Origin of the sequence: Niabella drilacis, from assembly GCF_900101395.1 — a bacterium.
Taxonomy (GTDB): domain Bacteria; phylum Bacteroidota; class Bacteroidia; order Chitinophagales; family Chitinophagaceae; genus Niabella; species Niabella drilacis.
This window is the reverse complement of the sequence record NZ_FMZO01000019.1, coordinates 1-57,671: the sequence shown is the minus strand read 5'-3', so window position 1 is coordinate 57,671 and position 57,671 is coordinate 1. Positions and strand designations below refer to the sequence as shown.

The 57,671-nt window shown below is 48.8% G+C and carries 45 protein-coding genes, 1 other RNA gene and 1 pseudogene (1 of these 47 running past the window's edge); 29 read left to right on the top strand and 18 right to left on the bottom strand.

Annotated features, from left to right (window positions below; all coding sequences use genetic code 11):
- The 3 genes from mrdA to BLS44_RS22690 form a co-directional block, all read left to right on the top strand.
- Window positions 1-972, top strand: the end of a protein-coding gene (gene mrdA, locus BLS44_RS22700) for a penicillin-binding protein 2 (RefSeq protein ID WP_090392748.1). Its footprint begins 1,179 nt before the window's first position; 972 of the gene's 2,151 nt are visible here — the last part of the coding sequence; its start codon lies off the left edge, out of view; it ends in the stop codon at window positions 970-972.
- 288 nt (window positions 973-1,260) lie between these two features.
- Window positions 1,261-1,479, top strand: a complete 219-nt coding sequence (locus BLS44_RS22695) for a hypothetical protein (protein WP_143019894.1) — start codon at window positions 1,261-1,263, stop codon at window positions 1,477-1,479.
- 2 nt (window positions 1,480-1,481) lie between these two features.
- Window positions 1,482-1,856 carry a YdeI/OmpD-associated family protein gene (locus BLS44_RS22690; protein WP_090392744.1) on the top strand — a complete coding sequence of 125 codons (375 nt, stop codon included), beginning with the start codon at window positions 1,482-1,484 and terminating at the stop codon, window positions 1,854-1,856.
- A 95-nt stretch (window positions 1,857-1,951) separates the two neighbouring features.
- Here BLS44_RS22690 and BLS44_RS22685 read toward each other — a convergent pair whose 3' ends face one another.
- The 11 genes from BLS44_RS22685 to BLS44_RS22635 all read right to left on the bottom strand — a co-directional run bounded on the left by BLS44_RS22685 (window position 1,952) and on the right by BLS44_RS22635 (window position 12,419).
- The gene (locus BLS44_RS22685; RefSeq protein ID WP_090392742.1) at window positions 1,952-2,611 is read right to left on the bottom strand and encodes a CoA transferase subunit B; all 660 of its coding nucleotides are present in this window, start codon (window positions 2,609-2,611) and stop codon (window positions 1,952-1,954) included.
- Between the two features lie 122 nt (window positions 2,612-2,733).
- Complete coding sequence (locus BLS44_RS22680) at window positions 2,734-3,105, bottom strand: four helix bundle protein (protein ID WP_090392740.1); 372 nt, start codon at window positions 3,103-3,105, stop codon at window positions 2,734-2,736.
- Between the two features lie 53 nt (window positions 3,106-3,158).
- Window positions 3,159-3,848, bottom strand: a complete 690-nt coding sequence (locus tag BLS44_RS22675; RefSeq protein WP_090392738.1) for a CoA transferase subunit A — start codon at window positions 3,846-3,848, stop codon at window positions 3,159-3,161.
- Between the two features lie 104 nt (window positions 3,849-3,952).
- Window positions 3,953-4,549, bottom strand: coding sequence for a DUF6992 family protein (locus tag BLS44_RS22670; RefSeq protein WP_090392736.1), 597 nt, complete (start codon window positions 4,547-4,549; stop codon window positions 3,953-3,955).
- 34 nt (window positions 4,550-4,583) lie between these two features.
- On the bottom strand, window positions 4,584-5,450 hold the full coding sequence (locus tag BLS44_RS22665) for a beta/alpha barrel domain-containing protein (RefSeq protein ID WP_090392734.1): 867 nt from the start codon (window positions 5,448-5,450) through the stop codon (window positions 4,584-4,586).
- Between the two features lie 57 nt (window positions 5,451-5,507).
- Window positions 5,508-5,858, bottom strand: a complete 351-nt coding sequence (locus BLS44_RS22660) for a four helix bundle protein (RefSeq protein ID WP_090392732.1) — start codon at window positions 5,856-5,858, stop codon at window positions 5,508-5,510.
- Between the two features lie 102 nt (window positions 5,859-5,960).
- Window positions 5,961-7,106, bottom strand: coding sequence for an acyl-CoA dehydrogenase family protein (locus tag BLS44_RS22655; RefSeq protein ID WP_090392730.1), 1,146 nt, complete (start codon window positions 7,104-7,106; stop codon window positions 5,961-5,963).
- 119 nt (window positions 7,107-7,225) lie between these two features.
- The gene (locus BLS44_RS22650; RefSeq protein ID WP_218127803.1) at window positions 7,226-7,789 is read right to left on the bottom strand and encodes a transposase; all 564 of its coding nucleotides are present in this window, start codon (window positions 7,787-7,789) and stop codon (window positions 7,226-7,228) included.
- A 59-nt stretch (window positions 7,790-7,848) separates the two neighbouring features.
- Window positions 7,849-9,873, bottom strand: a complete 2,025-nt coding sequence (locus BLS44_RS22645) for an acetyl/propionyl/methylcrotonyl-CoA carboxylase subunit alpha (RefSeq protein ID WP_090392728.1) — start codon at window positions 9,871-9,873, stop codon at window positions 7,849-7,851.
- A 54-nt stretch (window positions 9,874-9,927) separates the two neighbouring features.
- Window positions 9,928-10,707, bottom strand: a complete 780-nt coding sequence (locus tag BLS44_RS22640; protein ID WP_245729364.1) for an enoyl-CoA hydratase-related protein — start codon at window positions 10,705-10,707, stop codon at window positions 9,928-9,930.
- A 104-nt stretch (window positions 10,708-10,811) separates the two neighbouring features.
- Window positions 10,812-12,419, bottom strand: a complete 1,608-nt coding sequence (locus BLS44_RS22635) for a carboxyl transferase domain-containing protein (protein WP_090392724.1) — start codon at window positions 12,417-12,419, stop codon at window positions 10,812-10,814.
- A gap of 257 nt (window positions 12,420-12,676) precedes the next feature.
- Between BLS44_RS22635 and BLS44_RS22630 the strand changes: the two genes are divergently transcribed.
- From BLS44_RS22630 to BLS44_RS22600, 6 genes are all read left to right on the top strand, one after another.
- Window positions 12,677-13,861: an ATP-binding protein gene (locus BLS44_RS22630; RefSeq protein WP_090392722.1), complete on the top strand. Its 1,185-nt coding sequence runs from the start codon at window positions 12,677-12,679 to the stop codon at window positions 13,859-13,861.
- A 95-nt stretch (window positions 13,862-13,956) separates the two neighbouring features.
- Window positions 13,957-16,242 (top strand): GH92 family glycosyl hydrolase, encoded by a 2,286-nt coding sequence (locus BLS44_RS22625; RefSeq protein WP_090392719.1) that lies wholly within the window; start codon window positions 13,957-13,959, stop codon window positions 16,240-16,242.
- A 360-nt stretch (window positions 16,243-16,602) separates the two neighbouring features.
- Complete coding sequence (locus tag BLS44_RS22620; protein ID WP_090392717.1) at window positions 16,603-17,454, top strand: amidohydrolase family protein; 852 nt, start codon at window positions 16,603-16,605, stop codon at window positions 17,452-17,454.
- A 259-nt stretch (window positions 17,455-17,713) separates the two neighbouring features.
- A complete protein-coding gene (locus BLS44_RS22615) occupies window positions 17,714-20,542 on the top strand; it encodes a glycoside hydrolase family 95 protein (protein ID WP_090392715.1) in 2,829 nt (942 codons plus the stop codon).
- Between the two features lie 510 nt (window positions 20,543-21,052).
- Complete coding sequence (locus BLS44_RS22605; RefSeq protein ID WP_090392712.1) at window positions 21,053-21,865, top strand: endonuclease/exonuclease/phosphatase family protein; 813 nt, start codon at window positions 21,053-21,055, stop codon at window positions 21,863-21,865.
- An 81-nt stretch (window positions 21,866-21,946) separates the two neighbouring features.
- On the top strand, window positions 21,947-23,977 hold the full coding sequence (locus BLS44_RS22600; protein ID WP_090392710.1) for a sulfatase-like hydrolase/transferase: 2,031 nt from the start codon (window positions 21,947-21,949) through the stop codon (window positions 23,975-23,977).
- Window positions 23,978-24,081: 104 nt separating this feature from the next.
- Here the strand turns inward: BLS44_RS22600 and BLS44_RS22595 are convergent, their stop codons facing one another.
- Entirely contained in the window at window positions 24,082-25,164 is a 1,083-nt protein-coding gene (locus BLS44_RS22595) for a glycoside hydrolase family 43 protein (protein ID WP_090392708.1), read from the bottom strand.
- A gap of 2 nt (window positions 25,165-25,166) precedes the next feature.
- Window positions 25,167-25,433 (bottom strand): hypothetical protein, encoded by a 267-nt coding sequence (locus BLS44_RS22590; protein ID WP_090392706.1) that lies wholly within the window; start codon window positions 25,431-25,433, stop codon window positions 25,167-25,169.
- Between the two features lie 734 nt (window positions 25,434-26,167).
- Here BLS44_RS22590 and BLS44_RS22585 point away from each other — a divergent pair.
- From BLS44_RS22585 to BLS44_RS22505, 16 genes are all read left to right on the top strand, one after another.
- Window positions 26,168-28,222, top strand: coding sequence for an arylsulfatase (locus BLS44_RS22585; protein WP_090392704.1), 2,055 nt, complete (start codon window positions 26,168-26,170; stop codon window positions 28,220-28,222).
- A gap of 169 nt (window positions 28,223-28,391) precedes the next feature.
- The gene (locus BLS44_RS22580; protein ID WP_090392702.1) at window positions 28,392-29,762 is read left to right on the top strand and encodes a sulfatase family protein; all 1,371 of its coding nucleotides are present in this window, start codon (window positions 28,392-28,394) and stop codon (window positions 29,760-29,762) included.
- Window positions 29,763-29,805: 43 nt separating this feature from the next.
- Window positions 29,806-31,215, top strand: a complete 1,410-nt coding sequence (locus BLS44_RS22575; protein WP_090392701.1) for a sulfatase — start codon at window positions 29,806-29,808, stop codon at window positions 31,213-31,215.
- 272 nt (window positions 31,216-31,487) lie between these two features.
- Entirely contained in the window at window positions 31,488-32,894 is a 1,407-nt protein-coding gene (locus BLS44_RS22570) for an arylsulfatase B (RefSeq protein ID WP_090392700.1), read from the top strand.
- Window positions 32,895-32,996: 102 nt separating this feature from the next.
- The gene (locus tag BLS44_RS22565) at window positions 32,997-33,878 is read left to right on the top strand and encodes an aldose 1-epimerase family protein (RefSeq protein ID WP_090392699.1); all 882 of its coding nucleotides are present in this window, start codon (window positions 32,997-32,999) and stop codon (window positions 33,876-33,878) included.
- A gap of 79 nt (window positions 33,879-33,957) precedes the next feature.
- Window positions 33,958-35,976, top strand: coding sequence for a site-specific recombinase (locus BLS44_RS22560; protein WP_090392698.1), 2,019 nt, complete (start codon window positions 33,958-33,960; stop codon window positions 35,974-35,976).
- Between the two features lie 53 nt (window positions 35,977-36,029).
- Window positions 36,030-38,354 carry a TonB-dependent receptor gene (locus BLS44_RS22555; RefSeq protein WP_090392697.1) on the top strand — a complete coding sequence of 775 codons (2,325 nt, stop codon included), beginning with the start codon at window positions 36,030-36,032 and terminating at the stop codon, window positions 38,352-38,354.
- A 6-nt stretch (window positions 38,355-38,360) separates the two neighbouring features.
- Window positions 38,361-39,167, top strand: a complete 807-nt coding sequence (locus tag BLS44_RS22550; protein ID WP_090392696.1) for a DUF4249 family protein — start codon at window positions 38,361-38,363, stop codon at window positions 39,165-39,167.
- Window positions 39,168-39,190: 23 nt separating this feature from the next.
- A complete protein-coding gene (gene mce, locus BLS44_RS22545; protein ID WP_090392695.1) occupies window positions 39,191-39,607 on the top strand; it encodes a methylmalonyl-CoA epimerase in 417 nt (138 codons plus the stop codon).
- The gene (locus BLS44_RS22540) at window positions 39,597-40,709 is read left to right on the top strand and encodes a glycoside hydrolase family 76 protein (protein ID WP_090392693.1); all 1,113 of its coding nucleotides are present in this window, start codon (window positions 39,597-39,599) and stop codon (window positions 40,707-40,709) included. The genes mce and BLS44_RS22540 overlap by 11 nt, the downstream gene beginning before the upstream one ends.
- A gap of 28 nt (window positions 40,710-40,737) precedes the next feature.
- A complete protein-coding gene (locus BLS44_RS22535; protein ID WP_218127802.1) occupies window positions 40,738-41,379 on the top strand; it encodes a DUF2306 domain-containing protein in 642 nt (213 codons plus the stop codon).
- Window positions 41,376-42,260 carry a YARHG domain-containing protein gene (locus tag BLS44_RS22530; protein ID WP_090392691.1) on the top strand — a complete coding sequence of 295 codons (885 nt, stop codon included), beginning with the start codon at window positions 41,376-41,378 and terminating at the stop codon, window positions 42,258-42,260. The genes BLS44_RS22535 and BLS44_RS22530 overlap by 4 nt, the downstream gene beginning before the upstream one ends.
- 425 nt (window positions 42,261-42,685) lie before the next feature.
- Complete coding sequence (locus tag BLS44_RS22520) at window positions 42,686-43,591, top strand: polysaccharide deacetylase family protein (RefSeq protein WP_245729362.1); 906 nt, start codon at window positions 42,686-42,688, stop codon at window positions 43,589-43,591.
- 269 nt (window positions 43,592-43,860) lie between these two features.
- Window positions 43,861-44,685 carry an alpha/beta hydrolase gene (locus BLS44_RS22515; RefSeq protein ID WP_245729360.1) on the top strand — a complete coding sequence of 275 codons (825 nt, stop codon included), beginning with the start codon at window positions 43,861-43,863 and terminating at the stop codon, window positions 44,683-44,685.
- A 20-nt stretch (window positions 44,686-44,705) separates the two neighbouring features.
- A complete protein-coding gene (gene mazG, locus BLS44_RS22510) occupies window positions 44,706-45,491 on the top strand; it encodes a nucleoside triphosphate pyrophosphohydrolase (protein WP_090392685.1) in 786 nt (261 codons plus the stop codon).
- 1 nt (window position 45,492) lies between these two features.
- On the top strand, window positions 45,493-49,356 hold the full coding sequence (locus tag BLS44_RS22505; RefSeq protein ID WP_090392683.1) for a sensor histidine kinase: 3,864 nt from the start codon (window positions 45,493-45,495) through the stop codon (window positions 49,354-49,356).
- 259 nt (window positions 49,357-49,615) lie between these two features.
- Here BLS44_RS22505 and BLS44_RS22500 read toward each other — a convergent pair whose 3' ends face one another.
- The 4 genes from BLS44_RS22500 to rplU form a co-directional block, all read right to left on the bottom strand.
- Window positions 49,616-51,295 (bottom strand): helix-hairpin-helix domain-containing protein, encoded by a 1,680-nt coding sequence (locus BLS44_RS22500; RefSeq protein WP_090392681.1) that lies wholly within the window; start codon window positions 51,293-51,295, stop codon window positions 49,616-49,618.
- 79 nt (window positions 51,296-51,374) lie between these two features.
- Window positions 51,375-51,611, bottom strand: coding sequence for a histone (locus tag BLS44_RS22495; protein WP_090392680.1), 237 nt, complete (start codon window positions 51,609-51,611; stop codon window positions 51,375-51,377).
- A gap of 112 nt (window positions 51,612-51,723) precedes the next feature.
- Window positions 51,724-51,984: a 50S ribosomal protein L27 gene (gene rpmA / locus BLS44_RS22490; protein ID WP_090392678.1), complete on the bottom strand. Its 261-nt coding sequence runs from the start codon at window positions 51,982-51,984 to the stop codon at window positions 51,724-51,726.
- 88 nt (window positions 51,985-52,072) lie between these two features.
- A complete protein-coding gene (gene rplU, locus BLS44_RS22485) occupies window positions 52,073-52,369 on the bottom strand; it encodes a 50S ribosomal protein L21 (protein WP_090392676.1) in 297 nt (98 codons plus the stop codon).
- Window positions 52,370-52,523: 154 nt separating this feature from the next.
- On the opposite strand from rplU, the gene BLS44_RS22480 reads away from it, so the two are divergent.
- From BLS44_RS22480 to ssrA, 4 genes are all read left to right on the top strand, one after another.
- On the top strand, window positions 52,524-54,020 hold the full coding sequence (locus BLS44_RS22480) for a GH3 family acyl-acid amido synthetase (RefSeq protein WP_090392674.1): 1,497 nt from the start codon (window positions 52,524-52,526) through the stop codon (window positions 54,018-54,020).
- An 82-nt stretch (window positions 54,021-54,102) separates the two neighbouring features.
- A complete protein-coding gene (locus BLS44_RS22475; RefSeq protein WP_394332482.1) occupies window positions 54,103-55,257 on the top strand; it encodes a 1-deoxy-D-xylulose-5-phosphate reductoisomerase in 1,155 nt (384 codons plus the stop codon).
- A 117-nt stretch (window positions 55,258-55,374) separates the two neighbouring features.
- Window positions 55,375-56,724 carry an RIP metalloprotease RseP gene (gene rseP, locus BLS44_RS22470; RefSeq protein WP_090392669.1) on the top strand — a complete coding sequence of 450 codons (1,350 nt, stop codon included), beginning with the start codon at window positions 55,375-55,377 and terminating at the stop codon, window positions 56,722-56,724.
- 195 nt (window positions 56,725-56,919) lie between these two features.
- Window positions 56,920-57,297, top strand: a transfer-messenger RNA (tmRNA) gene (ssrA, locus tag BLS44_RS22465).
- Window positions 57,298-57,379: 82 nt separating this feature from the next.
- Here the strand turns inward: ssrA and BLS44_RS26850 are convergent.
- Window positions 57,380-57,671: pseudogene (locus BLS44_RS26850) on the bottom strand (hypothetical protein); the annotation flags it as partial.

Genomic DNA, 57,671 nt, shown 5'->3' with positions numbered 1-57,671 from the left:
TATGAAAAATGGGAAGAGTATATGCACCGGCTGGGCCTGGGTGTGCGTTTGGGCGTTGACCTGCCGGCCGAAGATAAAGGCAAAATACCCACGGTGGCGGTTTACGATGAAGCATATAATGAACACTGGACCTCCTGTACCAATCTTGCCCTTGGAATGGGGCAGGATAAGATGCTGGCAACACCCCTGCAGCTGGCTAATGCAGCATGCATTATTGCAAACAGGGGGTATTATTACATTCCTCATTTTGTAGACAGTATTGAAGGCGAAACGCCTGCCGATGCACAGGCTCTGCATAAATACCGGCAACGGCAGGAAACGTTAACGCATATTTCTGCAGCCGCCTACGATGCCATTATCAATGGGATGAACGATGTGGTAACGCAGGGCACTGCCAAGGTGGCCGCTATTCCGGGTATTGATGTATGTGCCAAAACAGGTACCGCAGAAAATGCAACCGTGCTGGATGGAAAACGTATAGAACTGGAAGATAATTCGATGTTTATCTGCTTTGCACCCAAGGACCATCCCAGGATCGCTATTGCAGTAGTTGTGGAAAATGCCGGCTATGGGAGTACCTGGGCCGGACCCATTGCGCGTATTTTGATGGAGCAATACCTGCTGGACAGTTTGACCAGTAAAAGCAGGGCCGACCTGGAGCGGATTTCCCATGCCAACCTGGTGCCCTGGTATTTTGACAGGCTGCAATATAAAACGGATTCTGTAAGAGCGGAGCAATGGACCAAACTGACGAAGGATAGCACACGGTTGTTGCGGTTCTTAAAACATAATCCACATGCTGCAGCAAAAAGCCCGGATAGTGCCCGTGTTGCAATAAAACCGGTATTGGATCCGTTTTCCCGGAATGCAGGGCTGCCGGGCGAAAAGCACAGGCCGGTAATACCGGAATGGGCCGTTGCCGGTTTCGGGGAAAACCGGAGATTTTTCGGGCCGGTTCTTTCTGGTAACTGATGCGGCGCTACGGGCGGCGTTCATCTGCTAAAAATAAAATCCGAATCCCTTTTTTCCTGCTGACATAAAGCTGTCACTACATCAAAGTAGCTTTGTATCGTTAAAGCAATTAAGAGCCTGTTTAAATTTTATTGATGGAATTTATTATGAAGCTATTTTGGAGCGAAACAAGGAAAATTTTGCAGGCATAGTAGGCCACTATGGCGAAAAGTTTAACGCAGTTGCAGCCCAAAACAGCCATAATAAAGCCATTGAATGAATTTTAAACAGGCTCTAAATCCTGATGATATGACAACAATAACCCGATGGCAGGTAGATGATCTGCAGCAAGCCCTGTACCGGTTGCTGATACAGGATCGCAAGGCACTGCAATCTCCTGCGGACCACAGCGAGGGCAGAGGATATTTTGAAACGGCATTGGTTGTAGATCCCTTTGGTTCGGTTTTTAAAATGATAAGCAGTAAAGAAGACACAAAAGCTATAATGAAAGATAATAAAACCCTTTAACGATGGAAACAAAAGATGGTAAAGTAGCGGTATATGCCAAAAACCGCCGCCAATGGCGAAGCTGGCTGCAAAAAAATGCGGGTAAACAGGAACCAGTGTGGCTGATCCTTTTTCATAAAGGGAGTAGCATGCAATCAGTAGACCGTATTGCGGCAACGGAAGAGGCGCTTTGTTTTGGGTGGATCGACAGTTTGTGCAAAAAACGGGATGCCGGCAGTTACTACCTCACATTTTCACCGCGTAATTCCCGTAAAAGCAGCTGGAGCCAGCCCAATATAGAGCGGGCAAAGCGTCTGATATCCGAAGGAAAAATGACGGAAGAAGGCCTGCGGCTTATTGAGATTGCCAAAAGAAAGGGAGGCTGGCAGGAGGCCTAGATGCGGTAAACAGCGATCAGGATCTGTTGAAGGCTGATGCTATTTGCTGCAGCTTCCGCGAAGGATTGCTGCGAATAATGAGATGCTGTGCCGGGTTACCCCAGTTTTATTTCGGGGACATCTCCTTTTACGACCAGCCGCCCTTCGGTCGCTTTTTTTATATCCTCCACAGATACGCCGGGAGCGCGTTCAAGCAGCACAAAGCCTTCATCAGTAATTTCGAGTACGGCCAGATCGCTTACAATTTTTTTAATGCATTTTACGCCTGTAAGGGGCAGGGTACATTGTTTTAATAGCTTGGATTGCCCATCCTTACTCGTGTGTTGCATCGCCACAATGATATTTTTGGCCGCAGCTACCAGGTCCATCGCCCCGCCCATGCCTTTTACCATTTTGCCCGGGATCTTCCAGCTGGCGATATCGCCGGTATCGCTTACTTCAAAAGCCCCCAGCACCGTAAGATCGATATGGCCCCCGCGGATCATGGCAAAGCTCGTGGCGGAATCAAAATACACGCCGCCGGGCAGCAGGGTGACTGTTTGCTTGCCGGCATTGATCAGGTCCGGATCAGCCATGCCTTTTTTAGGGAAGGGCCCCATACCCAACATACCATTCTCCGATTGCAGTACCACTTCTATGCCTTCGGGAATATAATTGGCTACCAGGGTGGGAATACCGATACCCAGGTTTACATAGTACCCGTCTTTTAACTCCTGCGCAATGCGTTGTGCTATTTGTTGTTTTGTAAGGCTCATTTTTTTTGTTTTTTTAACGAGTAGGAAATAGAGCGTGGCCAGTGATTAGTAGCTAGTGGGGAGTGGTTGGCAGGAGAACAGCAAGTAACGAATGGGATTATACGGCTTGCTATTTTCCTTCTCTATTTCTTGCTTCCCGATTCTAAATTTGCAATTATGTTACTTAACATTCTGAATATCGATTCAAGATATTCTTCAAGTTTTAAAATTTTATCTTTTTTTAAGTATTCAAGAATTAGTGATGTTTCTATTTGTGTATCAACTTCTACTAATGAACTTCGGGAGATTTCATAAAATCTTTTCTTTTCAACTTTTGAGTTTCTTGCAGCTCCTTCAGCGAGATTACTACAAACAGAAATAGCAGCTCTGCGAAGCTGACTAACTAAAACAAATTGTTCTTCTTTAGGATAAGCCTGGGTGTGTAGATCGATTTCTTTTACTAATTGTAAAGCAAATTGATATACCTGTAGTTTTTTGTGCGACAGTTCTAACATGCTATTTATATTTAAGTTTAGAATAATTCCTACTGGCTACTTGCTATTCTCTACTAGCTTTCCGTTAATTGCTCAATCCTTTTTTCATAATGCGTGCCCTGGAAGATGCGTTTTATATATACACCCGGCGTGTGGATCTGCATCGGGTTCAGCTGCCCTGCCGGTACCAGTTCTTCCACTTCCGCAATGGTGATCCTTCCCGCGGTGGCCATCGGATGGTTGAAATTGCCTGCTGTTTCTTTGTAAATAAGGTTGCCATGGGTATCGCCCTTCCAGGCTTTTACAATGGCAAAATCGGCCGTTAAGGCGTATTCCAGTAAATGAGGCTTGCCATTAAAATCCCGCACCTCCTTGCCGGCCGCAACTTCGGTACCATATCCCGCGGGAACATAAAAGGCAGGGATACCTGCTCCGCCTGCCCGGCAACGTTCGGCAAGGGTACCCTGGGGAATCAGTTCCACTTCCAGTTCTCCCTGTAGGAGCTGCCGCTCAAATTCGGCGTTCTCACCAACATAAGAGGAGATCATTTTCCGGATCTGTTTTTTCTGAAGCAGGAGGCCAAGTCCGAAGTTATCTACACCTGCATTGTTGGAAATGCAGGTGAGTGCGCTGAGATCCGTTTCCGTGATTGCCTTAATGCAGTTTTCAGGGATGCCGCAAAGCCCGAAGCCTCCCACCATCAGCGTCATACCGCTTTTGATACCAGCGATCGCCTCCTGCGCATTTTTTACAACTTTGTTCATATTATTTGTTTTGCCACTGAGGCACTGGGCCTTCAGATGCTGTTAAGCTGATTTTGGTGTTCCTCCCTTTGCGTCTTTGTCGTTTCTGTTCTTCGAACGGGGTCTTAAAAATGATAGACCATACCGATGCCGTTTTCTGTGACTGCCAATTCCTGCACGGCCTTCTTCCAGTAGCGGTTTTGTTTTTGATGGCTCAGGTACATGGTAATATCATACAGCAACAATCCTGCACCCTGAACGATCAATGAATTTCCGTAGCCCCTGTTCCTGGCCGGGTTTTTTGCATTGTCCGCCCGCGCTTTTAAGAACGCCCCCGTGCCCATATACAGCACATCAAGTCCGCCATTGATAAGGTAAAGTTTTTTTACATTTTTGTAAGCCCGGTACTTATCGGCGTCTGAAAAGGACAGGCTCTTTTCTCTTTTCGCGCGCATCAGCCCTAAAACACCAATGCCGGTATTGACCACGCCCCATAAGGCATTCATGGTGTGAAAGGCTTTTACTTCCGTGTTGGTTGTATTGAGCGCTCCAATGATACCACTACCCATATTAGCCAGGCCCCATCCGGATAATACCCACATGCCTTTCCGGTTGGTTTCGATCCGTTGCTGATGCAACATCTCAGTATTCGGTATGCTGTTTTCCTGTGCCTGTGAAAAACAGTAGAAACAACTGAGAAGGATAACAGATAGCCATTTCATAGCCGTGGTTTTTATGTAAGTTACATCATCCTGTTTAAGATTTCAACAGGTTAAAACCGGGATAGGCCGCGGCGATCTTCCGGATACGGGCCTCGTCCAGCCCGGATGCGATCTTATGATCACGGCAATATTGCAGTAATGAAAGGGTGTTTACATTGCCCAATAGTTCATAACCGGTAAGCGGGCAGCCGCCCAACCCGTTGATCACACCATCAAAACTACGGCAACCGGCTTTCCAGGCGGCGTCGATTTTTTCCATCGCCTGCCCCGGAAGGGTATGAAGGTGGAGACCCAGTTCCACACCCGGAAAACGGGGGATCAGGGTTTTAAAAAGTTTGTAAATGATTTCCGGTGTGCCCAATCCGGTGGTATCGGACAGCGTGATGGTTTGAACACCCTTCCCTGCCAGTAAATAAACGGCGTCCTGTACGATGAATGCTGACCATTCGTCCCCGTAGGGATTGCCGAAGGCCATGCTGATATACACGCGGAGCTGCTTGCCGGTGTCCCGGGCAATACCGGTGATTGCATCAAGCACATGCAGCGCTTTGGAGGAATCGGAATGAATATTCCGTTCCAGGAAGGTATTGGAGATGGAGTAGGGAAATCCTAAAATATCCACTTTGGGCTGGGCGGCGGCTTCTGTTGCACCCCTTTCGTTCCCGATAATGGCCAGCAACCTGGTAGCCGAACCTTCTTTGTTGATGCCCTCCAGCACTTTTGCGGAGTCCGCCATTTGCGGCACTGCTTTGGGCGACACAAAACTCCCGAAATCGATCACCTCAAATCCAACCTGCATCAGTTCATTGATATAGGCCGCCCGTTTCTCCGGCGGAATGATGTAGGGAAGTCCCTGCTGTGCATCGCGGGGGCATTCGGTTATTTTAAGTTCATGGATCATAACGTATAGTGAATAGTTAATTGATCATCGTTCATGGTAAATCGCTGTCCGATATATTTATAAAGCATTACGGAGCCTGGTAATCATTTTGCTCAATAACTCATATTCTTCGTATAATTTTTTAAACAAATCTTCTGGGATATAGTTGCCCTTTTTTGCTAAAAACAACCCGGCCACTACTTCTATGGCCGGGCGCAAGGCGATATTTAAGAATTGCTTAAATACCGGAACAGTTTGCCCTGTAGCGCCTTCGACGATGTTCAGCACAACAGCGTCAGCTGCTTTTTTGAGCTGGGAAGACAGGCTATATCTTTCCTCAACGGGAAAGCGCTTCGTTATAGGATCAATCTCATTGGATGTATCGACCGCCTTCTGCCAGACATTTAATGCTTCAAAACGGAATGCCATATGAATTTAGGTTATTGTATTTGTTTTTTTCGAGTATATCCATGCACTTCAAGGCTGCAGTCTATAGTAAAAGCTATCCGCTATGAACGATTCGACCATGAACTACAACCCCAACTGCTTTGCGATCACGATCCGTTGGATCTCTGATGTACCTTCTCCGATTTGTAAGAGCCGTTGATCACGATAAAAACGTTCGATATTGTATTCCTTCATCAGGCCATAACCCCCGTGAAGCTGTACGGCAGCATCGGCTACTTCCCTGGCGATCTCCGAGCAATAAAGCTTGGCCATGGCGGCTTCTTTTGTAAAAGGCTGATGGGTATCTTTCAGCCAGCAGGCCTTATATAAAAACGTACGCGCCAGTTCTATTTTCAGGGCCATATCGGCCAGTTTGAACTGGTTGATCTGAAAGGACGCGATCGAATTACCAAATTGGCGGCGTTCCTGTGCGTAACTCAATGCCATTTCAAAAGCGCCCTGTGCGCAGCCCAGTCCCATGGCGGCAATACTCAGCCGGCCTGCATCCAGTGTACGCAACATAATCTTTGATCCTTCCCCAACCGGTCCAAGGGTATGCGATTTTGGTACGCGGCAATCGTCGAAGAATAATTGGGCGGTATCGCTGGCACGCCACATCATTTTTCCATGCATGGCTTGTTGCGAGAAGCCCAGCGTATCCCGGTCAACAATGATCGTGGTGAATTCTTTTTTGCCGTTTACTTCATTGGTTACAGCCTGTACAGTAGTACCCCGGTTCAGTGAAACGGAACCATTGGTGATAAAGATCTTGTTGCCGTTGATCACCCAATGATCGCCGTCCGTTTTTGCTGTGGTCTTTGATGCCCGGGAGTCGCTTCCGGCGCCGGGTTCTGTTAATCCGAACGACCATAGGGCTGTGCCTGTGCAAAGCTGCGGCAGGTATTGCAGTTTTTGTTCCTCTGTGCCATAGTTGTAAATGGGACCAATGCCCAGGGAGTTATGTGCCGCCAGGGTGGCTGCCTGTGATCCGTCTACCCGCGCTATTTCTTCCACAGCAATGATATATGCCAGGTAATCCATACCTGCTCCCCCGTATTTTTCGGGAAGGTAAATGCCCATCAGGCCCAGCTCGCCCATCTGCCGGGTAAGCTCCGGTGAAAATTTTTCCCGCTCATCCAGTTCCTGTGCCTGGGGTTTGATGTTTTTTTCCGCGAAAGACCGCACCATATTCCGGATCGCCTTGTGCTCTTCGCTTAATGTGTAGTCCATATTATAATGTATCTTTTTTGGTTTTGTTGCGGTTCGCGAGGACGCGAGCCGCGGCTTTAGTTCGTATCTTCATATCATTCTGCGCCCTGGTTCGTGTCCTCACGAACCAGAAGATGTGTCTAACCAAATTCTTCACGTAAATCCTTTAAAAATGCAAACCGGTTTTCGTTCTTCTCATAGAAACCTGCGGAGGAATACACGTAATCACAGGGGTCTGCTACCAGTTTCCAGCGTTCTGTACATGGATTGCAATGAATGTAATCCAGTTTTTGATAAGCTACATTTTTTGTATATAGATGAATGGCTAAAGGATCCCGTTGCCAGAATTCATACTGTTTATTGATTGCAGATACTTTATAGGAAGAAAGATGATTTTTCTGTTCTGTTGGAATTCGCTTTTTAAATTCGTGTGCCGTAAATTTTAGAAAGGAACCCTGTGCCGTTTCCTTGCCATTTAGCGCATTGGTCCTCCAGATTAAATGAATATGATTCGGCATGATTATAAAAGCAAAAACATCGATTTTTCCGGCGTCTGATAAATGTTGCAAGGGGTTGATGATTATATGTTTATAAGCGTCTTGTTCCAGCAACCGTTGCCAGTTGTGGATGGTTGCCGTCCAAAAGAAAATTTCTCCGATTTCTATGTGGCTTTTCCGTTGTGTTTTTAAGATCTGTTCTTCCATGATGAAAGTATTTCTATTGCGGTTCGTGAGGACACGAACCGTGGCTTTAGCTTAAGTTATTATTTTGTGCCCTGGTTCGTGTCCTCACGAACCAGCGAATTCGCATCCTCTATGTGAATCAATGTGGTCGTTGTGTCTACCTTATCGCCTTCGGCTACATCTATTGCTGTTACTGTTCCGTCTTTCGGACTCAGGATATTATTTTCCATTTTCATAGCTTCTACAATTAATAGCAGATCCCCGGCGTGCACTGCGGTTCCGGGGGCTACAGCTATTTTTATCACCTTGCCCGGCATGGGCGCACAAATATTTCCGGCTGTTGCGGAGCTGACAGATGGAGGAGGCAACCTGTTTGCCGCTATATGCAAGATATCATTGCGTTTTACGGTATAGTCAAATCCGTTGTAACGTATGATGAATATACCCGGCGCCCTTTCAAAAATGTGTACCGGATATGATTGCTGATCCAGTATAAGATTGAATTGCTGCGCTCCTGTAGCCGCAAGCGTTGCACTGCCGGATACTGTTTGATATTCAAAATCGACTGAAGAGTGCGTCTGCCGGTGAATCACTACCACAATATCCTTACCCTCCACATCCAGTATAAGCTGTGGAACCCGCCGCCAGTAACCGATGGTTTCCCAGATGGATGATGCATTGCCCGCTTTGTGCAGCAGGCTGAATACCAATGCAGCGGTCAAAGGAATCTGTATGTGCTCCTTTTTTTTCCGATCTTCGAACTGTTGTAGCAGACCGGCGAGATGGATGTCGATGTATTTTGTGGAGATCCTGTTTTTAATAAAATCCGGGTGATGAAGGAGCCCCGACAGGAAGGCTATATTGTTTTTAATGCCATATATAAAATATTGCTGAAGGGCCTCTGCCATTTTTTTGCGTGCTGCCTCCCGGTCTGTGCCCCAGGTAATGAGTTTTGCGATCATCGGATCAAAATCTCCCGTCACTAGGGAGCCGTGTTGCAGCAGCATACTGTCGATGCGGATGTGCTCGCCATAAGGTTCTTTGTAAAAGCGCAGGAGGCCGGGGGCCGGTAAGAACTGTTGTTCGGGATCTTCGGCATAAATACGGCATTCAATAGCATGCCCCCTTTGGCGGATGTCCTTTTGGCGGATGTCCAGCGGTTCTCCCCGGGCGATGCGGATCTGCTGTTCCACGATGTCGATACCGGTGGTGAGTTCGGTAACCGGGTGCTCTACCTGTATGCGGGTATTCATTTCAAGAAAATAGAAACTAAGATCAGGGCCTACCAGGAATTCGAGCGTTCCGGCACTTTGGTAACCGATCGCTGCGGCCAGCTGTACCGCGGCATGGCAGATCCGGTCCCTTACTTCGGGTGTTAAAGTAGGAGAGGGCGCTTCTTCGATGATCTTCTGATGGCGTCGTTGCAGGGAGCATTCGCGCTCAAACAGGTGAATGATATGGCCCTGCTGATCGCCGAGCACCTGTACTTCCACATGCCTGGGCGCCTCAATATATTTTTCAATATAAACCGTATCATCGCCAAAATAATTTTTTGCCTCACGGGCCGTTGCTTCCAGGGCCTCTTTTAATTCGGTTTCCTGCTGCACCACGCGCATCCCTTTGCCGCCTCCGCCGGCAGCGGCCTTTATCAGCAGTGGAAAGCCAACGGACGCGTATTGTGCCAGCAATTCGGGTACAGTGCCGGTAATACCCGGTGTAACCGGTACTCCGGCAGTCTGGGCCGTCCGGCGGGCCGCTATCTTATCCCCCATGGCTTCCATGGCCTCCGGTGTGGGACCGATAAAAATAATGCCCTCCTTTCTGCAGGCTTCAGCAAATGCGGCATTTTCAGAAAGGAACCCGTAGCCCGGGTGAATGGCATCTGCATGTACCGCTTTGGCAGCGGCGATGATATTGCGGCTGTTCAGGTAGGTTTCTCCCAGCGATTGTCCCTCCAGTAATACCGTTTCGTCTGCTTCATGAAGATAGGCCGCACCGGCATCCTGGGGGGCATAGACCAATACAGTGTTGATCCGCATTTTTTTTGCAGTGCGGATAATACGTACCGCTATTTCGCCACGGTTTGCTATGAGGATCTTATTCATTGAGTGAAAGGTGAGAAGTTTTATAGTTAGAAGTTTGCAGCGGGCCGTAGCATGTTACCGGATCCAGTCGGGTTTCCGTTTTTCAAAAAAGGCCTGCATGCCTTCCTGGCCTTCGGCAGAGCTGCGGGCCCTGGCGATGGCTTCAATGGTGTATGGAACGGAGGCTTCCAGCTCTTTTGCTGACAGATAATGCAATAACTGCTTACATGCAGCAATGGATTCAGGACCCGCCTGCAGTAGTTCCTGTATGAGCTCGGCTACCTTGCTTTCCAGGTCCATTTCCTGTAATACCTGGTTGATAAGCCCTGCCTGCGCAGCTTCCTTTGCATGGAATTGCCGTCCCGTAAGGATGAGCTCTTTTGCTTTTGCTACCCCGATTCTTTTCAGAATATAGGGCGCAATGGTTGCCGGCACCAATCCCAGTCGCACTTCAGAAAATGCAAACAGGGTATCATTGCCCGCATAAGCGAAGTCGCAGGCAGCGATTAAGCCATTTGCACCGCCCATTGCGGCTCCATGTACCACGGCGATCGTGGGTTTGGGGGTATTATAGACGGTCTGGAAGCATTGTGCCAGCTGCCGGTTCTCTTCCAGGCTTTCTTTATAGCCGGATGTTGCAGTGGCTTTCATCCATTTCAGATCGGCGCCGGCGCAAAACACTTTTCCGCGTCCCCGCAGGGTGATCACACGCACAACTTCATCGCTGCCCAGGGTTTCAAATGCATGGATCAGTTCCGCGATCATAGTGTCGTTGAATGCATTCCGAACATCCGGCCGGTTCAGCCAGACAGTGGCGATGTGGTAATGCTGTTCTGTTTCGATAGTCGTGTACATAATGCAATAGTGAAAAATTTTATAGTGAGAAATGGATCGTTTATGGTTAATGGGTCATCATTTATGTAGTTGCCATGAACCATCAGCTATGAACTATAAGCTGTTTACATCCGGAACACGCCGTTTTTTGTTTCGTCCCATTTTTTATTTAATGAGATGGCAATGCCCAATGCAATGATCTTCCGGGTTTCGGCGGGGTCAATGATACCGTCGTCCCATAACCGGGCCGTACTGTAATAGGCGGAGCCCTCTGTTTCATATTTTTTTAAGATCGACTGACGCAGGGCCTCTTTTGTTGCTTCCGGAAATTCCTTGCCTGCTGCCTTTTGCTGTTCTTCTTTTACTGTGGTCAGTACGCCTGCGGCCTGCTCGCCGCCCATTACGGATATTTTGGAATGCGGCCACATAAATAAAAAACGGGGATCATAGGCGCGGCCGCACATGGCATAGTTGCCTGCACCAAAAGAGCCGCCAAAGATCACGGTGAATTTGGGCACATTGGCATTGGCTACGGCGTGCACCATCTTGGCGCCATCACGGGCGATGCCTTTGTGCTCGTATTCCTTACCTACGATAAAGCCGGTAATATTCTGTAAAAATAAAATGGGTGTTTGCCGGGCCGTGCACAGTTCTACAAAATGCGCACCTTTTAAAGCAGATGTTCCGAACAGCACGCCATTGTTGGCAATGATGCCCACCGGGTACCCCATGAGATGTGCAAAGCCGGTGACCAGGGTAGGGGCATAAGCCGCTTTGAATTCATGGAAGCGGCTGCCATCCACCAATCGTGCGATGATCTCTTTGGCGTCCACAGCCTTCTTCAGATCCGTCGGTATCAGTCCGTAAAGCTCCTGCGGGTCATACAGCGGTTCTTCCGGGTCAACCCGTTCCAGTGGCTGGGGGTCCGGTTGTTTAAAGGTCTGTATGATGTTCCTGCAGATGACCAGCGCATGCTGGTCATTCTCCGCAATATGGTCTGCCACGCCCGAAATTGAAGTGTGTACCACCGCACCGCCCAATTCCTCGGCGGTCACTTCTTCTCCGGTGGCTGCCTTTACGAGGGGAGGTCCGCCAATGAAAATAGTGCCCTGGTTCCGTACAATGATCGTTTCATCGCTCATGGCCGGAACATAGGCCCCGCCTGCGGTACAGGATCCCATTACGATCGCGATCTGCGGGATACCGGCAGCCGACATCCGGGCCTGGTTATAAAAGAAGCGGCCAAAATCATAGCGGTCCGGAAACACTTTGTCCTGCTCCGGCAGGAAGGCACCGCCGGAGTCGACCATATAGATACAGGGGAGCTGGTTCTCCAGCGCGATTTCCTGGGCCCGTACGTGTTTTTTTATTGTAAGTTCCATATAGGTGCCGCCTTTTACGGTAGCATCATTGGCAATGATCATTACCATTTGGCCGTGTACAACGCCGATGCCGGTGATGATCCCTGCTGAAGGAAATTGATTGTCATACATGTCGAAGGCAGCAAGCGGCGAAAGTTCCAGGAACGGGGTATTCGGATCCAACAGGTTGTCTACCCGCTCCCGCGCCAGCAGCTTTCCCCTTTGCTTATGTTTTTGAACGGCTGGCTGGGCGTCATCATGCAGCACGCCCTTCAGGCGGCGATGATACTGTTCCAGCAACTGCCGGTAAGCATTTTTATTTTCGTTAAACGCCACAGAATGCGTATCTGTCAATGATTGGATCTGGTACACGGCCTGAAATTTTTTATTCTTCTAAACGTTATACGAAGTAAGGAAATCTTTTTTAAATTAACTAACAATTGTTAGCTTTATTTTGAGGTGTTACACAAATGGGGAATCGGGGGGATGAATGGTTGAGGAGCTATTTTTGTTTTCCTCATAGAATTGCAAATAGTATAACTTTTTGATTTAAAGTTATTCAAAAAGTTATACTATTTGATTTATAAGTTAATTTTTGTAGCTTTATAGTCAGTTTGTGATCGCTAATTATGTTTGAACGTTCTATCTATAAAGAATTAGCAGAACACCTGTCCAAAAGACAGGTTACAGTGATCACCGGTATGCGCCGGGTAGGTAAAAGTACCGCCGTAAAATACCTGCTGGCAAAAGTGTCTCATAAAAACAGCCTGTACCTGGACTGTGAGCGTATCGAGATAAGGATCCTGCTGAACAAGCCGCATTATGAAGAAATAAAGGAGGAGCTGGAGTTAAAGGGGCTTGATTTTACAAAACCCTGTCTGATCGCATTGGATGAGATTCAGCTGGTGGCAAATTTGCCCAGCCTGATAAAATACCTGTATGATACCTATACCGTTAAGTTTGTGGTAACCGGCTCCAGCTCTTACTATATGAAGAATACTTTTTCAGAGAGCCTGGCCGGAAGAAAACATGTTTTTGAAATGTACCCGCTGAATTTTAGAGAGTTCCTGGTATTTAAGGGGGTATGGGCTAAACCCTTTGAGCGCTACCGCTGGCAACCCTATAAGGCTGCATGGTATAATAAGGCAAAAAGCTGGTATGCGGAGTACCTGGCTTATGGGGGGTTCCCGGAAGTGGTATTGCAAAAAAAAGAGAAGGACAAAACCGATTTGTTGCAGGATATCCTGAATTCCTACATTGAGCTTGATGTAAAACTGCTGGCAGATTATGCTGCGGGCGAGGAACTGTATAAACTGGTAAAACTACTGGCTGCCAGAGCCGGTAATAAAATTGATTACTCAAAACTTAGCAGTGCTTCCGGTATCGGCAGGCAAAAAATTGCCGCGTATATGCAATTGCTGGAACAGACCTATCTCATTTACCAGCTAACACCGTTTACCCATAATATCGATAAGGAAATATCCCAGCAGCGGAAGCTGTACTTTAGCGATACGGGCCTGTTGAATGTGCTTGGGGGAAACCAGTTATCGGCAGGGCAGGTGTTTGAAAATGCAGTGGCAGCCCAGTTAAAGCCAATGGGCGTGTTGCAGTATTATCAGAAAAAAAGCGGGCAGGAGATCGATTTTATCTACAATCAGAAAATGGCCATTGAGGTAAAGGAAACGCCGGTGCAGCAGGATCATAATGCCCTGGTCTTAAGGGCGGTGTCTATCGGGATTACGGAAAGCCTTGTTGCCGGTTTTCGGCCTGCACCTACTTTTACCGATTTTATGTGGGCGGGCGCCGTTTTTTAATGCAGAAGATTTTCCATACAGGTTCGGCCCCGGCGTGTTATTTTTGTGGAAGATTGCAAAAACGATTTTGTTATTTAAAAATAGTATTATTGCTCATGAAGAAGATTGCACACTGCGCCCTTTTTTTGCTGGCCGGAGGTTTTTCGCTCCTGCTGCACGCTCAGAAAAATGATCCTGTAGAACTGGTGAACCCGCTGATGGGTACTCAATCCAAGCCCAGCCTTTCCAATGGAAATACTTATCCTGCTGTGGGTGTGCCCTGGGGTATGAACCTGTGGAGTGCTCAAACCGGTAAAATGGGCGATGGCTGGATGTATACCTATGATGCTGATAAGATCCGCGGGTTTAAGCAAACGCACCAGCCTTCTCCGTGGATGAATGATTATGGCCAGATCTCCATCATGCCGGTCACCGGCAAAATGGCATTTGAGCAGGATGCCCGGGCCAGCTGGTTCTCGCACAAAGCGGAGGTTGCAAAACCTTATTATTACAGTGTGTACCTGGCCGATCATGATGTAACCACGGAGCTTACACCCACCGAACGGGCCGCGCAGTTCCGGTTTACTTTTCCCAGGACGGATAGTTCTTTTGTGGTGATTGATGCGTTTGATAAAGGCTCTTATATTAAGATCCTTCCTGCAGAAAAAAAGATCATTGGCTACTCTACCAAACATGCACGCGGGCCGCTGCCGGATTTCCGGAATTTCTTTGTAATCTATTTTGATAAGCCTTTTGCCAATGCCCATACCTGGGAGGGCAAGACGCTCAATGAGTCGGCGCTGGAGATCACTGCCGATCACAGCGGGGCCATTGTCGGGTTTAAGACCGTTAAAGGAGAAAAGGTGCATATGAAGATCGGCACTTCTTTTATCAGCTTTGAACAGGCTGAGCTGAACCTGAAGCGGGAGCTGGGAACAGACGGGTTTGAACAGACCATGGCAAGGGCAAAGAAATCGTGGAATGATCGCCTGGGAAGGATCAAGATCGACGGCGCTTCCGCCGACCAGCTAAGGACCTTCTATTCGGCCATGTACCGTACTTTGTTTTTCCCTCATAAAATGTATGAACTGGATGCCTCCAACCAGGTAGTTCATTACAGCCCGCACAACGGCAAAATTCTTCCGGGGTACCGGTTTTCCGGTACCGGTTTTTGGGATACCTTCCGGGCATTATATCCCTTCCTGAATTTCCTGTACCCTTCCATCAATAAGGAGATGCAGGCCGGCCTGGTTAATGATTACAGGGAAGGCGGCTGGCTGCCGGAATGGAGCAGCCCTGGGTATTCGGATGTGATGGTGGGCAATAACTCTGCTTCCGTGGTATCCGATGCCTATTTAAAAGGATTAAGAGGCTATGATATCAATACGCTGTATGAGGCACTGCTGCATGGCGCCAACAATGAAGGACCAAGGGCTACAGGGCGCCGCGGTGTGACCTATTATAATGAACTGGGTTATGTACCCTATGATGTAAAGATCAATGAAAATGCAGCGCGCACGCTGGAGTACGCCTATGATGATTTTACCATCTACCAGCTGGGTAAGGCCCTGGGGCGTCCAAAGGCAGAGCTGGACCTGTACAAGAAACGCTCGCAGAATTATAAGAATCTTTTTGATCCTGAACACAACCTGATGCGGGGGAAGAACAGGGACGGTAAATTTCAAAGCCCCTTCAATCCCTATAAATGGGGCGATGCTTTTACGGAAGGGAACAGCTGGCACTACTCCTGGAGCGTGTTTCACGACATACAGGGGCTGATCGACCTGATGGGAGGCAAACCCAATTTTGTAAAACAGCTGGACAATGTATTTAGTCTGCCCCCCGTTTTTGACGACAGTTATTATGGCGGTGTGATCCATGAGATCCGGGAAATGCAGATCGCCAACATGGGCCAGTATGCACATGGCAATCAGCCCATACAGCACATGATCTATCTGTACAATTACGCAGGCGCTCCCTGGAAGGCGCAGTACTGGGTACGGGAAACGATGAACCGCATGTATAAGGCTGCACCGGATGGTTATTGCGGTGATGAAGATAACGGGCAAACCAGTGCCTGGTATGTATTTTCAGCCCTGGGCTTTTACCCGGTAACACCAGGTGTGGATCAGTACGTGGTGGGAGCTCCCTTGTTTAAAAAGGTGACCGTTCGCCTGGAGAACGGCAAAACAATCGTCATCAATGCCCCGGCGAACAGCGATCAAAACCGTTATGTACAATCGGTCACTTTAAACGGGCAGGCTTACAGCAAAAACTGGCTGAGCTTTAGCGCCCTTCAGAAAGGGGCTGTTATCAGCTTTAACATGGGTGCGCAACCCAATAAGACCCGTGGTACGGCGGATACGGATGTGCCTTATTCGATGAGCCGCGATGATCAATAATCCTGTAAAGCTATAAGGATATCCGGCTTCCGTTGTGGGAGCCGGATTTTTTTTACGTTCCCCGGTAGCCCGTTGTTCCCGGCGCCGCAGCGGTATATAGGCTGAAGCGGTTGCGCGGAAACAGTAACAGGCCTTTGCCAAGCTCATTTTTTACGCGACCGGTTATTGCAAAGAATTTAGATTAAATCGATTGCAAAAAGGAACAGCTGTAGTATCTTAGGCGCTGGGTTGTTGACCTGTTTTCAGGTTTGAGGTTCAATGTTTAGGATCTTTAAGACCAGGGAATGGTCTCTCCGGACAGAATTATTAAAAGCCAGGATGAAGATAGCATAGCCCCGAAGGAATAAAATATTGATGCAGATGATTATTGATACACACATACATATTTGGGATACAGGAAAGTCCTCCTATGGTTGGTTGGCCGGTGCGCCGGAGCTTTTAAAACGCACATATGCCATCGGGGAACTGGATGCCGCAAGAAAAACGGCGGGTATTGCTGCCGGTATTTTTGTGCAGGCAGATGTGCAAATGGAAGATTCCTTCCATATGCTGGACGTGGCCGGGAAAACGGATTGGATCAAAGGCGTGGTGAGCTGGCTGCCGCTGGCCGACCCCAGACGTACCGCTATGCTGCTGGAACAGCGGCTGTTGAAAGATGAATATTTTGTGGGTGTACGCCACCTCATTCATGATGAAAAGGATCCGAAATGGTTGTTACAGCCCGCGGCAATAGAAAGCCTGAAAATGCTGGCTGCTCATCGTATCCCATATGATGTGATAGGGGTGCTGCCGGAGCACATTGAAACGGTTTTAAAAGTAGCGGAGCTGGTTCCGGAGCTGCAAATGGTTTTTGATCATCTGAATGCGCCGCCCGTGAGTAGCGGAGCGCGTTATGGACAATGGGGCGTGTTGATGCAGGAGGTTGCAAAAAATAAAAATATTTACGCAAAGATCTCGGGGTTGGGAACGGTAGCCGGTACTGAAAAATTCACTGCAGAGACATTGACGCCCTATATCGGGTTTGTGCTGGAGCATTTTGATACAGACCGTTGTTTTTGCGGCGGCGACTGGCCGGTATCATTGCTGGCAGGGGATTATGTGTACACCTGGGAGGTGTATAAGAATGTATTGTCGTCATTGCTTTCGGGCGAAGCGCTGGAAAATGTATATGCCGGCAATGCGATCCGGTTTTATGACCTGAAGCTGGATTGAGTGCCTGCGCACAGAACTGCGTTGTTTGTCTCTGCCGGTTCAACTGCATTTGTTAATCAGGCTGTTTTATGTAGTATACCTGCACCTGCCGGTTTTTCCGGTATGAGCGGTTCTTCCTTCCGGGGATCCTGACGATGCCCGGCTGCCGGTATACGCAGCGGGTAAGCTATTGCAGGGGCAAAAACGTAACGATCGGGGGGCTTGTTTTCCGCTGATCAGCAGATTTGCATAGATTTGGTTTGATACGAAATATCTGGGGATGAAAATAAAAAGCTATATACTATTATGGGCCGTGCTTCTTTTGGGAGTATCTGCGGCAGAAGGACAGGATCTGAAACTCTGGTACGACAGGCCGGCAAAAGAATGGGTGGAAGCATTACCCATCGGGAACGGCCGTTTGGGTGCCATGGTTTTTGGAGGTGTGGCGGATGACCGGATCCAGTTCAACGAGGAAACATTGTGGTCCGGCGGACCGCGGGATTATAACCGGAAAGGGGCGTACCGGTATCTCGATTCCATAAGAGGGTTGCTGTTTGCGGGTAAGCAAAAAGAGGCGGAGCAGCTGGCCGGACGCGAGTTTTTGGGAGTACGGTCAAATGAAGGCGCCCGCCAGGCCTGGATCGTAAAGATGAAGGCCATTCAGCAACAAAAGGATAATCCTTCCGCAACCGCTTATAATGACCGCAACTGGAAAATGATCCGTGTACCGCACTATGAGGGCTGGGAAAAAGAGGGTCTTGCAGAGCTGGATGGCGCTGTGTGGTTCCGTACCAGCTTTGAATTGCCTGCTAACTGGAAGAACCAGCCATTAGAGCTGGACCTGGGCAGCATAGCGGGGCAGGACATCTGTTTTGTAAATGGGATACAGGTAAGCACGCAGGACAACGGGGCTCTGCGTAAATACAGGGTGCCTGGTTCCGCGTTAAAGACCGGTAAAAACAGCATCGCTATTCAGGTACTGAACATGGCAGGCAAAGGCGGGATCCTGGGATATAAGGACAGTGGCAAAACCATGGGTATTTACCCCGCAGGAAAACAGGAGGCAAAACTGTTGCTGGAGGGCGTGTGGAAATACTGGGTACAATCGGATAAAGTGCCCCCGGAAGAAGAATACCAGGCCCGCTACCAGCCATTTGGGGATATACATTTTTATTCAGATGTGGATACCGCATCGGTTACACAATACAAGCGGGTGCTCAGCCTGGAAGATGCTACTTTAACTACGTCCTATAAGAGCAATGGTACAACCTTTAAACGCACATATATTGCCAGCGTGCCCGGCCAGGTAATTGCCGTAAACTTTACCGCAGACAGGGCCGGGGCCATCAGCTTTGCAACGGCAGTTTCCAGCCCGCACCGGGATTTTATACTTAAAAAAATAGACCCGCATACAGTAGCGCTTCATGTACAGGTAAAGGACGGGGCTCTTTTTGGAGAGAGCTATGTGCGGGTGACAACGAAAAGCGGCAATATCACTGTAGAGAACAACCGTTTGGTGGTAAGTGGGGCAGATGAAGCAACGGTATGGATAACGGCAGCTACCAATTACCGCAACTATAAAGATGTATCCGGGCAACCTGCTGCGCTTTGTAAAGCAGCATTGCAGAAAACGGATCAGCTGACATTCGCTTCATTACTGCGCGATCATATAAAAGAGTACCAGCAATATTTCAATACCCTTTCGGTAGATTTCTCCAATCCGGCAGTACAGAACCGGAATGAACAGCTGCCTACCGATCAGCGGCTGGCGCGGTTCTCCCGCTCAGGGGATCCGGAATTTGTAGCGCTGTACCTTCAGTATGGCCGGTACCTGCTCATCAGCAGCTCAAGACCAGGTACCTACCCGCCGAATTTGCAGGGGATCTGGAACGACCTGTTATCGCCACCCTGGGGAAGTAAATATACCACCAATATCAACGCGGAAATGAACTACTGGCCGGCCGAATTGCTGGGGCTTTCTCCGCTGCATAGCGCATTTTTCAGGATGACGCAGGAAGTGGCCGCATCCGGCCGCGAAACGGCAGGGGAATATTATAGGGCACCGGGCTGGGTGCTACATCATAACACGGATCTGTGGCGGGGAACCGCCCCGATCAATGCATCCGATCACGGCATCTGGGTTACCGGCGGGGCCTGGTTCTGCGAGCATCTTTGGGAGCGTTACCTGTTTACGAAAAACGAACGTTTTTTAAGAGATACGGCCTATCCCATCATGAAGGAAGCGGCGTTGTTCTTTAATACCTTCATGGTGAAGGACCCGGTGAGCGGGTACCTCATCAGTACGCCTTCCAATTCACCGGAACAGGGCGGACTGGTGGCAGGGCCTACTATGGATCACCAGATCATCCGCGCTTTATTTAAGAATACCATCGAGGCGTCTAAGATACTGAAGAGGGATGCCGCGTTCAGAAAAGAGCTGGAAGATAAATATCCCCGCATTGCACCCAATAAGATCGGGCGGTATGGCCAGTTGCAGGAATGGATGCAGGATGTGGATGACACAACAAACAAACACCGGCATGTATCACATTTATGGGCCGTATATCCCGGTAGTGAGATCAACTGGGAAACAACCCCGGACCTGATGAAGGCGGCCCGCCAGTCGCTGATCTACCGCGGGGATGCCGCCACCGGCTGGAGCCTGGGCTGGAAGATCAACCTGTGGGCACGGTTTAAAGATGGAGATCATACCTATAAACTCATCCGGATGCTGCTCAGCCCCGCGGGAAGAGGGGCCGGTAGCTATCCCAACTTATTTGATGCGCATCCTCCCTTCCAGATCGATGGTAATTTTGGCGGCGCGGCCGGTATCGGCGAAATGCTGGTACAGTCCCATGCCGGTCTTATTGATATCCTGCCGGCGTTGCCCGATGCATTACCCGGGGGATGGATCAACGGCATCCATGCCCGGGGTGGGTTGGTGCTGGATATGAAATGGGAAAATAAACAGCTTACAACACTAACAATAAGGACCATCGCAGATGGCCGGGCTACCCTGCGCTATAACGGGGCTGTATTGCCTTTTACCTTTAAAAAAGGAAAGCGCTATGAAGTGGCGCCCGGTTTTAAGGATATAAAAGAATTATAGCAAGGGGGTGTTATTCCCCTGAAGGGCTCCGGCATGGTATCTGGTCCCGGTTGCCCAAAAGCTGCGGACCGGCAGGAGCTGCCGGTTACTGAAACGGACGCCGCGCCGGGATACCAGCGTTACAGCAGCTCTAAGCCTCTCTCCGTGCACGGGAATGGACCGGCTCCCGATCCGTGTGGAAATGGCCGGTACCGGCTGTTCACGGGATTGGTTATTGCCGGCCATCATAAATCGGTCTTTAAAGTTGACGGGAAGCCAAAAGTTTATTATTATTGACCTGGTTTTGCACCGGCAACCTGGCGCCGCACCGGGCTTTTACGGATACCTGGTACAGCACCGGTGTCCCCGTTGCAGGCACCCGCTGATGTGGCTCCTGTGTGCCTGGTAACGCTGTTAAAGTGGCGGTTGTTATTATGGGTTTGCAGCCCTTTATTATTTTTGAGGTAATTGGAACCGTTTATTGGAATACCCCGGTTAAAATAAAGGGGAATAAAAAAGAATAAAAAGTTTATGAGAACGATCAGTGTTTTGGGATTTTGGGCGGTATTGGTAATGATTTCCTGCGCCCGTAAAACTGTGCCCGCCGGCAGCCAGGCCGGTAAGGATGCTATCACGTTTATGTCGTACAATGTGCATCATTGCAATCCTCCTTCCAAACCGGGAGTTATCGATGTGGATGCAGTAGTGAGGGTCATCAAAAAGGAAAACCCGGATGTGGTAGCCTTACAGGAGATTGATGTAAATACAGGCCGCTCCGGCAAGATTAACCAGGCCGCATTGTTGTCGGAGAAGACGGGCTATCATTCTTTCCATTTTTCAAAGTCGATCGATCATGATGGCGGTGACTACGGGATCATGATTCTTTCAAAGTATCCGTTGTCGGATATGGCAACGCATAAACTCCCCACAGATCCTGCAACAGGCGGCGAGCCGAGGGTATTATCGCTGGCCACGGTTACTTTGCCGGGCGGAAAAAAAATAAGGGTGGCTTCAACACACCTGGATTTTCATGGAAAGACCAACGGAAAATTGCAGATGACCGAAGTGAACAGGATTCTTGCTGATGAGCGGTTACCGGTGATCATTGGCGGTGATTTTAATGCCACTGAAAAAAGCGAGACCATTCAGCTGCTGGATAAGGCATTTACCCGTACCTGCCACAACTGTGCATTTACCATAGAAGAGGGCAAGGAGAAGCAGGCCATCGATTTTATCGCCTATAAACCCGGGAATGCCTTTTCGGTGCTTTCGCATCATGTGGTAGCCGAAGACTATGCATCGGATCACCGCCCGGTACAGGCCGTGCTGAAAATTGGTTTTTAAGGGGGTAAACGAATCGTTCTATCCGAAGTCAAAAGGATCATGATCCGGGTTTGATCCTTCAAGCAAACGAAACAGGTCCTTATGCGTAAACTTTTTCTTTTTTCCTGCCTGCTGCTGGTGTCTGGTATTTGGGCACAGACCGGCAGACTGCGTCCCAATATTATTTTTATCCTGGTGGATGACCTCGGCTATGGAGATGTGGGTGTTTTTCATCAAAATGCCCGCAAAGCCCTGAAGGATCCGGCGGTACCTTTTATGGTAACGCCCGCCCTGGACCGGATGGCTTCCAACGGTACGATATTTACACAGCAATATGCCAATGCGCCGGTATGCGTATCATCAAGATCGTCCCTGCTGACGGGTGTTACACAAGGCCATGCGGTAGTACGCAATAACCAGTTTGACAGGGCACTTGAAGATAACTATACCATTGCATCTACCCTGAAAGCAGCAGGGTACAATACCGTGGCTATCGGGAAATGGGGGCTACAGGGAACCGGTAAGGAAGACTGGCCCGGCCATCCGCTGCGAAGAGGTTTTGACGCTTACTATGGATACATACGACATAGCGATGGTCATGAGCATTACCCCAAGGAAGGACTGTACCGGAAGACCAAAGAAGTATATGATAACACGGCAAATGTTACAGAGGGGCTGGATAAATGCTACACGGGTGATCTGTGGACGGCACGTGCCAAACAGTGGATCATGGATTACAAAAAATCGAAGAACGGGGCCCCATTCTTTATGTACCTTGCCTATGATACGCCGCACGCAGTGATAGAATTGCCTACCCAGGCCTATCCCGGGGGGAGCGGTCTTACGGGGGGATTGCAGTGGATCGGTAAGCCCGGACAGATGATCAATACGGCTTCAGGAAACATTGATTCCTGGATGGCCCCCGAATTTAAAAATGCGACGTACCTGGACAAGGCCACCGGTAAGATGGTCCCGTGGAAAGATGTCAATAAACGCTATGCTACAGTAGTACAGCGCCTGGATGCGCAGGTAGGCGATCTGCTGCAATTGCTGAAAGATCTGAAGATCGATGAAAATACAATGGTTGTCTTCACCTCGGATAACGGTCCCTCAGCCGAATCTTATTTAAAAGAAGATTATACACCGGAGTTTTTCCAGGGTTATGGGCCTTTTGACGGTATTAAGCGCGACCAGTGGGAAGGCGGAATGCGTACGCCTACCATCGTACAGTGGAAAGGGACCGTAGTACCGGGAAAAACAGTGCTGCTGCCCTCTTTCCTGTCGGACTGGATGCCTACGTTCCTGGATGCGGCGGGTATGACGGCACCGGCAAGAACGGATGGCGTATCGCTGTTGCCGGCGCTTACAGGCAGGGGTATACAGCAGCGGCAAACACTTTACTCGGAATATTTTTTTGATGGCAAAACACCCGGCTATGCCGATTTTGAGCAGCGTCACCGGAACCGCATGCGCAACCAGATGCAGTTCATACGCCAGGGTGATTATGTTGGCGTACGTTATGATATCAAAAACAGCGAGGATGATTTTGAGATCTATGATGTGGTAAAAGACCCGAAGGAGAAGCTGAACAGGGCTCCGGCACTTCCTGCACTGCAAAAGCAGTTTAAGGAAAAAGTGTTGCAAATGCGGATACCTTCGCTGGAAGCTCCGCGTCCTTATGACAGTGTGCCGGTAGCCTCCGTTTCCGAAAAGAAAGCCTCAAAAGGCATCCGATACCAGCTGTATAAAGGATCCTTTTTATGGGTGCCCGGGACTGCCGGTTCAGGGGCCGCAAAATCAGGCACCGGCAGCATAAAGGCAGCAATGAATGCTTTATCTGATGCCGATGCCGGCTCCCTCAGCGGCTACATCCGGGTACCGGCCGATGGGGCCTACACGTTTTATCTGAAGGTGAATGGAAAAGCTTTTGTGCGGTTGCATGAAATTGCCCTGCTGGATGCCGATTATGGTTATACCCCGGGAGCCGAAGTGCAACAGACGCTTTTGCTCAAAGCGGGCCTGCATCCCATTCGCCTGTTATTGAAAAGAGAGGGACCGCATCCGGAGCCGGAGCTGTACTGGAGCGGACCTGGCTTTGAAAAGCGGCTGCTGGAACAGGGAGATTTCTACTAGCCGGGATTTTCATCCTGCAGCTCTTGATGTTTTTGTTCCGCAAATTGGCGCGGATCGCTTCCGCAGATCAGCAGGGAGAAGAGATCCTACCGCCTATCCCGCTCTTATTTTGTTGTAGGACCGGCTACTTTCAAAACCCCGTTCTGATCAATTTCCATCGGGTCAATGAATACCACCCGCTCATCGCCTGTTTTGCTGGTACGGCCATGATATACACAAAACATTTGTTTGCCATCCGGCGAAAAGGTGATGCTGTTATGGCCGGTTCCGGTAACAATGCCCCCTTTTTCAACATTCTTTTGTAATACAGGATTGTTAGCGGCCTTTTTAAAAGGTCCTAAGGGACTCCTGGAAGTGGCATAACCTACTGCGTAATTTTTTCCACCGAAATAATTGGCGGAATACATCATATAATACAGCTCCCCGTGTTTGAAGATGAATGACCCTTCGGTCCAGCGGCGGTTTACTTCCTTTGATGTAACAGAACGGCTTTCCCATTCCGATTGCCGGTCGCTCATTTTCACGGGCGGGCGCAGCAATAGGACCGGCTTGCCAATAACGCCGCTGAAGTCCGGCTTTAGCTCCACTCCGTATACCCAGCTCTCTTCCACTTCATGGAACCACCCTTTTTTGCGGGCCCAGTCGGCGATCTCGCTTTTTACGGGGTGCTTATAACAGCAGCGCGAATAGTAGAGGAATACTTTTCCGTCGGGTTCAAATAAAACATTGGCGTCAATAATAGGATACCCCGGATCAAATACAGGACGTGGCAGCATATCAATAAACGGACCGGAAGGTTTGTCTGCAACGGCAACGCCGATTTTGAAATTTTCCAGCTCGTTGGCCGGGTTCTCTTTCCACTGGGCACTGTAGAACAGGTAGAATTTTCCATTGCGCTCATACACTTCGGGCGCCCAGAAAGAGTGAATGCCCCATCCGTTTTTATTGTCACCGGAATACACCTGCCCTTCAGGCTTCCAGTTCACCAGGTCCGTTGAAGAATAGGCACTGAACCCCTTTTTGGCGCCGCCGCCGGTGCCATACATATAATACTGATCTCCTTTAACATGCAATACATAAGGATCTCCAAATTGTACAGGCAATGGATTGTTAGAGGCTGCAGGTGTCTTTTGCGCTGCAGTTGCCTGCGACAAAAGCAGGAAAAGCGCCGGAAGTATTCGTTTCATATTCAAAAATTTAATGGGATGCATGAAGTTCTTTGCCAGCTGCACAATGCGGAGTCCGGCCTGGCAACCCTGCCGGGATATTGGGCAGGCAGGTCGGTCTGCCCGCCGGGATCATATAACTCTTTAGGTCCGTCGTCAAAAAAAGAGATCAGTTCCCGGGCGCCGCAGCCCGGTTCGCTGTATCCCCGGTCACCGGCAGGGGTAAAAATGATATAAGGGCGCTGTTGCCCTTTGGTGTCAAAGAATAACACCCCCCAAAAAAAGGTCATATGACATTTTAATCCGGAAAAATGCATGTGCTTACAGTATTCCCGGCCGCAATATAAACAACTCTTCCTGATCTGGGCCCGGTAAAAGGGCCCCCGGGCTGTAATAAATGTCTCAGGGATTGTAACAAATGTCGAAAAAACAATTTTAACAGGGATTTTCCGCCCTGGAAAATAAAAGTCTACTAAATTTGTATACTTATGTAAGAGCCTGTTTAAATTTTATTGATGGAATTTATTATGAAGCTATTTTGGAGCGAAACAAGGAAAATTTTGCAGGCATAGTAGGCCACTATGGCGAAAAATTAAACGCAGTTGCAGCCCAAAACAGCCATTGAATGAATTTTAAACAGGCTCTAACTGTCGGCAATAATTTAAAAACGGCATGATGACCCCTGTTTTAAATGGAAATTCCGGCACCGGCGGGTTACAAAACAATTATTATAGCAATCCCTACAATAGTAGCAGTGCCCCGGACCTGCTGTTATGATATTGCAGAACGTATTGCTGTCCCGCATTGCTCCACCCTTTTATTTTTTTTGCTAAAATGTTATTAGGAAAAGTATACGATCATGAAAATACAGGCTTCCGGGGTAGCGGAAACCGTTGCTGTTATACCCGCTGCCGGCTGATGAGATTACGCAAAATCCGAATATCGGAACCGCTAATCAGAATCCCGGGTGGTAATTTTAAACCCATGAATCAAAAGATGGTCTAACTTTAAATTTAAATAACGAATGTTCCGCTTCGCTGTTCTTATATTTTTATTGGGCGTTTCAGTGTTTGCCTGTGCGCAGTCGAAACCCAATATCCTGCTCATAATGGCAGATGATATGGGCTATTCCGATATCGGTGCTTATGGCGGGGAGATCCGGACCCCGCATCTTGACCAGCTGGCAAAGGAAGGCATCCGCTACCGGCAGTTTTACAATGCGGCACGGTGTTGCCCAACGCGGGCATCCCTGCTTACCGGGCTGTACCCGCACCAGGCCGGAATGGGCTGGATGGCAGCGGCAGACCTGGGCACCGGTCCTGCTTACCAGGACAACCTGAACAACGAATGCGTAACGATTGCAGAAGTATTAAAGACCGCCGGTTACCGTACATACATGACCGGAAAATGGCATGTGACCAATGAGCGGAAGATCGATGGCGAGGTGATAGATAACTGGCCACGGCAACGTGGGTTCGACCGTTATTTCGGTATTATTCCCGGTGGGGCCAATTATTTCACACCGGTACTTTACAGCGATAACCGGAAATATAAGGCTCCCGATGATTTTTATTTAACCAATGCGATCTCCGATACCAGCGTGCGTTTTTTAAAGGATCACTTTCGCAGCCAAAAGCAGGATCCCTTCTTTATGTATGTGGCTTATACGGCGCCCCACTGGCCCCTGCATGCCTTGAAGGCCACCATTGATAAATATAAGACGGAATATAAAAAAGGCTGGGATGCCGTAAGGGCCGCACGTTTTAAAAAACAAAAGGAGATCGGTTTATTTGTCGCCTCAGCTGTAAGTACACCGAGGGATACGGCAGTGCCTGCCTGGGACCAGCTGACCGGGCAGGAAAAAGAGGAGATGAGCATGCGCATGGCCATTTATGCGGCGCAGATCGATATTATGGATGAAGGCATCGGGAAGATCATAGAAACACTCAGCGCGAACAACGAGCTGGATAACACCCTGATCTTTTTTCTCAGCGACAACGGAGCCTGTGCAGAGTTTATCAGCAGTGGAAAAAGCAAAGCCGTGGATGGAACAGAAGCCACATTTGAAAGCTACCGGCTGCCCTGGGCCAATGTAAGCAGCACACCCTTTCAGCAGTATAAACATTTTACTCATGAAGGAGGCATTGCCACTCCGCTGATCGTACACTGGCCAAAGGGCATTGCCGCCCGCCTGAATAACCAATTTGTTTCCGGCTACGGGCATATTACTGATATTATGGCCACCTGTGTGGCGGTGTCCGGAGCACAGTATCCTTCGGCATTTCATGGCCACAATATTCATCCCATGGAAGGGAAAAGTCTCCTGCCTCATTTTTCGGGGCAGTCGAATAACCGGGGGCGGATCTATTGGGAGCATGAGGCCAATATCGCCCTGCGTGATGGAAAATGGAAGCTGGTGGCCAAAACACCGGAAGGTGAAAAATTTACAATGGCCTCCCTGCAGCTCTATGATATGGACGCCGACCCCACAGAAATGAAGGACCTGAGCCGTAAGGAACCGGAGCGGGTAAAGGCGCTCTACGCCGACTGGGAACAGTGGGCCCGGAAGATAGGCGCATTTCCCCTCGATACACGGGAATATGGGGTTCGGATGCAGGCTTACCGGAGAAACATCAACGGGGATTTTGATGATAACCTGGGCGGCTGGAATATACACCGTGCAGAGGGGATGAAAGGTTCGATAATAGTAGATGAAAACAGCCGTATCTCGGGGAAAAAGTCGGCTTTCATTTCCGTGTCGCAGCCCGCTGCAAGACCTGCAGCGCTGTCCATGCTCTGGCCTTTTAAAGCGCGGCAGGGAGAACACTTTCTGCTGAGGATGAAAACAACGGCAAATCAAAACACCCGTTTTTTTGTGCGCCTGGAAAGCACGGGCGCGGGCGCTCCAAAAGTCATTGACCAGGAGCTGCAGATACAGCCGGGTGTGGAGGGTTTTGAATTTACTTCTGCTGCCATTCCTGAAAACGGCATGTACCGTGTTGGACTTTATTTTGGAACGGCTGCGCCCGGGTCGGAAGTATGGATTGATGACGTGGAACTTGTTGCTGTAAAAAAATAAGTATGTTGTTCAGACAAATATTTTTTGTTGCAATGGTATTGGGTACAATGGCGCAACCGGGTATGCCGGATATAGCCCCGCTGGTATGCCGCTTGCGGGGATTCTGTCACTTACCGGGGATGTGAAAGAATTACCGGGTATTTTGCAATACAAATAAAAGAAGATTATTATGGCCGGAAGAACCAGGCTGTTATTTTTAGGATTGCTGTTAACAGGGCTTGGTATTAAAAGCCAGGCGCAGCGCGGTAAACAGCCCAATATCGTCGTGATCATGGCCGACGACCTCGATTCGCGGCAGCTCAGCTGTTATGGTGGCCGCAATCTTAAAACCACCAATATCGACCGGCTGGCAGATCAGGGCATGCAATTCAATAATATGATCGCATCGGAGGCAATGTGTGTACCTACCCGTGCCTCCCTGTTCACCGGCTTGTACCCGGTACGGCATGGCTCTTACCAGAATCATAAACCGGTATATGATACCTTAAAAAGTATCGGGCATTACCTTTCCGGTTTGGGATACACGGTTGCCTTAACCGGGAAAGATCATAGCACAAAGCCCCGGACGGTGTTTCCCTTCGAGATCATCAAAGGCTTTGAACCCAATTGTGTATCCCCTACAGACGATTATTCGCTTACAGATGTAAAAGCGTTTATGAGCGGACAACAGAAACCCTTTTGTCTTTTTGTAATGAGCATCAACCCGCATGCTCCCTGGACGATGGGCGATACCACCGAGTTTGATCCGGAGCAACTGATCCTGCCGCCACACTGGGTAGACACCAAATCCACAAGACAACAATTCCGGAAATACCTGGCAGAAGTGCGCAGGCTGGACAACCAGGTAGGGGAGTTGATGCAGGCGGTAAAAGAAACCGGGAAGGAGGATAATACCGTGTTTATCTTTCTTGGAGAACAGGGCGCTCAGTTTCCCGGTGCCAAATGGACGCTTTGGGACGCAGGACAAAAAAGCTCCATGATCGTGCGCTGGCCCGGCGTGGTACAACCCAAATCGGCTACCGGCGCCATTGTACAATATGAAGATATTACGCCTACATTTATTAATATCGCAGGTGGCAGTCCTGTTGCACAGCTGGACGGGCGCAGCTTCCTGGAAGTACTGCAGGGTAAAACGCAGCAGGCAAGGGAGGTGGCTTTTGGCATTCACAATAATCTGCCGGAAGGTCCGCCGTATCCGATCCGCAGCATTCGCGACGGCCGGTATAAGTTATTGCTGAATCTTACACCCGGTAAAAATTATCACATCAAGTATATGATGAATCCTAAAAATGCGTATTGGGTGAGCTGGAAGGAAAAAGCCAAAACATCTCCAAACGATAAACTACTGGTAGAACGCAATATTCACCGGCCCGCTGTGGAATTTTATGACCTTGAAAAGGATCCCTATGAATTGCACAACCTGGCCGGCGATAAAAAATATGCGGCGCAGATAGCCGCGTACCGTCAAAAGCTCGAGGGCTGGATGCACCAGCAGGGTGATCCCGGTGCAACACTGGACATCCCGTTTGAACGGAGATGATATACGGCATGGATTTGAAAAATAAAACCCCGGATACAAGCAAATGAAAAGAACAAGATGGCTCCTTTTAATGGTCGCAAGCCTGTGGAGCGCAATTACAGAAGCCCAGCAGCGGCCGAATATTATCTTTATTATGGCGGATGACCTGGGTTCGGCGGAGCTCGGATGCTATGGCAATACTTTTAACGAAACGCCCCACCTGGATCAGCTGGCGGGAGAAGGGGCCCGGTTTACACAGGCCTACTCAGCAGCGCCGATTTGCTCACCTTCCCGTGCAGGAATTATGACGGGGCAGTATCCGGCCCGGGTACGGATCACGGATTTCCTGGATAATAATGCAGACCGCTACCTGGATCCGGCACGGTCCTATACCATAAACCGGGCGCTGGCGGCTGCTGGATACCATACCGGCATTATTGGCAAATGGCACCTCGACACGAAGTTCAGTGACCCGAAAGGCAATCCGAAGCAGCATGGTTTTGATGAAGTGATCGGCTCTGAAACAAAGTACATCGCAGACGGGGATTATTTTTACCCGTATGATAAGATAAGCACTTTTGATAAAGGCGCAGACGGCGAGTATCTTACGGACCGGCAGTGCAGTGAAGCTTCCGGGTTTATTATGCGCAACAAAGCAAAGCCGTTCTTTCTTTATCTTACTTTTTACAGTGTGCATACCAAATTGGATGCCCCCGATGCATTGGTGAAAAAGTATAAGAAAAAGTTTGATGCAAAATACGGGGAAGGAAAGGCCGAATCGCTGTATGGCCCGCAGAATGGGCGGCACGAAGCCGATCACCCGGATAACCCGTATCTGGCAGCAATGATCGAACGGATCGATGCTGGTGTGGGAACGGTAATGGAAACGTTGAAAAAAGCAGGGATTGATAAAAATACACTGGTGATCTTTTTCTCCGACAATGGCGGGGTATGGCACCTGGGAAATAATGGGGTGCTCCGCGCCGGTAAGTCCTGGCTGTATGAGGGCGGTATCCGTGAAAACCTGATCGCGCGCTGGCCGGCAACGATCCGGCCGCATACCACAGTGGATACACGTGTGATGGCCACTGATTTTTATCCAACCTTCCTGCAACTGGCGCAAACAAAAAACCGGAAGGATAACCGGCTGGATGGCAAAAGCATGGTTCCGTTGCTGCAGGGAAAAACAATGGGAGCGCGCGAACCGTTCTTCTGGCACTATCCCTCGGAGACCGGTCGCTGGATAAACCGCATGTGCAGCGCGGTGCGGGACGGGGATTATAAATTGTTGTATTTCTATAAGGCCCGCCGTACTGAATTATATGACCTTAAAAAAGACCCTTCGGAACAAACAGATCTTGCGGTGCAGATGCCTGAAAAAGCGGCAGAGCTTAAAAAGAAACTGGATCAGTGGCTAAAGGCAGTGGATGCGGAAGTGCCGGATACCATCGTGAAAAAGAAAGCAAAAAAATAGCGGGCAGGAGTGGCACGGCACAATGACAAGAGCGGATGGATCGTCTTTTGAACATTTTACCTGCGTATTATAAATACAATAGCACGGTTTAATATCAGGAATCTGTAATGGTGTTTTTTTAATACTCCTGGAATGCCTGGCAGGGTGACGAAAATATTCCGGGTCTGCAGCTCAACGTATGAGCGGGGCGAAAGATGAAAGCTTAAGGGAGCGATTGTTGGTTCAAAAATAATGATCAGATCATGTATATAACGATGCTATCTTTCAGAGCAATGAGGCATAGGGTGGGAATGTTGCTCCTCGGAGTCTTTTTATTGCTGCAGGCCGGGGCGCAGCAAGCGCGGCCCAATATCGTGATCATTGTGGCCGATGATATGGGCTGGGGCGATGTGGGTTTTCATGGCAGCGAGATCCGCACGCCGCATATTGATCAGCTGGCGCGGGAAGGAGTGGTGCTGAACCGGTATTATGTAAGCCCGATCTGTTCACCAACACGCGCCGGCCTTATGACCGGGCGGCTACCGGAGCGCTACGGACTGAGGGAGAATGTGATCGCTCCCTGGCTGGATTTTGGTGTAGACACAACGGCCGAATTCCTGCCGCAAATGCTGGCACAGGCGGGCTATAAGAACCGGGCGGCCATTGGTAAATGGCACCTCGGGCACTCAAAGCGTAAATACCTGCCGCTGCGCCGGGGATTTACACATTTTTACGGTCATTATAATGGTGCTATCGACTATTTTACACATAAGCGGGAAGGTGAACTGGATTGGCATAACGATTGGCAAACAGCAGCAGACACCGGTTATACAACCGACCTCATTACTGCAGAAGCAATCAACTGTATCAACAGTTATCAACAGGAAGGGCCATTTTTTTTATATGTGGCTTACAACGCGCCACATGGTCCGCTGCAGGCAAAGGAGCATGATCTTTCCTCCTACGGCTTTGATCCGTTAAAGCCGGTTTTTGGTAAAGGGCAACCGGGTGAAGAGGGCTCCGCAGGACGGGGAAATACACGCAGGCAAACCTATGCAGCAATGGTTACGGCAATGGATGCAGGTATTGGACGTATACTGCAGGCACTTAATAACGCCGGCATCGATGATAATACCCTGGTCCTTTTTCAAAGCGATAATGGAGCGGCCCCCAAAGAGGGAGGGCGTAACCTGCCGCTGAGAGGATTTAAATTCCAGGAATGGGAGGGTGGGGTAAGGGTGCCTGCTGTGATCCGTTGGCCTGCTGCATTTAAAGGAGGATGGGTTTGTGAGCAGGTGACCGGCTATATTGATATTGCGCCAACACTCCGGGAAATAACAGGGCTGCAGCAACCGCCGCCGCAACCTTATGATGGCCTTTCAATAATTCAATGCCTGAAGGAGCGCAAAACGGTAAGACGCGATTTTTACCTGGGAAATGGTACGCTGATCAGCAATGACTGGAAACTGGTAATGCCCAAAAAGGAAAGCGCAGCCGGGGGCGCCGGTCCGCAGCTGTTTGCTATTGACAAAGATCCATACGAGAAAGAAGCGTTGGGCGCCCGGTATCCCGGCCGTCTAAAAGCTTTAGTGGCATTGTTACAGCAATACCAGGCTATTGTTCCTGCACAAAAAGTACCACCCTATGAGCAGGGAAGAAAAAAGTTTGAGGCGCCGCGCAACTGGGATATCCGCGAGTAAGCTATCTTATTGCTCCCCGGCAGGTGTTGAAGAACAGGAATTTATTGCAGAATTGCATACTAAAATGATCGATTTCCCGTTTAATGTTCAAATCGGGATTCTATGGCTAAAATATACCAGAAAGAAAACAGTGCACTGAAGATCGCCGTTTCAGAAAAAGGTGCAGAACTGCAAAGTCTTATAGACAAAAGTACGGGGCAGGAGTATATGTGGAGCGGAGACCCGGCTGTATGGGGCAAACACTCGCCCGTGCTTTTCCCGGTAGTAGGCACTTTAAAAGACAATACGTATGAGTATGAAGGTCGCCGCTATCATTTGAACCGTCATGGCTTTGCGCGTGAAATGAATTTTGTGCCGGTTGGACAGCTGGCGGATGAGATCGTTTTTTTACTGAAGCAAACAGAAGAAACGCTGGGCGTTTATCCCTTTGAGTTTGATCTGAAATTAAAGTACCGGCTCGATGGAAAAACGCTCACCGTGACCTATGACGTCTGCAATACCGGCGCTCAGAAGATGTGGTTCTCCATCGGCGGGCATCCGGCGTTTAAATTGCCCCTGTTCAGGGGCGATGCTTATGCGGAATACGCTCTTGAATTTGAGGAGAAGGAACATGCCGGGAAGTGGCCGATTGAAGCGGGTGGCCTGTTGGCAAGGGAGCCGGTACCCTTCCTGAATAATACCAATATACTGCGTTTAAATAAAGGCTTGTTTGCAAAAGATGCGGTGGTTTTGAAAGACCTGAGATCCCGCAGGCTGGCCCTGCGCTCAGACAGGACCGGGACCGGCTTCGATTTTAGCTGGACCGGATTTCCTTACCTGGGTATATGGGCTGCGCCCGGCGCAGACTTTGTCTGTATAGAACCCTGGTGCGGTATTGCGGATACTGTGGGCTCGGGGCAGGATCTTACGGAAAAAGAAGGGATCTGCGGACTGGAACCCGGCCGGCACTTTATTAGAAGCTGGTCCGTAACAATCATTTCATAGAGCGCGAAGGCCAATAAAAAATAGATTTCCTATTTTTAGATCTTTGTCAGGGAATCCTGGTCCCGGTTAAAAAGAGCGGATGAATTTATTTAAACGACAGAAGAAGGAAAAGCGCTTTTGTGAAAAAGTGCTGGAAGATGAAGCGGCATATGCCATCGGTACAAAGGAGGAAAGCCTTCATTTCCTGATCGCCTTTTTTGAAGACCTGCGACCACCAAAAAAAGAGCTGCACCTGGCGGATACCCGGATGAAGGAGATGATCCTTTTACTGGAGGCACATCCTGCGCTCGTAGCCCGGTTGCAACAGGCAATCCTTGTTCAGCTGATCAATGCCCGGCTTGAAGTGGCGTTTACAGAAAGCGGCATCCCGCTCAGCAGTGGCTTTTGGGATGAACTGATCAGTAAACTCAAACATAAGGTCCTTCCCAAAGAACAGGATAAGGATGATTTTGTATATGTACTGGACCGGGTATTTTACAAAAAAAATGACCATGTATGGATCGAAGCTATCCGGCGTTCTACCTGGATCAGCTTCTTTGAGCTGCTGCAGTTCACCCTGCAGGCCAGGGATCAGCGTTTGACCCAGCACCTGACCGACGCCCTCACCGTATTGTCGTTCCAGGTTGCCAATAACGGGTTGGAAAAAGAGATCGCAGACTATATTGCTCCTTTCCGGGAGGGACAGGAAAATCCCTTTCTTTTGCAAAGCCGCTTATTGCATGAACTGCAGCAACAGGTAAAGAATGATCCCTATAACATGCGGGAAGTAGGCAGCCGGCTAAAGAGCGTGCTTTTTGAAATTGAAAATGAATGCTACTATATCCGCCAGCACCAGGACCAGCGGGGTACCAGTATCCGGCAGAGCTACCTGCTGCTGATCCTGGGCGCCCGTATCGAACGGATGCAGATCCTGCTCGATACCATCGACAACGACGATCATTTTGATATAGGCCGGTTTGTAGATCTTTTTAAATTACTGGTCAGGAATGAGAACCTGAAGAACAGCATCCGTCAGTTCATTTCACAGGGCGTGGGGTATATCGCTTATCAGATCGCTGAGCATAAAGGGCAAAAAGGAGGAAAGTACATTACTACCACCCGCAGGGACTACCTGAATATGCTGGTCAGCGCCATGTGGGGAGGGCTGATCATCTGCTTTGTAGCGATCACTAAAAATATCCTTGCGAAGCTGCACTATGCCTATTTCTGGCAGGGATTCTGGTACAGTGTAAATTACAGTGCCGGCTTTGTGCTCATCGATCAGACGGGGTCCACACTGGCCACCAAACAACCGGCCTTTACAGCAAATGCCGTAGCTGTTTCGCTGGATTCCAAAAAGAACAATGAGCAACCGGACCTTCAAAGCCTGGCGCTTACGGTAGCCCGGGTCTTCCGGAGCCAAACGGCTTCCTTTATCGGGAACCTTATCATTGTATTTCCCGGCACCTACCTGCTGGCCTGGGGGTATCACAAAATAATGGGTACAAAGCTGGTGGCCGGTAAAGCTGCTTTTATGCTGCTGCAGGAGCAACACCCTTTTCAAAGCCTGTCCCTGTTGTATGCATGTAATACCGGGGTCTTCCTGTTTTTAAGCGGGATCATCGCCGGATATGTACAAAATAAGATCCGCTTTGGCAATATCGGCGCGCGGCTTGCCCATCATCCGGGGCTGCATGCTCATACGTCCGTGGCAAGGAGGCGCTGGTGGGCCGGGTTTATCGAAAAAAATGCCGGCGCTTATGCCGGCAATATCAGCCTGGGTTTTTTCCTGGGGATGGCCGCCAATATGGGCAAGATATTCGGGATCCCGTTCGATATCCGGCATATCACCATTTCATCCGGCAATATGGCCATCGGGATCTATGGGCTGGGGTTTGAGCATATTCCGGCAAGATACCTGGTTACCGTATTCCTGGGCGTTCTGGGTATCGGTTTTTTTAACTTCCTGGCAAGCTTTTCGCTGGCCTTTATCGTAGCCGTGAGATCAAGAGGAATACAGTTACGCCGCTATCCCGAGCTGATAAGGGTGATCATCCGCCATTTCTTCAGAAAGCCGCTAACCTTTATCGTACCGCCGAAAGGTGAAACAGTACAATAATCTGCCCCAGTTCGGCTATTTTTGTTGAATTGGGGTTCTTTACGATATCATTTATGACAAAGAGGACAGGAACTTTTTTTATAGCGATCATGATTACGCTCGGCTGTTTGGCGCAGGATAAGGTTACGCTCAGCGGCACGGTCAGGTCGGCTGTCAGCGGTGAAACGCTGATCAGCGCAAGCGTGGAACTGCAGGGCGGCGAAACCGGGACCGTTTCAAATGAATATGGTTTTTATTCGCTGACACTCCCTGGGGGCGAATACAACATTACCTATTCAGCAATTGGTTTTGAGCCGGTCACCGAAACCATCCGGCTCACCGGCAACAAAGTGCACAATGTTTCATTGCAGGAGCTGGTCACCAGCCTCGACAGTGTTCAGATTACTGCCAATGCCAGGGGCCGTACTATTAGGGGTACGCAGATGGGTGTGGAACGGTTAACGATGAAGGAGATCAATACGATCCCTATGCTCCTGGGAGAACGGGATATCCTGAAGGCGATCCAGCTGCTGCCGGGCATCAAATCTGCCGGCGACGGTAACAGCGGCTTTTATGTAAGAGGCGGCTCCACCGATCAGAACCTGATCCTTTTGGATGAGGCCAATGTGTATAATGCCTCGCATCTGATGGGGTTCTTTTCCACTTTTAACTCGGATATAGTAAAAGATGTAACCGTTTATAAGGGCGGTATGCCGGCGCCATACGGCGGCAGGCTTTCTTCGGTGCTGGATGTAAAAATGAATGAGGGCAATAACCAGCGGTATGCGGTGAGCGGCGGTGTGGGCCTTATATCGGCGAAGCTCAATGTAGAAGGACCCATCCAGGAGAACAGGTCCTCCTTCCTGGTTTCGGGAAGGCGCACTTATGCGGACCTGTTCCTGCCGGTATTGGGCGACTCTTCCAATAAGAATACCCGCCTGTTCTTTTATGATGTAAATGCTAAAATGAATTATACGCTGGGGAAAAAGGATCGCTTGTTCCTGTCCGGCTATTTCGGGCGCGATGTATTGAAGCTGGAAAAACAATTCGGGATGGACTGGGGCAATAAAACCGGAACGCTGCGGTGGAACCATATTTTTAACGACCGGCTTTTTTCCAATACCTCCTTTATCTACAGTGATTTTAACTACAATATTGCGATCAATAATTCCAATAATGATCTGAATATTTTTTCGCAGATACGCGATCTGAACCTGAAGGAAGAGATACAATGGTATGCCGGCTCCAGCCACTCGCTGCGCCTGGGATTCAATTCTATTTACCATACCATTACGCCGGGGGAGATTACCAGCTCCGGGAAGACCAGCTATAACAACCTGTACCTCCAGGACCGTTATTCCTGGGAAAATGCACTTTTCGCTTCCGATACGTGGAAAACAGCCGAATGGTTGAATATCACCTTCGGGCTCCGCCTCTCCTCCTTTGCCATTTTTGGCCCGGGTGACTTTTATGAAGTTGATGCCAGCGGAAAGATTACGGATACCTTACGATATGCAAAAGGAGCCCTGGTAAAGAATTACTGGAACCTGGAGCCCAGGCTGGCCGCCAGCTTTATCCTGAACAATACGACCTCCGTAAAGGCCTCCTATGTACGCAACACGCAGAACCTGCACCTGATCGCCAATTCCGCAGCTAATTTTCCAACAGATAAATGGATCGCCAGCACCAACAGTATCAGGCCGGAGATCGTGGACATCTATTCCGTTGGCTGGTATAAGAACCTTCCCGGTAACCGGTACGAGCTGACGACCGAGGCCTACTATAAATCCTTTCAAAACCAGATCGATTACCGCACCGGGGCCGATGTGTACACCAATGATGCTATAGAAACCCAGTTGCTGTCGGGTATCGGCAGGGCTTATGGCCTTGAGATGTTGCTGAAAAAGAAACAGGGCCGGCTTACCGGATGGGTAGGCTACACACTTTCCAAGACCGAAAGAAAGATCGGGGGGATCAACGACGGGGAATGGTACAATGCCCGCCAGGACCGTACCCACGATGTGGCCATTGTGACCAATTACCAGCTGAATAATAAATGGAACCTTTCTGCCAACTGGGTATATTATACTGGGGATGCCGTTACTTTCCCAAGTGGCAAATATGTAGTGGATAAGCAGATCGTATTTTACTATACCAAGCGGAACGCGTATCGCATGCCCGCTTATCACCGGCTGGATCTGGGGGCCACCCGGCAGTTGAAAACCCGGCGGAAGAATACGTCATCCGAGCTGGCTTTTAGTTTATTTAATGCCTACGGCCGGGAGAATGCCTACCTGATCTCCTTCCAGCAAAATAAAGATGACCCGGATATTACGGAAGTGATGCAGACCTCCCTGTTCCGTTTTGTGCCCTCGGTTTCCTGGCACTTTAAATTCTGAGCCAAAATGAAAAAGATAAGCTCTGTATATAATGGCTGGTTATTGCTGCTCCTGCTGGTAACGGCGGGTTGCCAGAAGGTGATCCATGTTGATATCAAAAGTGTGGGCAAAAAATATGTAATTGAGGGTACGGTTGCGGATTACGACGACTCCTACAGCGTTATTGTGTCGCAGACGCTGAATGTTTCGGACCTCAATCTGTTTAAGGGAGTGGAGGATGCGGTGGTGACCATTGCCGAAGAAGGAAAGCTCCCCGTATTGCTGCAACATAAAGGCAATGGCCTTTACCGGGCCAATGCTTCCGGGACACCGGGCAAGACCTATGATCTTTTTGTGCGGATAGGCGCCGAAGTATTTACCGCCCGCTCTTCCATGCCGCAGAAAGTAGCATTCGATTCTTTGTATACTACCGGCAGGCAGCTGGTAGGCCGGCGGCAGCTGATTGCCACTGTTGAGTTCAAAGACCCCCCGGGATTGGGGAACGCTTACCGGTTTACCCAGCTGGTGGACGGGGAAAAAGAGAATACCATCTTTGTAACCAATGATCAGCTCATCGACGGACGCAACGTGGTATATGAGCTCCTCATGTTTTCAAGCGACACTACTTCTGATCTGAAACGCGGAGATAACCTGCGGGTGGAGATGCGCTGCATCAATACGGACAATTATAACTTCTGGTATAGCCTGGCGCAGAGTGCACTGGGGCAAAGCCAAAGCGCATCGCCCGGCAACCCGGTCAGCAACATCCGGGGGGGAGCCCTTGGTTATTTCAGTGCCAATACCTTTGATAAAAAAGATCTCTTTATTAAGTAAAAGACCTGGTTAAAACAACAGCAATGAAGCCATCGCATATCGAACATATCGGCCTGGCGGTCCGGAACCTGGAAGAAAGCATCCGTTATTGGGAAAATGTATTCGGCTTGCAGTGCTACCGTGTAGAGGAAGTGGCTGATCAGAAAGTAAGAACTGCTTTTTTTAAGATCGGGGATACGAAAATAGAGCTCCTGGAGTCAACGGATGCCGACGGTCCCATTGCCCGTTTTATCGACAAAAGAGGCGAAGGAGTGCACCATATCGCATTTGCGGTGGATGATGTTAAAGACGCGCTGCAATCGGTACAGGAAAAAGATATTACCCTTATTGACGCAGAGCCCCGGCCCGGCGCAGAAGGCCTGCAGATCGCATTTTTGCATCCGAAATCCACGCATGGGGTTCTTACGGAATTATGTTCAAAACCAACAAATGAAAAGTAGATTGAAATCAATATCCCGGAGCAGCAGGGGATGGGCCCTTGTTGCCCTGCTCTTTTTTACCAAGGCAGCAACAGGCCAGCAACCGGACTATGCGCAGGAATATGCGCTGCTGAAGGCGCAGATAATAAAACACTATTACAAACCGGAACTGAAGTATTATGTAGAGCAGGTGCCGGCGCGCCCGGGCGACCGGAAAGTTTCCTATTTATGGCCGCTTTGCGCGTTGTTTGAGGCGTATCAGGCAGGCGCTGTGCTGGAAAAAAAATCAAAGGATTTTGAGCATACCTTTGAGATCATCCGGAAATATGACGATAAACGGGCGCCGGCGGCCGGTTACGCCTCTTATCCCCCTGGACTGGGCGGGGGAGATCGTTTTTACGACGACAACCAATGGATCGGGATCACGGTAATGCATCAGTATGAAAAGACAAAGGAGCCACGTTGGCTAAAGACGGGGAGCGAGATCTACCGTTTTATGATGACCGGGTATGACACGGTTTCGGGGGGCGGGCTTTACTGGCAGGAAGGGCATAAAAATACCAAGAACACCTGCAGCAACGGGCCCGGCATCCTCCTGGCACTCCAGTTATACAAAGCGACCGGCGACAGTGCTTATTTCAAAACGGCAGTGGGGTTGTATCAATGGGTGAACCGCTGGCTGCGCACAGCCGATGGATTGTACTATGATAACCTGCATTTAAAAGAACGGAGGGTCGATAAGCGGGTGTATTCTTACAATACCGGCACCATGCTGGAGGCGAATGTACTTTTTTATGAAATAACCCGGGACTCCGCTTACCTGGTTACTGCGCAAAAAATGGCCGGGAGTGCCGATCGTTACTTCCTTAAGAACCGGGAGCTGAAAGACAATTTCTGGTTCAATGCCGTATTGCTGCGCGGGTTACTGCATCTTTGGCGGGTTGATGGAGATGCCCGCTACCTGGAAGCGTTCCGGGGCGCCGTAGACCACGCCATTACACATAAAACGAGTCAGGGCCTGGTGGGGAAAGACGGCACCTCTCAAAACCTGGTGCCCCAGGGTGGCATGCTGGAACTGCTGGCACATATGGCAGTGTTACAAAAACAGGGCATCATTAAATAATAAGCTACCTTTATACCAAAGATCCGCATTGCAGCTAACAAAAAAACATAAAACAACTGCGCAGTTCCTCGTATTGGTCCTGCTGGCTTTTTTTAGTTTCTTAATGCTGGAGATCACCCTGCGTTATATCCCGGCAAGCAGCACCGCTTCCTTTTTGCAGATAAAACAAACCGAGGTGACCGGCCTCTGGTATTACCTGCCTGTATTTTATATGCATGTATACAGCTCTGTATGCTGCCTGGTAGCGGGGTTTACCCAATTCAGTCCGGCCCTGCTCAAAAAACGCAGGAGCGTGCACCGGGCGGTCGGGTACCTCTACGTTGGCGTAGTACTGCTCTTTTCGGCACCCACCGGTTTTATTATGGGGATGCATGCCAACGGCGGGTGGGTGGTCGTTTTGTTTTTCACTGTTTTGTCGGTACTGTGGTGGGGCTTTACATGGCAGGCGGTGACGGCTGCAAAAAAAAAGGATTTTCGCAGGCACCGTTTTATGATGATCCGGAGTTACGCGCTCGCCTTATCGGCCATTACGCTGCGCCTTTGGAAATGGGTGCTGGTGCAGCTCTTTCATCCCGCGCCCATGGATGTTTATGTTGTTGTGGCCGGGCTGGGCTGGGTACCCAACTGGCTGTGTGCAGAATATATTATTTATAAAATCAGATCAAAATGAAATACGCTTATCCGGTAACGCTGCTTTGTTTATTATTGTGCTTTTCATGCAGGCCCAAAAAGACGCCGGCAAAAACGGATGCGGCCGCGGTCCGGGAACTGCCGCCGGAGTTGCATACGGATCTTTACGGCAACTGGGTGGGCGACTTTATAAGTATATCGGGGGAGGAACCGGATTATGAGGATGTGGCCCGGATCAATATCCGGCTCACCCGCATCACCGCAGAAGGAGTGGAGGGCAGGAGCGTGGTCAAAGGAAACGACCGCCCTATGAAAGGAGCGCTTACCGTCACCGGGAATAAATATGCCTTTGTGATGGATGAACCGGGCAGCGACCGGCACGATGGCCGGTTCGAGTTTTTCATTATGGGCGATACCCTGAAGGGCAGGTGGAAGGCCTATAAGGCAACAGAAGTAAAGAACCCGGTAAAGGAGTTTACACTGGTAAAAAAGCCGTTTCGCTACAATGCAAACCTGATGCTTCCCGAAGACTGGGAATATGTGGACTATGAAAACGGGCGTATGCAAACTGAGCTTTATACCAACGAGGACGGCACTGTAGATACCTCTATCAACAAGGTATACCGGGCCGCTTCGGAAGAAGTATATAAACTGAATGGCTCGGCGTCGGAATTGACGGAAAAACAACTCAAAAATCTTAAAAAGCTGGACCTGGAGATCATCCGGAACACCATTTTTGCGCGCCATGGCTACTCGTTTAAAAGCAAAGGGGTACGGCAGTTTTTTGACCAGGTAGACTGGTATGTTCCGGTAACCAACAATATTGATGGCGCGCTTACCGGGATGGAACAGAAAAATGTGGCGCTGCTGCAACGGTTTGAAAAATATGCACAGGATAACTATGATTCCTTTGGTCGCTAACCGGGGCCCGGGAGCTGCTGCGTTACTCTTGGTTACGGTTAATGTTGAATGTTCCGGGTTCTCCGGGTAGTCAATCGCTGCGTGTACGGACAATTCCTGCCGGTAGCAGATGGCCGGCAGCAAAAGCATAGGAATGGTGCGGTTTGCCGAACAGGAGTTGCCGCCGGACCATTGCAGTTTGCGGCATTGACATCTGATGCAGCTGCAGTAACCCCGCGGGGGGCAATGCAAACTGGTTGCAAACGGGAGGATCGCCCAAAGATAATTTTGAAATACTGTTCCTATTGATTAGCTTTACATTTGAATTGTAAAATAACATGGAATGCACATCTGAAAAGTCTGTCGGTCATCCTCCGGTGGCTTTTGTTTTTAAGGCTGACCCTATCTGCTGGCTCCCCTGTTTTACGATTTTTTAGATAAAATATATGAAACAATTTATGGAAGGGGCTACCTGCAGGGAGCTCCCTGCTTTGATGAGAAAATGGCGTTGCTTTTTGGGATTTCCTGCTTTTCTGCTGCTTTTTTCCTGTAGTGATTCCGGTTCCAGGGGGAAGAAACTGGGGGCGGAACTTGATATTCCCGATTCGGTGGAGATCAATTTAAAAGCCCCGCAGAAAGAAAGTGAACAACCGAGAAAGAAGCGGATCTTCATGACATTTGATGATGGCCCCAACCTGGGGACCCGTAACCTGTTAACGATCCTGAAAGAAGAAAAAGTACCTGCAACCATGTTCCTGATCGGGTTGCACACCAAGGCCAGCCCGGAGCAAAAACTGATGTGGGAGCAGCTGCAAACCTTCCCGGGGATCGAATTGTTCAACCATAGTTATTCCCATGCCTGGAGAAACCGTTTTACGGGATTTTATAAAAATGCAGATTCCGTTATTTCCGACTTTAACCGCGCCCAGGCGATGATGATGCTGAAGGAGCCGATAGCCCGTACACCCGGCCGGAATGCCTGGCGTATAGACAGCATTGCCCGGACGGATCTTGTAAAAAACAGGACCGTGATCGACTCGCTTCAGAAAAAAGGCGGTTATGTGCTTATTGGCTGGGACCTGGAGTGGCAGTTCAATCATAAAAATGCGCAGGCTATACAAACCCCGGACCAGCTGATGGCCCAGGTAGATCACTTATTTGCCGCTAATAAAACGCTTAAACCCGATAACCTGGTGATCCTGGCGCATGACCAGATGTGGAGAACCTCAACAGACTCTTTAAGGTTGCATGAATTTATCCGGAAGCTGAAAAGCAGACCAGGATATGAGCTGGCACTGATCACAGATTACCCGGGTGTAAAAGAAGCCCTGGCAAACCAGAAGCGCTTTTAAGAATTCCACATTCCCCGTTGCCTGTAGTTAGAATGGTGTTGCTGCTCTCCTGTGTTTACACCCCGGTCCTCCAAGCCTGGTCCGCTGGTCAGTCCGCGGGTATGGTCTAATGCTTATAGGCCCATATCCGGCGTCTCCTCTGTTGAAGAAGCTATCGGGATCCTGTTCTCAGGTTCATTTGGCGGATGATATGATCGATGTTCAGCGTTTCTGTGCTTCAGTGGCCATTTTTTGTATAAATTCGTCCCTATAAAAGTATGTTAATGAAAATGAGGTCTTTCTTGGCAATAGGAGTATTGCTGCTGTTGAGTTTCAATGTGTTGGCGGCCAAAGTAGATACCCTGGAGGTATACAGCGCATCGATGAAGAAGCGCATTAGAACATCGGTTGTATTGCCGGATGGATATGCTAAAACAAAAAAGTACCCGGTTGTATACCTGCTACATGGCTATAGTGGCAGCTATGCTTACTGGGCCGGTGTAAAAGGCGCGCTTGAGGGCGCAGACCGGTATCAGATGATCCTTGTTTGCCCGGATGGCGGCTATGGCAGCTGGTACTGGGACAGTCCGGTAGATCCCTCCTTCCGGTACGAAACCTTTGTATCAGGGGAGTTGGTTTCATGGGTAGATAAGAATTATGCTACCATTCCCACGTCAAAGGGCAGGGGCATTGCGGGGCTCAGCATGGGCGGGCATGGTGCGTTGTACCTTGCAATCAAACACCCGGATGTTTTTGGCGCTGCAGGGAGTATGAGCGGGGGCGTGGATATCCGGCCTTTTCCCAATAACTGGGATATGGCAAAACGGCTTGGCCGGTATTCGGAGTTTCCGGAGCGCTGGGAAAAGAATACCGTCATTAATATGCTGCATCTTATAGAACCCCAAACGCTGAGGATCATCATTGATTGCGGAACAGACGATTTCTTTTATAAAGTAAATGAAGAGCTGCACCAGGCGCTCCTGCTGCGCAACATTCCCCACGACTACATTACGCGGCCGGGTGCGCACACCAGCGCCTACTGGCAAAACGCCATCTTTTATCAGTTGTTATTTATGGATCGCTTTTTTTCGGAAGCCGATGTCAAAACAAAATAGAACCTAAAAACTGAAGAGCGATGAACCAGGATGCATTTAACAGGTTGGTACAGGTTATGGATGAATTACGGGAAAAATGCCCGTGGGACCGCAAGCAGACCATCCATACATTGCGGCAAATGACCATTGAAGAAACCTATGAATTGGGAGATGCCATTCTTGAGGAAGACTGGAAGGGGATGAAGGAAGAGCTGGGCGACCTGCTGCTGCACATCGTCTTTTACGCGAAGATTGCACAGGAGCAGGACCGGTTTACGATAACGGAAGTGTTAACGGGCATTACGGAAAAGCTGATCAAAAGGCACCCGCATATTTATCCGCCGGATGCGGCGATCGGCGGGTTGAAGGAAGTGCGTACCGAGGAAGATGTTAAAAAGAACTGGGAACAACTGAAGCTGAAAGAAGGTAAGACTTCGGTATTGAGTGGCGTGCCCCGTTCCCTGCCTGCAGTGGTGAAGGCCATGCGGTTGCAGGAAAAAGCCGGGCAGGTAGGATTTGAATGGGAAACAGCCCCGCAGGTATGGGAAAAGGTAACAGAAGAAACGGAAGAACTCCGGGAAGCAGTAGAAACCGGGGCCCCGGAAAAAATGGAAGAAGAATTGGGCGATTTATTGTTCTCTCTTATCAACTACGCACGGTTTTTGAATATAGATGCAGAAGCCGCGCTGGAGCGGACCAATAAAAAATTCCTCCATCGCTTTACCAGGATGGAACAGCTGGCGGCGGCGGCGGGCGATCAGTTTGCGGCGTTAACATTAGAGCAGATGGATACATTATGGAACCAGGTAAAAACAGAGGGGCGATAATATGAAGTTCCGCGGCAGGAATAAATACTTATGGGAGTTGCTGCTTTTGTCTGCAGCCCTGGCTATTTTTGTCGGCGCGTTCCTGCTGAATTCCAGCTATCTGAAAAATACTTCCCTGGATGCGCAAACCCGGCTTTTTGAAAAAGAGATCAGAGCGCGGGTGAAGGCGTTTGACCAGCTCCTGTCACAGGCCGGCTTGATGGACCGCCTCACCCAGTCAAAGGAAACATTGAAAGACCTGGCCTCCATTCCCGACAGCCGGTTCTATTTCTATTTATACAAAAATGACCAGGATAAATCATTCCTGCGGTTTTGGAATACGGGGATCGTTGTGCCTTCGGATGAACTGCTGTATAGCGACCAGAATGAACAGGGGATCAAACTGGCAAACGGTTATTATTATTCCATCAGGAGACCGGTTCCGGGCCATCCGGATTTTATGGCCATTTGCCTGATCCTGATGAAGTCCTCTTTTTTCGTAGAAACAGATTACCTCCGGGACTCTTATCCGTTCGACCAGGCAATGGACCAGGTAATGGATATTGGTGTTGCGCCTACACAACATGCTATCCGGGGTCTTGGGGGGCAACCGGTCTTTTATCTGAAAAAAAAGCCGGATATAAAGTTTGCCCGGAAGATGGATGGAGCTGCGGGTACCGGAGTCCGCACAGAAATACAGGAAGTAAAACCGGCACGGGATTCCGCACTTTCCGTGGTATTGAAGATCACCGGGCTGTTTCTGATCTTTCTTTCCTGTTACCTGTTGCTGGCAAAACGTTTTGCAGCATCCAGCTACAGGCTCCAGATCTGGCTGTTACTGGCCTGTTTACTGGCATTCCGCATAGGGGTGTACATTATGAGTAATGCCTGGAACTTTTCAGAGTTCAAATTATTTGATCCGGACCTGTACGGATCGGGTTTCCTGCTGTCTACCTTTGGCGATCTGCTGATCAACAGCCTGCTTTTTTGCTGGATCTGTGTGTTTGTCTGGAACCGCCTTTCCGTAAGGCCGTTCTTTACCGAAAAATACACCAGTAAAACGCTGCGGATTTCCGGCGCCAGTTTCCTGGTAATACTGATCGCTGCCACCTTCAGTATTGCCGATGTGATAAAAGATATCATCGGGAAATCAAAGATCTCCTTCGATGTTACCAATATCGATAGCCTTAGCGTATTTACGATTGTTGGCTTCCTGGTGCTGGCCTGTCTTTGCCTGGGGTTCTATTATCTCAGCCGGACCCTTTATAAATATATTTTTGCAATATTCAGAGCCCATGTATGGCAGGTCTATCTATGGACGGCCGTGCTTGGATTGATGTTTATCACCCTGTTTGTGAGCAGCAGGAATGTTACCTTCTGCCTGCCGGTGTTATTGTGGTTGCTGGTATACACGTTTATTTTTACAAAAGAAGAGGTTATCAGCCGGTTTGTAAAATTCAGTGTTTCAGGAACCGTGCTGTGGATCTTTATTTTTTCGATCAGTCTCTGTTTGCTGATGCTGAACGAGATCACCAAGGCTGAGTTAAGCCTTCGTACGCTTTATTGTCAGAAGCTGGCCACGCAAACCGATCCGGCAAGTGAACGGCTCATCAGCATTGCAAACAAATACATGGATAGTAATTATTTCAGGAATAATTTTCACCGTTTGTATGATGAGGAGCAGAATGCCTATTTAAGAGACAGTATGCGGCAGCGTAATTATATCGGTTACCTCAATAATTATGTGACCAACCTGTATATTTTTGACAGCCTGGACAATCCGTTGTACAACCAGTTTCCGCAAACGGTAGCTTCGTTAAATACGACCATAGCAAACAGGTCGCGCCCCACATCGCTGCCCGATATGTATTTTTATGAATCTGAAGAGTTCGACAATTTTGCCTATATCACCCGCCGGATCATTAAGGATGCTGAAACCGGCCGGCTTATGGGCAGCATATATATTGTATCCAATCCGCGGCGGTTTGCTGTAGCCAATATCAAGCCTGAGCTGTTCAAACAGTTCAAACAGGGGGAGCTTTCCAACTCTGCCGTATACCAGTTTGCGATCTATCATAACTACCAGCTTACATCGTCATCTGCTTCAAAAAAATATCCGTTTACCACCACGCTTACAAAAAACCAGTTTCCCAAAAAGAAGGTGGATGTGCGGGAACGGGGCGGGTATAGCGAGGTATGGTACAGGGCCGGCGCTTCCAAAGTGATCATCATGGTCCGGAAAAGCGAAATGTTCCTGGAGGCCACTACCTTGTTCTCCTATATCTTTTGTGCTTTTTTGTTCCTGGTAGCGCTCATCAATGTGCTGATGATCGTTCTGGGAGCCTTTATGAATAAGCGGCTCCTCCGGAACTCCACTTTCTTTCCAACAATCCGCAGCCAGATCCATGGTACATTTATCCTCATCAATGTGCTGGCCTTTGTAGTGGTAGGCGCCGCCACCATATCCTTTTTTGTCAATCGGTTTGAAGAATCCAATAATGACCGGCTGGGACGAACGATGAACATTATGCTGAATGAAATCAACTTTCATGACAGCCTGAGGGTGACACTGGAAAGCGGGCATTTCAATGAGGATCTGTTCCAGGCAAGCGCATTCAATGCTGTTGTAAAACGGGTTTCGGACATCCACGGGCTGGATGTGAACGTGTACGATTTTACAGGCGAATTAAGAGCAACCAGCCAGGCAGATGTTTACAGCAGGGGGGTCCTGAGCACACGGATGTCGCCCCGGGCCTTTTATAGTTTGTTACGTCTGCGAAGGGCCCAGTACATACAGAAAGAACAGGTTTCCAAGCTTTCCTACAATACCATCTATGCCCCGGTGGGCGCCAACAGCGCAGCGCCGTATGCGTACCTGAGCATCCCGTATTTTACCTCACAGCAGGAGCTCAACCAGGAGATATCGAACTTCCTTATAACCCTGATCAATCTTTATGCTTTTATTTTCCTATTAACGGGATTACTGGCGCTGCTGATCACCAACCGGATCACCGGGTCATTTACGGTGATCAGTAATAAAATGAAGGAGGTGAGCCTTTCGCGCGTTAATGAGGAGATCGTATGGGAGCGGAATGATGAGATCGGCCAACTGGTAAGGGAATATAATAAAATGGTGTCCCAGCTGCAGGAGAGCGCAGACCGGCTGGCAAGATCGGAGCGCGAGGAAGCCTGGCGGGAAATGGCAAGACAGGTGGCCCATGAGATCAAGAATCCGCTTACGCCGATGAAGTTGAGTTTGCAATACCTTCAGAAGGCCATTGCAGAAAAGAGCTCCAATGTGCAGCAGCTCACTTCAAGTGTTGCCAAAACACTGGTGGAGCAGATCGATTATCTTTCGAAGATCGCAGCAGACTTTTCCCAGTTTGCCAATATCAATCATGTGAAGGAAATGGTCTTTGACCTGCACGAGGTATTGCAGCCGCTGGAAAGCATCTACAGCAAAAACCCGGATGTTACGTTCCACTGGAAGATGCTTCCGGGCAGTGTAACCATTAAGGCCGACAAAACGCAGATGAACCGGCTGTTTACTAATTTGCTGGTGAATGCGATAGATGCCTGTGATAAAAATACACAGGGAGTGATCTCTGTAAGGGAGACCCTTGAGAACAGTGCCGTTACGGTTAGCATAACCGATAATGGAACCGGCATCAGCGATGAGATGCGCAATAAAATATTCACGCCTAATTTTACAACCAAAAGTTCCGGAACAGGTCTGGGATTGGCCATGTGCAAGAGCATTGTTGAAAAAGCAAACGGAACGATCTGGTTTGAAACCGAGCTGGGTGTAGGGACCACCTTCTACGTGCGGCTTCCGCTTCTGATTTCTGATAACCCTTCTAACTATATGAAGAGCATGGGGACTTAAACATCAGACGGTGAATGGCCAATGGCCCGCCGGGTAGCAAAACTGCTTACTATACGCCTTTTATAATGAACCGGAATCAATTTTATTAAAATGCGTAATTACTAGTGGTTTGTGAGGACACAAACCACGGCCCACGCCACGGTCAGTGTCCTCACTGACCGTGAAAAGAAATGATTTTGATGCCGGCTTATTATTACTCCTAACCTGGTTCATCGGGTACAAAACCGGGTCCAACTTCAAATGAGCAACGGCGAACCTGTTATAGGGCCGCTTTTCTCCTGCTGATAAATGTATCAAATTGCTCCCGTGTAAAGCTGCTCAGGTTGTATGCCGGGGTGAGGCCCCCTTTCTGCGCAGAGATCACGCCAAACCGGATATCATCAAAGCCTTCAATGGTATGCGCATCAGGGTTTATAGACAGCAGGGCCCCGCTGTTCATTGCGTAATCGATCCAGCTCCAGTCCAGGTCGAGGCGGTGGGGATTGGCATTGATTTCTATTACGACGTTATGCGCAATACAGGCGTCAATGATCTTTTTATGGTCGATGGGGTATCCGTTACGGCTAAGCAACAGGCGCCCCGTAAGATGCCCCAGGATCGTGGTATAGGGATTTTCGATCGCCCGCATCAGGCGCTCCATAGCCCGGGCTTCGTTCATATAGAGGTTGCTGTGTACAGATGCAATAACAAGGTCAAAGGTCGCCAGCACATCATCGCGGTAATCAAGACTTCCATCGCCCAGGATATCGCACTCAATGCTTTTGTAGATCTTAAAAGGCGCCAGTTTTTGGTTAAGCGCGTCGATCTGCTGTTGCTGCTGCACAATGCGCTCCTCGGTAAGTCCGTTGGCATAGGCGGCAGATTTTGAGTGATCAGAGATCACCAGGTATTCCATTTTTTTATCGATAAGGGCTTTGGCCATTTCTTCAATCGTAAAGAGTCCGTCGGACCAGGTACTGTGGTTGTGAATGATCCCTTTGATATCGCTTACCTGGATCAGCGGGGGCAGCTCGTGCTTTTCGGCCCGGTCGATGGTGGCTGCAGTTTCACGCAAACAGGCGGGGATATAGGGCAGGTTGGCTTTTTCAAAAATAGCCGACTCGCTGTCAAAAACAGTGGTATCAAAGTTCTCAGGATAGAAGCGCTCACGGAATGCCGCTGAAAATTCGGCGGAAGAGGAGGTGTTGAACAGCCATTGCGGGATCTTTTCCTGTACGGCGTAAACCCGGAGCCGGAGCCCGTTGTTCAGTTTGTAAAGCACGCTGTTGTCGGTTTCTTCCAGGAGTTCCGGGGGATAGGCGGTTTGAAATTTTTGCCGGATCGTATCCAGCTTTTCCGCTATGATAAATTCCAGCTCATGCAATGTGGAGAGCTGCCGGTAATAGTTGCCGGTATTCCATACCGATCCCTTTCCGAAGATCTTTTCAAGATAGGCCTGTATAGAGGGGAAAATTTCATGTACCTGTGCATAAAGGAAATGACCTTTGTTCTGGTTGTAAAAGTTGATCGATTCCAGGATCTTTACCTGGGTCTTTTCTCCAAATCCTTTATAACGGGTCAGCCGGTTTTCGATACACGCATATTCCAGTTCTCCCACGGATATGATCCCCATTTCTTTCCAGATGATGTGGATCTTTTTGGGGCCAATACCTTTTAATTGCAGCATTTCGGTGATCCCTGCGGGCGTTTCGGCCAGGATATCTTCAAGGGCCTTCATCTTTCCGGTGTCGATCAGTTCAATAATCTTGGACGCCACCGAAGCGCCCAGTCCTTTGATCCCTGCATAGGTGCTGCGGTCCATTGCCGTTAGCTGTTCCTCCAGCCGCTCAATATGAAAAGCAGCTATAGAGTAGGTCCTGGCTTTAAATGAATTTTCGCCGTGAATATCCATTAATTTGGCAAGCAATCCGAAATGATCGGCGATGGTACTGTTGTTCATAGCTGCAAAGTAGGAAAGAGGCAGCAATAAAAAAAGCCTTCCATCCGGAAGGCCTTTGAATTCTTTTAGAAAGAAATCCTTATTTTTTCTTAGCTGCTGCTTTTTTAGGAGCTGCTTTTTTTGCTGCCGCTTTCTTAGGAGCTGCTGCTTTTTTAGGAGCCGCCTTTTTAGGAGCCGCTTTTTTTGCTGCCGCTTTCTTAGGAGCTGCTGCTTTTTTAGGAGCCGCTTTCTTTGCTGCCGCTTTTTTAGGAGCTGCTTTTTTTGCTGCTGCTTTCTTAGGAGCCGCTTTCTTTGCTGCTGCTTTTTTAACTGCCATTTTTTTTGAATTTAATGATTAGTAAATAATGGATTATCGGCGGTAAAATTATACAATTATTTAATGCCGACAAATTTTTTTTCCACAATTTATTCAGTTACAGCAAAGAGCATTAAGCCTGTGCTTCGTTTATAGAAACAAAGGTCCTGTTCTTTCTTCCTTTTCTGAACTCAACGATGCCATCAGACAACGCAAACAGTGTGAAGTCTTTTCCAACACCTACGTTCTTACCAGGATGATAAACAGTACCACGCTGACGAATGATAACATTACCGGCGATAGCAGGCTGACCTCCGAAGATTTTTACTCCAAGGCGTTTGCTTTCTGAATCACGGCCGTTTTTAACGCTACCTTCTCCTTTCTTGTGTGCCATTTTTTTAAGTTTAAAAGTTTAGAGTTAAAAGGTTGAAGTTCTCAGGTTGCCCCTATCAACTTTCAACAGTTCAACCTGCCAACTTTAATTAAGCGATATTAGTTACTTTAATTTTTGTATAAGCCGTACGGTGGCCTTTCTTTTTATGAAAGCCTTTTCTCCTTTTTGTTTTGTAAGCGATCACTGTATCCCCTTTTACATGGTCTACAATTTCTGCGTTCACAGTGGCAACGTTACCGCCAACCGATAACTTACCATCGATGTGTGCCAACAAAACCTCGAGGTTTACAGCATCACCGGATTTGCCTTCAATATGTGGCACAAACAGGGTTTGATCTTTTTCAACCTTAAATTGTTGACCGGCCACCTTAATAATTGCTATCATTGTCTAAAAATTAGGACGGCAAAGGTAAGGAGATTTTTTAATTTTGCAAACAGAACCTTTAAATATATATTCTGTTATATATCCCTTCTCTCATAACAAGCGTTATATTTGTAGTTCCGGTTTTCCGGCAGCGTAGAAAAAACAGATCAATGCAATGAAATTCAAATCATTCCTGGCCAAGCCCTTTGCATCAATTGTATCCAAAAATATAAAAAAAGGCATGCAAACGGCGGTTGAGGACCAGGAAAATATACTGAAATACCTGATCAAAACGGCGCGGATCACCCAGTTCGGGAAGGAACATCGTTTCGCAGAATTAAATGATTATAAGCAGTTTAGGCAATCAGTTCCGGTACGGAACTATGAACAGCTGAAGCATTATATCGAAGAAATAAAGGCAGGAAAACACAATGTGTTGTGGCGGGGACAGCCGCTGTATTTTGCCAAAACATCCGGAACGGTGAGTGGCACCAAGTACATTCCCATTTCTAAAGAATCGATCCACAATCATATCAACGGAGCCCGCAACGCCCTGTTATGTTACATGGCCGAGACCGGGAATACGGCTTTTGCAGACGGGAAGCTGATCTTTTTGAGCGGCTCGCCGGTGCTGGAACGGGTAGGCGGTATCCCAACCGGGCGCCTGAGCGGTATTGTAAACCATCATATACCCCGTTACCTGCGCAAGAACCAGTTGCCGGAATATGAAACCAACTGTATAGAAGACTGGGAGACCAAGTTGGGTAAAATTGTAGAAGAAACCATCCGGCAGGATATGACCCTTATCAGCGGTATTCCGCCATGGATGCAGATGTATTTTGATGAGCTTATCCGGCGGTCGGGCAAGCCGGTGGGGGAATTATTCCCACGCTTCTCTGTGATGGTGTATGGCGGGGTTAATTTTGAACCTTACCAGGCCAAGCTGTTCCAGAGCATCGGCCGGAAAGTAGATGGTATTGAAACATTCCCGGCATCTGAAGGTTTTTTTGCCTTCCAGGATACCCAAACCGAACCGGGACTGTTGCTGAACACCAATAGTGGGATCTTTTTTGAATTCATCCCGGCAGATGAAATCGGCAGGGAAAACCCCAGGCGGTTATCGCTCGGAGAAGTGGAAACAGGTGTGAATTATGCGTTGATCATCAATAACAATGCTGGATTATGGGGCTATGATATAGGGGATATGGTGAAATTCGTGTCCGTGGATCCCTATCGCCTGGTAGTAACCGGGCGCACCAAGCACTTTATTTCGGCATTTGGAGAGCATGTGATCGGGGAAGAAGTGGAATACAGCCTTTTAAAGGCAGCCAAAGAGGATAATGTGCATATTACCGAGTTTACGGTAGCCCCCTATGTAAGCAATGACGCTGGAAAATCGTACCACCAGTGGTTCATCGAATTTGAAAATGAACCGGAAGACATACGCCATTTTTCGCAAAAGGTAGATCAGTATCTCCGGGAAAAGAACGCGTATTATGATGATCTTATCTCCGGTAATATCCTGCAGCAGCTGATTATTACACCTGTGCGGAAGAACGGGTTCATCGATTATATGCGTTCTATCGGGAAACTGGGCGGACAGAATAAAGTGCCCCGCCTGAGCAACGACCGGAAAATTGCAGAAGGTCTTACGCAGTGGATCAAGAATTAAGCATTTTTTTATTCCTGAAACAGCCCCTATCTTAGCCCTTTTAAGACAGGAATACTACAAAAAGTAAATGGGAGACGAACGTATGATAAAACGAATCGCCATTTTTGGCTCAACCGGTTCTATCGGAACACAGGCACTGGATGTGATCGGAAAGAACCCGGATCTCTTTTCTGTAGAGGTATTAACGGCGTATTCCAATGATCAGCTGCTGATTGAGCAGGCGCTGGTATACAACCCGAATATTGTTGTTATCGGGGATGAAAACAGGTATGGCGCTGTAAAAGATGCACTGGCAAAAACAGACATTAAAGTGTTTGCCGGCGAAGATGCCCTGGAGGAAGTGGCGGGTATGGATGTCTATGACCTGATGCTGGCCGCAATTGTAGGGTTTGCCGGGTTTAAACCCACCATTAAGGCGATCGAAAATGGCAAAGCCATTGCCCTGGCCAACAAGGAAACCCTGGTAGTGGCAGGCGATATTGTAATGCAAATGGCCGTAGAGCACCGGGTGCCCGTTATCCCCGTGGATTCAGAGCATTCTGCGATCTTTCAGTGCCTGATCGGGGAAACCCGCAATAGAATTGAAAAGGTATACCTTACCGCATCCGGCGGACCCTTTATAGGGCGTAAACCCAATTACCTCGTAAACGTCAAAAGAGAGCATGCGCTGCAGCATCCCAACTGGGAAATGGGGGCCAAGATCTCGATCGATTCCGCTACCTTAATGAATAAGGGGCTGGAAATGATCGAGGCAAAGTGGCTGTTCAATTTGAAGCCGGATCAGATCGATGTGCTGATTCATCCGCAAAGCGCCATTCACAGCATGGTACAGTTTGAAGATGGCAGCATCAAGGCCCAGATCGGCTTGCCGGATATGCGGCTGCCTATCCAGTATGCCCTGGGATTTCCGTCGCGGATCCTTAACGATCATCCGCGTTTTGATTTTAAGCGGATGAATACCTTCACCTTTGAAGAGCCGGATCTTAAAACTTTCCGCAACCTGGCGCTGGCGATAGAAGCCCTGGAAATGGGTGGCAACCTGCCTTGTGTAATGAATGCCGCCAATGAAATTGCGGTATATGCTTTTCTTAAGAACCGCATCGGGTTCCTCGAAATGACCGATGTTATTGAAAAGGTAATGGCACAGGTGCCCCATATACAAAAGCCTTCCCTGGCTGATTATTTTGAAAGCGATGCCGAAGCACGTACCCTGGCTGCAGATATTATCCGGCTGTAAAGCACTGTTGTTAATTGTTTTCCGGTACCGGATATTTAGGGCCTGTTAATGAAAAATTAGAATTTTATCGCCCTATCTTTGCACCCTTGAATAAATTATATATCTTATTATTAATACATGACTTTACTAGCATTTAACTGGTCGGCCTTTGGCGCAAATGTAGGTCAGTTTATTTTGTCTTTTTCCATCCTGATTGCTTTACACGAATTCGGGCATTTTATTACCGCAAAATGGTTTGGCTGCCGCGTTGAAAAATTCTACCTGTTCTTTAACCCCTGGTTCTCCCTGTGGAAAAAGAAAATAGGAGAAACAGAGTATGGCATCGGCTGGGTGCCGCTGGGAGGATATGTAAAGATCAGCGGGATGATCGATGAGAGCATGGATAAAGAGGCGATGAAACAACCTGCCCAACCCTGGGAGTTCCGTTCAAAGCCCGCCTGGCAGCGCCTGATCATCATGCTGGCAGGTGTCATCATCAACTTCGTACTGGCCCTCTTCATTTTTGCCATGATCCTTTTTGTATGGGGCGAGGAGAAAACCCCGATGCAGAATCTCCGGTACGGGATCGCCGTGGACTCCCTGGCTAAATCCGTCGGGTTAAAGGATGGAGATCTGATCCGTTCGGTGAACGGGAAAAAAGTGGTATACCTGGATGACCTGAGAAAAGGGATGTTCTTCAGCGATAAACAGATCGAACTGGGGGTTAAAAGAGCTGGGATGGATACGACGATCGTATTGCCGTCAGGGTTCTTAAGCAAACTGACCAGGGCTAAGTCGGCCCAGTTGTTTACAGCCCGGTTCCCCGTTATTATTGACGAGGATAAAGAAGTGAAATATGTAAGTGGAAAACTGGAGAAGGGTGATACGATCATTGGCCTGAACAATCAGTACTTCCAGTATTTTGATCAGTATATTGCCGCAAAAAAGGACTTAAAGAACCAGGATATTACACTGCATGCGCTCCGGGGAAAAGATACCGTAAACGTGGTGGTAATGACGGATGAAAACACTGCGACGAAATTTGTCCCCAGGAACCCGGGAGAGATCATTGGTCTTGAGATGATCCATTACAGTTTTTTTGAAGCAATACCTGCGGGTATTAAATATGGCGTCAATAAACTGGCAGAGTACGTGGAGGGGATAAAGCTGCTGTTTACATCAAAGGAACACAAAGTAAGTGATAACCTTGGCAGCGTGATCAGCATCGGCAAAACATTTGGCGGTACCTGGGACTGGGAGCGGTTCTGGACCATGACCGGCCTGTTTTCCATTATCCTGGCCTTTATGAATGTGCTGCCGATACCAGCCCTCGATGGCGGTCATGCGTTATTTACACTTTACGAAATGATCACAGGAAGAAAACCGGGCGATAAATTTATGGAATATGCACAAATGGCAGGCATGGTACTGTTGCTGGGACTGATGGCATACGCGCTCGGGCTGGATATCTTCAGGCTTTTTAGGTAAGCACCGGGTTGGCGTTGCTGAGGACTATGTCAGTCCCCCGGTCGTTACGTCCCACCAATAGGCGCAAACCCCATTGAACAATATAAATCTCCCTTTTAATCCATATCTTTGTATGCTGGTTCTGGTTTCCTGGAAATCAGGAACAGCCCAACCCGATAGCTGAAGGCTAAGTTTTGACAGCTAAAACGGAGTAAAGGGGGCGTTTGGTTTTGACAGCGTAGATCTTTGAAGGTAGAAGCATGCCGGGCGTTGTGTAATTAGCCCGTTAATCTGAATACTCAAACTTCAAATGGCAATACTCAGTATGCCATGGCTGCCTAATCAGTGATTAAGTAGTCATTAGGGCCGCGTTGAGCCGGTTGTTCTGTTACCACGCTCCGCCGCCGACTCATAAAACAAAAACAGGATGCTGTTGCCTCAGGCTGTGCCGGCAGCAAAAGACCTATTCAGCTAAGCGTTTCATTGGTTTGTCCTTTTCCGGTGTTGCGCCGACAAATAATACAGGGAATAAGCATGTAGAAGGCCTTTGGAGGATATGTTTGGACAGGGGTTCGACTCCCCTCGCCTCCACTAAGCTCAAGTTTCTGAAAATCAGTTTCTTGGGCTTTTTTTATTATTGTATGGTAGATAGGTCCGGGTGCATTTCAAATTTTCGCTATGCAGCATTCTTAACAAACTCCCTTTTGGTTAGTTCTACAATCTTTGACCATTGTTGATTCTTCTTCGTTACTCTGAGATACAACATATTTTGGGCGCCATTTCGGCTCCATCTTTGGCCGGATTGCTTCAGCCTCTTTTGGACAACCGTTCGGTGTGCCGATTCGATAGCGCCGGAACCAATAAGCCCTGCACCTATCGTTTTGTATAACGGATAATTCATTCTCGTTTTATTGGATTCATAATAATCGATCAGCTTCTGCGCCTCTTGTGTTTTTTTTGGCAATCTG

What these genes read in the sequence shown, in the direction of transcription:
- BLS44_RS22695 (WP_143019894.1), top strand. Translation starts at nt 1,261, where the DNA reads ATGACAACAATAACCCGATGGCAGGTAGATGATCTGCAGCAAGCCCTG.
- BLS44_RS22690 (WP_090392744.1), top strand. Translation starts at nt 1,482, where the DNA reads ATGGAAACAAAAGATGGTAAAGTAGCGGTATATGCCAAAAACCGCCGC.
- BLS44_RS22685 (WP_090392742.1), bottom strand. Translation starts at nt 2,611, where the DNA reads ATGAGCCTTACAAAACAACAAATAGCACAACGCATTGCGCAGGAGTTA.
- BLS44_RS22680 (WP_090392740.1), bottom strand. Translation starts at nt 3,105, where the DNA reads ATGTTAGAACTGTCGCACAAAAAACTACAGGTATATCAATTTGCTTTA.
- BLS44_RS22675 (WP_090392738.1), bottom strand. Translation starts at nt 3,848, where the DNA reads ATGAACAAAGTTGTAAAAAATGCGCAGGAGGCGATCGCTGGTATCAAA.
- BLS44_RS22670 (WP_090392736.1), bottom strand. Translation starts at nt 4,549, where the DNA reads ATGAAATGGCTATCTGTTATCCTTCTCAGTTGTTTCTACTGTTTTTCA.
- BLS44_RS22665 (WP_090392734.1), bottom strand. Translation starts at nt 5,450, where the DNA reads ATGATCCATGAACTTAAAATAACCGAATGCCCCCGCGATGCACAGCAG.
- BLS44_RS22660 (WP_090392732.1), bottom strand. Translation starts at nt 5,858, where the DNA reads ATGGCATTCCGTTTTGAAGCATTAAATGTCTGGCAGAAGGCGGTCGAT.
- BLS44_RS22655 (WP_090392730.1), bottom strand. Translation starts at nt 7,106, where the DNA reads ATGGACTACACATTAAGCGAAGAGCACAAGGCGATCCGGAATATGGTG.
- BLS44_RS22650 (WP_218127803.1), bottom strand. Translation starts at nt 7,789, where the DNA reads ATGGAAGAACAGATCTTAAAAACACAACGGAAAAGCCACATAGAAATC.
- BLS44_RS22645 (WP_090392728.1), bottom strand. Translation starts at nt 9,873, where the DNA reads ATGAATAAGATCCTCATAGCAAACCGTGGCGAAATAGCGGTACGTATT.
- BLS44_RS22640 (WP_245729364.1), bottom strand. Translation starts at nt 10,707, where the DNA reads ATGTACACGACTATCGAAACAGAACAGCATTACCACATCGCCACTGTC.
- BLS44_RS22630 (WP_090392722.1), top strand. Translation starts at nt 12,677, where the DNA reads ATGTTTGAACGTTCTATCTATAAAGAATTAGCAGAACACCTGTCCAAA.
- BLS44_RS22625 (WP_090392719.1), top strand. Translation starts at nt 13,957, where the DNA reads ATGAAGAAGATTGCACACTGCGCCCTTTTTTTGCTGGCCGGAGGTTTT.
- BLS44_RS22620 (WP_090392717.1), top strand. Translation starts at nt 16,603, where the DNA reads ATGATTATTGATACACACATACATATTTGGGATACAGGAAAGTCCTCC.
- BLS44_RS22615 (WP_090392715.1), top strand. Translation starts at nt 17,714, where the DNA reads ATGAAAATAAAAAGCTATATACTATTATGGGCCGTGCTTCTTTTGGGA.
- BLS44_RS22605 (WP_090392712.1), top strand. Translation starts at nt 21,053, where the DNA reads ATGAGAACGATCAGTGTTTTGGGATTTTGGGCGGTATTGGTAATGATT.
- BLS44_RS22600 (WP_090392710.1), top strand. Translation starts at nt 21,947, where the DNA reads ATGCGTAAACTTTTTCTTTTTTCCTGCCTGCTGCTGGTGTCTGGTATT.
- BLS44_RS22595 (WP_090392708.1), bottom strand. Translation starts at nt 25,164, where the DNA reads ATGAAACGAATACTTCCGGCGCTTTTCCTGCTTTTGTCGCAGGCAACT.
- BLS44_RS22590 (WP_090392706.1), bottom strand. Translation starts at nt 25,433, where the DNA reads ATGACCTTTTTTTGGGGGGTGTTATTCTTTGACACCAAAGGGCAACAG.
- BLS44_RS22585 (WP_090392704.1), top strand. Translation starts at nt 26,168, where the DNA reads ATGTTCCGCTTCGCTGTTCTTATATTTTTATTGGGCGTTTCAGTGTTT.
- BLS44_RS22580 (WP_090392702.1), top strand. Translation starts at nt 28,392, where the DNA reads ATGGCCGGAAGAACCAGGCTGTTATTTTTAGGATTGCTGTTAACAGGG.
- BLS44_RS22575 (WP_090392701.1), top strand. Translation starts at nt 29,806, where the DNA reads ATGAAAAGAACAAGATGGCTCCTTTTAATGGTCGCAAGCCTGTGGAGC.
- BLS44_RS22570 (WP_090392700.1), top strand. Translation starts at nt 31,488, where the DNA reads ATGAGGCATAGGGTGGGAATGTTGCTCCTCGGAGTCTTTTTATTGCTG.
- BLS44_RS22565 (WP_090392699.1), top strand. Translation starts at nt 32,997, where the DNA reads ATGGCTAAAATATACCAGAAAGAAAACAGTGCACTGAAGATCGCCGTT.
- BLS44_RS22560 (WP_090392698.1), top strand. Translation starts at nt 33,958, where the DNA reads ATGAATTTATTTAAACGACAGAAGAAGGAAAAGCGCTTTTGTGAAAAA.
- BLS44_RS22555 (WP_090392697.1), top strand. Translation starts at nt 36,030, where the DNA reads ATGACAAAGAGGACAGGAACTTTTTTTATAGCGATCATGATTACGCTC.
- BLS44_RS22550 (WP_090392696.1), top strand. Translation starts at nt 38,361, where the DNA reads ATGAAAAAGATAAGCTCTGTATATAATGGCTGGTTATTGCTGCTCCTG.
- mce (WP_090392695.1), top strand. Translation starts at nt 39,191, where the DNA reads ATGAAGCCATCGCATATCGAACATATCGGCCTGGCGGTCCGGAACCTG.
- BLS44_RS22540 (WP_090392693.1), top strand. Translation starts at nt 39,597, where the DNA reads ATGAAAAGTAGATTGAAATCAATATCCCGGAGCAGCAGGGGATGGGCC.
- BLS44_RS22530 (WP_090392691.1), top strand. Translation starts at nt 41,376, where the DNA reads ATGAAATACGCTTATCCGGTAACGCTGCTTTGTTTATTATTGTGCTTT.
- BLS44_RS22520 (WP_245729362.1), top strand. Translation starts at nt 42,686, where the DNA reads ATGAAACAATTTATGGAAGGGGCTACCTGCAGGGAGCTCCCTGCTTTG.
- BLS44_RS22515 (WP_245729360.1), top strand. Translation starts at nt 43,861, where the DNA reads ATGAGGTCTTTCTTGGCAATAGGAGTATTGCTGCTGTTGAGTTTCAAT.
- mazG (WP_090392685.1), top strand. Translation starts at nt 44,706, where the DNA reads ATGAACCAGGATGCATTTAACAGGTTGGTACAGGTTATGGATGAATTA.
- BLS44_RS22505 (WP_090392683.1), top strand. Translation starts at nt 45,493, where the DNA reads ATGAAGTTCCGCGGCAGGAATAAATACTTATGGGAGTTGCTGCTTTTG.
- BLS44_RS22500 (WP_090392681.1), bottom strand. Translation starts at nt 51,295, where the DNA reads ATGAACAACAGTACCATCGCCGATCATTTCGGATTGCTTGCCAAATTA.
- BLS44_RS22495 (WP_090392680.1), bottom strand. Translation starts at nt 51,611, where the DNA reads ATGGCAGTTAAAAAAGCAGCAGCAAAGAAAGCGGCTCCTAAGAAAGCA.
- rpmA (WP_090392678.1), bottom strand. Translation starts at nt 51,984, where the DNA reads ATGGCACACAAGAAAGGAGAAGGTAGCGTTAAAAACGGCCGTGATTCA.
- rplU (WP_090392676.1), bottom strand. Translation starts at nt 52,369, where the DNA reads ATGATAGCAATTATTAAGGTGGCCGGTCAACAATTTAAGGTTGAAAAA.
- BLS44_RS22480 (WP_090392674.1), top strand. Translation starts at nt 52,524, where the DNA reads ATGAAATTCAAATCATTCCTGGCCAAGCCCTTTGCATCAATTGTATCC.
- BLS44_RS22475 (WP_394332482.1), top strand. Translation starts at nt 54,103, where the DNA reads ATGATAAAACGAATCGCCATTTTTGGCTCAACCGGTTCTATCGGAACA.
- rseP (WP_090392669.1), top strand. Translation starts at nt 55,375, where the DNA reads ATGACTTTACTAGCATTTAACTGGTCGGCCTTTGGCGCAAATGTAGGT.